We start from the raw sequence: 54,077 nt of genomic DNA, 5'->3' as shown, positions 1-54,077 counted from the left end.
ACCGGCGTCATCGTCGGCCTGGCGACGGCACGGTGAGGACAATCTTCTGGCCAGGGGCGGCGGTTGCGCCGCCGCTGGCCAGCAATAGCATTTCTATCATTCTGAGGATGCCCCCGGACGCCCGGCGCCGACCAAGACTTCGCGACCCGGCCGCACTATGTCGGCGAGATCAGCCAGGCGGGTCCGCTCGTCAGAACCGGCAAGATGGGCCTCTGGTGGTCCGCGGTGCCGAAGGAGCAATGGCCGCGCGACCCTGGCTTCCTGAAGGCTGTCGGTCCCTATATCGATCCGGTCTGGGGCGACCGACGCCAGGAGATCGTCTTCATCGGCGCCGATCCGATGGATGAGGCAGCACTTCGCGCCGAACTCGACGCCTGCCTCATCGCCGACGAAGCCTTCCAACCAGAGCGCTGGCGCGATCTCGCCGATCCCTTCGCCAACTGGTCGCCGCGGGCCGCCTGATGGCAGAGGCCGCGCCAATTCCGCGTCGGCCGCGCTTCATGTGCATGGCGCTCAACACCGCCGGGCGGCCGGTGCCGATGTTCGATCCGTTCTTAGGGGAAACGGCTGGGGAGGAAGAGGCATTGGAACCCTCATCTCTGTGCTTGTCACAGAGATCCAGCCGCCGTGCGTCGGCACGGCGAAAGGAATGCTGGGCGCCTGGAGTTTTCTCGCGCCGCCGACGCGGCGCGGCTGGATTCCTGTGACAAGCACAGGAATGAGGGAGGTTTTTGCGGCTGTTGCACTTCACAAGCGCCTCTTCGAGTCTTGTTTGCCCCTTCACTTGGCGCGCACCGCTACCGTTCCGAGGGTCGGCGAGTATTCCCGCTCTCCGAACAACATGCCTTCGATCTCGCCCATTGGCTAGCCAGAAGAAACCCTTGGCCCTGAGCACGCCCGGCCAGGAGCGATTGAGAAAAGCCTGGAAGCGCATGGGATCGAGAGGCCGGCGGGCGCGATAGACGAAGGAGTGGATGCCGTATTCTTCGGTCTCGGGAACATGATCCTTGAAACCGTTGAGCTCCTTGTACCAGAGCGGGTGCTGCTCAGCCTTGATGATGTCAAAGCGGCCGGTTCCGAGCACGTCGCGAAGCGCCACCTTGCCGAAGTCGGTTTGGATCAGCTGAGCATCGGGATTAAGGCTGACGATGATCTTGCGGGCGGCGTCCAGCTGCTCGGGCGTGGCGGTGCCGATCTTGTTCAAAACGACGACATCGGCGAATTCGATCTGCTCGACAAGCAAGTCGACGAGCGTGCGTGTATCGCCTTCACCCGCCGTCTCACCGCGATCGGCAAGGAAATCGAGCGAGGAATAGTCCGCGATCAGGTTCACGGCATCGACGACGGTGACCATCGTGTCGAGGCGCGCGACATCGGCCAGGCTCTCGCCGTCCTCGTCGCGAAAGTCGAAGGTGGTGGCGACGGGCAGGGGCTCGGAAATGCCGCTCGATTCGATCAGCAGATAGTCGAAGCGGTTCTGTTCGGCGAGGTTGCGGACCTCCTTCAGCAGATCCTCGCGCAGCGTGCAACAGATGCAGCCATTGGTCATTTCCACCAGCTGCTCTTCCGTGCGCGAGAGGCCGGCGCCGCCGTCGCGCACCAGCGCCGCGTCGATGTTGACTTCGCTCATGTCGTTGACGATGACGGCGACGCGCAGGCCGTCGCGGTTGGAAAGCACGTGGTTGAGCAGCGTCGTCTTGCCGGCGCCGAGGAAGCCGGAGAGAACGGTAACGGGAAGCTTTTCCATCGATTGTTTCCTTTATGTTATATCGTTACGATTGTTGCGGGTAAAAAAGGCGAGCACGATCGCCCGCTTCAGCCTGCTGACAAAGCCGCCTCCGATCGGGAGGGCCCGCCGATGAAGGAAGGTCAACACCTCCGTCATTCCTGTGCCTGTCACAGGAATCCAGCTGGCCCAAGTCCTTGGGTCGAAAGAGTTTTTTTACCCGACGGACGTCGGGTCACTGCATCCCGCCACAAGGGCGAGGATGACGGAGTGTGGGATAACCGCTCGCAAGCATGCCATCTCACGCTTTGCCAGCGGAGCGAGGCGGGCGCTCCCCACATTCGAGAGAAGCGAACGCCCGCCTTTGCCGTCTTGGGAGGACGGATCAGCTTGCCGAGGCGAGGCAGGTTTTCAGCGATGTGCCGATGTTTTCCATCAGCTGGAAGTAGAGATCCGGGCCGGCGTCGAGCGTGCCGGCTTCCGGGTCGAGCGTGCCGGATTTCGCCGGCGTTCCTTCGATCACCACATTGATCAGCTTCGGCTCGAACTGCGGCTCGGCAAAAACACAGGTCGCACCTAGCTCCTTGATCTTGGCATGGATCTGGGAAAGTCGCTCGGCGCCCGGCAGCACTTCCGGGCTGACCGTGATCGAGCCGGCGACGCGGACCTTGTAGCGGTGCTCGAAATACTGATAGGCATCGTGGAAGACGACGAAGGGCTTGTCTTTCACCGGCGCGACCGTTTCGGCAAGCTTTGCATCAAGGTCGTCCAGCCGCTTGTTCAACGCCTCAAGATTGGCCTTGTAGGCGCCGGCATTGTCCGGATCGGCTTCGGCGAGCGTCTTCTCGATCTCGGCAGCCATCGCCTTGGCATTCACAGGGTCGAGCCACATGTGCATGTCGGTATCGCCGTGGCCGTGCTCATGATCATGGCCGTGATCGTGCCCGGCGGCCGCTTCCGGCGCTGCGGCGTCATCATGCTCCGTTTCGCCTTCCGCATGCTTGTGGCCTTCGTCGCCGTGTCCTTCATCGCCATGGTCATGCGCCTCAAACGCGCCACCCTCGCGGAATTTCAGCTTCTCGAGGCCTGGCGCTTCGCTGAGTTCCACCACCTTGGCGCTGCCACTCAGCGCGTCGAGCGGCTTGTCGAGGAAGGCTTCAAGGCCGGGGCCGACCCAGAAGACCACCTTTGCCGCCTGCAGGGCAGAGGCGTTGGAAGGTTTCATGTTGTAGGTGTGCGGCGAAGCGGCGCCCTCGACAATCAGCGACGGTTCGCCGACGCCCTGCATGATCGAGGCGACGAGGGAGTGGATCGGCTTGATCGAAACCACCACATTGGGACCGGCCGCGATGGCCGGTGCGGCGAGAAGCATGGTGGAGGCAAAAAGCAGGGCGGAAGTCGATTTCATCGGGTTCTCCGGGCTTGAATGGCGCGCCTGGCCCTATCGACCGGGCACGCTGTCGGGCATGCAAAGCATCGATGCAACAGGCCATTGAAGGGCTTGAAGCAATCATGTAATGTTATTACATCAATTGCGTTATGCTATAACGTGTGCGATAGCCAGTGGCAACCATCCAATCCGGAATTTTTTCATGCTGAATTTCCGCTCCCCAGACACGCTGCCGTTGGTCAATATCAGCAATGCCGGTGTGCGCCGCAACGGCCGCTGGCTGGTGCGCGGCGTCGAATTCTCGATCAGCCCGGGCGAGATCGTCACGCTGATCGGGCCGAACGGCTCGGGCAAATCGACGACGGCAAAGGCGGCGATCGGCGTGTTGAAGCCGGATGAGGGCTATGTCGAGCGCAAGCCGGGCCTGAAAGTCGGCTACGTGCCGCAGAAGCTCGCCGTCGACTGGACACTGCCCTTGACGGTCGAGCGGCTGATGACGCTGACCGGCCCCTTGAAGGGCAGGGAGATCGAGGAAGCGCTTTCGGCGACCGGCGTGCTGCATCTGGCGAAAGCTGAAGTCCAGCATCTGTCGGGCGGCGAGTTCCAGCGGGCGCTGCTTGCCCGTGCCATCGCCCGCAAGCCCGACCTGCTGGTGCTGGACGAGCCGGTGCAGGGCGTCGATTTCAGCGGCGAGATTGCGCTTTACGAACTGATCAAACAGATCCGCAACCGCACAGGCTGCGGCATCCTTCTGATTTCGCACGACCTGCACATCGTCATGGCCGAGACCGACACGGTCGTCTGCCTGAACGGCCACGTCTGCTGCCGCGGTACGCCGCAGGCCGTCAGCCAGAGCCCGGAATACCAGAAGCTCTTCGGTAGGCGGGCGGCCAATACGCTTGCGGTCTACAGCCACCATCACGACCATACCCATCTGCCCGATGGTCGGGTGCTCCATGCCGACGGATCGATTACGGAACATTGCTTCCCTGGCGACGGCCACCACCACGACGACGAGGAAAACGTGCACGACCACGGCGAGGATTGCGGGTGCGGCCACCATACGCGGCTGCATGGTTACGACATGAAGGAGAAGCGCGATGCTTGACGATTTCTTCGTGCGCGCGCTGATCGCCGGTATCGGCATTGCCGTCATGGCCGGGCCACTCGGCTGCTTCGTCATCTGGCGGCGCATGGCCTATTTCGGCGACACCATGGCGCATTCGGCGCTGCTCGGCGTGGCGCTGTCGCTGCTTCTCGAGCTCAACCTGATGCTCAGTGTCTTTATCGTCGCGGCCGTCGTCTCGGTACTGCTCCTCTTCCTGCAGCGGCGAGGGGCGCTTTCAACCGATGCGCTGCTCGGCATTCTCTCCCATTCGGCGCTCTCCTTCGGCCTCGTCATCGTCGCCTTCATGACCTGGGTGCGCATCGATCTCGTCGGCTTCCTCTTCGGCGACATTCTGGCTGTCTCCGAATCCGACATCGACATCATCTGGGGCGGCGGCATTCTCGTCATCTTCGCCATCGTCTATCTCTGGCGGCCGCTCTTGGCGTCCACCGTCAATCCGGAACTCGCGGAAGCCGAGGGGCTGAAGCCTGAGCGCACGCGGCTCTTCTTCATGCTGTTGATGGCGCTTGTCATCGCGATCGCCATGAAGATCGTCGGCATCCTGCTGATCACCTCGCTGCTGATCATCCCGGCCGCGACCGCAAGGCGCTTCTCGACCTCGCCGGAGGTGATGGCGGTTCTCGCATCCGTCATCGGTGCGCTCGCGGTGACCGGCGGACTTTTCGGCTCGCTGCACTGGGATACGCCATCGGGACCGTCTATCGTCGTTGCTGCGGTTGGGCTTTTCGTTCTGAGTCTGCTACCGATCGGCCGCCGCCCGGTTGAGGCAGCGCATCATTCCACGCCCGGAGGACACCACTGATGGCGACGCCGCAACTGACCAAGAACCAGACATTGGTGATGGATGCGCTCAGCCATTCCGAAGGGCCGATGAGCGCCTACACGATCCTCGACAAGCTGCGCGATCATGGTTTTCGTGCGCCGCTGCAGGTTTATCGCGCGCTCGACAAGCTGCTCGAATACGGCCTCGTGCACCGGCTGGAGAGCCTGAACGCCTTCGTCGCCTGTAGCTGCCCGCATGATCACGAGCACGACCACGGCGTCACCGCCTTCACCATCTGCGAGGGCTGCGGCCAGGTGACGGAGTTTCATGACGAGGCGATCGAGCAGCGGCTTTCGACGCTGACGCGGGCGCAGAACTTCAAGACCGAGAAGACCACGATCGAGATCCGCGGCCATTGCCAGAGCTGCGTGTAAGTTCGGTCCCGCCAATCAGGGCGGACCGCCTTTTCGGATTGGCCTGGGGTTCAATCCAGCCGGGTGAGATCGGAGGCGTAGCGCCGCCAGTTCTTGACGTAGTGCGCTGCCGAGCGCTTCAGCCCTTCAACAGCAGCGTCGTCCAGCGTGCGGATCGCCTTGGCCGGCGCGCCGACGATCAGCGAATTGTCCGGAAACTCCTTGCCCTCGGTCACCAGCGCATTGGCACCGACCAGGCAGTTGCGGCCGATTTTGACGCCATTCAGCACGGTCGCTCCCATGCCGATCAGCGAGTTCTCGCCGATGGTGCAGCCGTGGATGATGGCGCCATGGCCGATGGTGCAGCCTTCGCCGATCGTGACCGGGAAGCCCGGGTCGACATGGATGACGACGTTTTCCTGGATATTGGTGCGGGCGCCGAGCCGGATCGGCTCATTGTCGCCGCGCAGCGTCACGCCGAACCAGATGCCAACCTCGTCGCCAATCTCGACCTGTCCGATGACGTTGGCATCCGGGGCTACCCAGTAGCCGCCGTTCGGCGGGGTCTGCGGGCGAAGCGATCCAAGGGCATAAAGCGGCATCGGCAGGTATCCTTCATGTCGTCTGAAATGATGCAATGCCAGGAAGAGCGCGTTATGCCGCTCCTGGCACGGCGCTCTAGAGAACTGTAACCGCAAGCGCCGCGACGCCGTCGACGCCGCAGGTGACCTGGTCGCCGCGCACGACGGCACCAACGCCCGAGGGCGTGCCGGTCATGATGACGTCGCCGGGAGCCAGCGTGAAGAGCTTGGAGAGCTCGGCGATCACTTCCGGCACCTTCCAGATCATCTGATCGAGATCGCCCTGCTGGCGCATTTCGCCATTCACCTTCAGCCAGATATTGCCGTTGACCGGATGGCCGATCGCTTCGGCCGGCGCGATCGCCGAGACCGGAGCGGAATGTTCGAAGGCCTTGGCGGCAGCCCAGGGCTTTCCGGCCTTCTTGGCCTCGGCCTGCAGGTCGCGGCGGGTGAAGTCGATGCCGACGGCATAGCCGTAGACGCAATCCAGCGCGTCCTCGACGGCGATGTCGCTGCCGCCGCGCTTCAGCGCCACGACGAGTTCCACCTCGTGATGGACGTCGGCGGTCAGCGGCGGATAGGGGAAGGCGCTACCGGCGGCAAGCAGGTTGTCCGGATTCTTCTGGAAGAAGAACGGCGGTTCGCGATCCGGATCGTGCCCCATCTCGATGGCGTGGGCAGCATAGTTGCGGCCGACGCAATAGACCCGGCGAACCGGAAAGCCGACCAGACTGCCTGAGATCGGCAGCAGCACGGGAAGCGGAGGAGGGATGATAGTTTCCATGATCGTCCGGTCTTGGGCGTCCATCGGTCTCAACGGACAGAAAGATCGCTGCGCGTTTGATAGGCGCTCGCCGTCGACCGAGTGCGGTTTCGAGCGAGGCAGGGAAGAATCCGGACGTTACTGCATAAATCCGCGAATCGGAATCGATCCGATGAAAAATAAGACGAAGGTTTGAGAAGGATTTTGGGACTAAAGCGCGCCCGGATGGGCGCGCGAGATCACGGCAGCCGAGAGGATGCCGTGAGCGGCAAACTCAGGCGCAGTGTGCGTAGGCCTGAAGCTGATCGCGGGTCAGGAACCTGCCGTCGGAACGCGAATTGAGCTCCGGATGGCTGTATTCGAGACTGGGAACTTGGGGAAGCTCAAGGGCCTGGCGCACCGTCATGATACCGACGTCACGGCGGCCACCTTCACGCTTCACGCTGACTTCAACGATGCGATAGAGATTGCTCTCGCTCATATGTTCTCTCCCGTATATCGTTTTCTATCGTTTTTTTTTAATTCCCTTGCGGGGAATAAAGCGCTCCGAAATTGGTTTTTGTGAGGCACCTCAGAATATAGCCGGAAGAAGTGAAGGCTTCACGACAGAAATCGGGCCGTTTCTGGAAAAATCATGCATGATTGGGCGATAATGCGCCGAGATGATGCGGTTTTTGGGCAAATGCCCGGTATCTGAGCCGTTCGTCGACGGGTATTGGGGTCTGCGGCTTCAACTAAAACGTCATCTTGCGCCCGCCGCTGGCGAGCGTGCGCCGCTTCGTGCGGCGGGATACGGTCCGGCGCGGTTGCGCCTCAGTGAGCGTCCAGTTCGGCCTCTTCGGCAGCCGATATGAACAGCGTTCGCGCCTCCTCGGCCGTGCGGCGACCATCGATTGCGGCGCGGCAGGCACTGCGGGCGGCAACATAGAACGGCCCGCGGCGGGGCCAATGGTCGGCAAGGCAGGCGAGCGCGTCTGAGGGGCCTTTCACGGTGCGGCACATGCCGCCAACAAAGTCGAGCTCGATCGGCTGTTTCCAGACTACTTGCATGCGTCTCCTCCTCGAGATCATCTCAATGAATGTCGGCACTGCGGCTGTCGGCCCCCTGGCTCCTCTCAAGCGGCATCGACAGTCGATCTTGCTAATGTAGCGCAGGAGGAGGGATTTGTAAGCAGCTTTTCCGTGTTTGATCAGCGCGCTGCACGCGCTGGCGGCGTGCGGCGATGGCCGAAAAGGACGCCACGACCCTAAAGGGAGACGTCGTGCCGCAGGCGCTCGGCAAAGGCGCGTCCTGCAAGAAGCAGGTGCATCTCGTTGGTATTGCCGGCAAGGTAGTCGTCGATCAGCATGCGGGCATGGCGCCGCGCCCGTTCGCCGTCGCGTGCCCAGCCCTGTTCCCGGCAAAGCTCGTCGAAGACACGTTGCAGCCTCTCCATGTCACCCTTCGACAGGGCAAGGCATTGTGTCGCTCGCAAAGGGGCCACCTGTTCCTCCCGCAGCACCCATTTCCCCCCCCGGCACTATGGCAGAACGCAAGCGAATTTGACCCCTTGGGAATGAGGGGTTCCAGTGGTCTAGCGATTAATCGGAGATCGGCTATCAGGCCGCGGGCACGACGCGGTCGACCTTGGTGCGGCGACCGCCTTCCTCGATGCGATAATAGTCGGGGCCGATCTGCGCATACTGGTCGCAGCGCCGCCCGCCGTCCTCGAAGGTGATGCAAACCTCGTCGCCAGTGATCGTGTAGCTGCCGCCGTCGCGCACCTCGTAGTCGCGATAGCCGTAGCGGCCGTCGGCGTAGAAAGTGGAATTGACGCCGTTGAGGTTGTAGCGCAGCGTCTTTCCGACGAGGAAGGCCTGGAGCGCGTCGCCGGAAAGCGTCGGTACGGAGGGGGCAGCCGGTCTCGGCCTTGCGACTTCAGGCGCCTCCAACTCCATCGACTGGCATCCGGCCAAGAGAAGCGTGAGCAGTGCCGCGATCGCGCGTTTCATGCCGTCCGTCCTTTTTCCTGTCAACTGTATCGATACAGGGGGCACTGCCTTACCGTGCAAATCCTTAGTTCGGAATCGATTGATGGGCGAAACTAGGGAGCAGGTTCCTGGACAGCGACCGCTGGCATCTCGATAGACGCGCGGCGCTGTAATCGCCTTCGGTCGCTTCTGTCAAGTCCAGGAAGCGGTGGTGACGGCGGATCGCGTCACGCGTCGTGCCGCGCGGGCGGGCCTGCGAAGTAGAGAAAGAGATTGGCGGACGCCTGCGCGCCGGCCATCGCCGCTTCGCCAAAAGAGCTCGCATCCGTTTCGTTCTGCCAGGCGGCCTTGAGATCGGCGAGGCAATTGGCGATGGAATCGACGATCGCCTGTTTGTCTCCGGCCTGCATGACGAGAGCCGCGACCGTCGCATTCAGGATCGAGAGTTGCCCGAGCCGGGCCGCGTCGCCATGGAGGCGCAGCTCTTCATTGCTCATTTCGTCCGGGGATTTCGACATCGCGTGATTCCTTCGCTTGCTGGTTGCGGCGAAAGGCGATCAATTCCCGACGAAGAAGGCAAGTTGGCCGGAGTTCGGCAAGCGGTTCGGTCCGGCGTTGGTTCTTCGAATACAGGCAGGCGGCCTTCGCCGCCTGCCTCACCCAAAAGGGGTATCTCAGAAGATGCTGCCGGCCACTGCCGCGGCAACCGTGGCGGCCAGCGCCGCCAGAAGGAACGCTGCCCCTATGACGGTCGCTATTGTCCGCCGGCGCCGTGCGCCGCTCCAATCGTAGCTCATGTCTTCGCTCCGACGACGATCATGTCAAAGCGGAACAATCGGAGATTCTGCTTAACAAAATGGAAACCAGATTGCCGGCGGGGGGACCGGAGGGCGAGCGCTCCTCGCTGAGGCGCTCTGCCGCGGCTGGAGTGGTGATCCCATCAGCTCCGCATCGAGCGGAGTTCTGGGAAGTCGTACCAGCGCAGTCGCTTGTCGCTGCAGCGGGAATCGTACGAGCTCGAGTCGACGATCTTCCCATCGCGCAAGGCATAACCGCCGACCTGCAATACCTCCTGGATCCGGGTTTCCCTGAAGCGGACACAGAAGGCGTAGATCTTGGCTTCGGGACTGAGCAAGACCACACTCGATATCTCGGCCATCTTGAACTGGGCGCCCTTGGCGTCGATGGCCCGCATCACTGCAACATACTCCTTGCGCACCGCTGCCGACGGCGGTTTTTGCGACGCCACAACGGAGTCCGGCGCCGGCGGCTGGCAGCCCGAAAGCGCAAGAGCAGCCAGTGCGAGAGAGAGGTATTTCAGCATTCGTTGTTCCCCATGTGTCGTTGCCGCGCAGGTTGTACCCGGCGCGTCGTGCGGCTGCAATATCAATCGGATAGGGGCCGTCATGCGGCTATCACCGCATTGCAGGGGGGCGAGAATCGGGGGCTGGGCCGTGTCGTTCGACACGGTCTCGCATTCTTCGGCGTTGCGCTGTATAAGGCGCCGTCCCATCTGGGGGCTTTGGCGCCAATCGGGCGCCAGTGCTGCAAATCTGCCGTGAGTGCTACAGTGTAGCGCCGGCGCGCAAAACCAGAATAACGAGAGCTGATCGAGCATGGCAGAAGGCCGCGCACAGCCCGGAAATCCGGGCAACCGTCACTATTTCAACGCACCGGTCTTTGCCGTGGCGCCTATGATCGATTGGACGGACAGGCACTACCGGTTCTTTGCGCGGCAACTGTCGCGGCATGCGCTGCTCTATACCGAGATGATCGTCGCCGATGCGATCCTGCGCGGCGACAAGCAGAAGCTGCTTGGCTTTGATGCTTCCGAGCGTCCGGTCGCGCTTCAGCTTGGCGGCAGCGATCCCCGGAAGATGGCGGAAGCGGCTGTTATCGCCGAAGACTTCGGCTACGACGAGATCAACATGAATGTCGGCTGCCCGTCGGACCGGGTGCAATCCGGCACCTTCGGCGCCTGCCTGATGCAGGAACCGGAGACGGTGGCTGCCTGCGTTGCGGCGATGAAGGCGGCGGTGAAGATCCCGGTCACGGTCAAATGCCGCATCGGCGTCGACGATCAGGACCCGGAAGTGGCCTTGCGAGCACTGGTTTCGCGGGTCGTCGACGCTGGCACGGATGCCGTCTGGGTGCATGCGCGCAAGGCCTGGCTGCAGGGCCTGAGCCCGAAGGAGAACCGCGAGATCCCGCCGCTCGACTATGGTCTCGTGCATCGGCTGAAGCAGGAAAATCCCAATCTTTTCATCGGCATCAATGGCGGCCTTCAAACGTTGAGTCAGGCGCTTGAGCAGTTGCAGCATCTGGATGGCGTGATGCTCGGCCGTGCGGCCTATCACGACAGCGCCATGCTGACGGCGGCGGATGGGCATTTCCCGCATCCGCTGACCGGGGCGGCGCCGGTGATGCAGGAAGCCAACGCCTTCTCCGAGCGCGGCCATCGCTTCGATCTCGATTTCTGGGCGGATGTTCGTGACGTGATGGCGGACTACGCCGCCGCGCATATCGCCAATGGCGGCCGCCTGATCCATGTGACGCGCCATATGATCGGTCTGTTCCAGGGGTGGCCGGGCGCGCGGCGCTATCGGCAGTTGCTTTCCGCCGACGCGACGCGCAAGGGCGCCGGGCCCGAAGTGATCCACGCTGCCTTCGACGCGGTGTTCGAGGCCATGGCGGCCAAGCAGGCGGCGGAATAGCGTCGGCTGGCGCTTGAAGTTTCTTCCCTCATTCCTGTGCTTGTCACAGGAATCCAGCAGCGCCGCGTCTGCGGCGCAGAAGAGGACAGAGGTCAATTGTCGTTGGGGGAGGTCTCGCCGCGCCGACGCGCGGCGGCTGGATGCCTGTGACAAGCACAGGCATGAGGGGATCAGAAGTCGTGCCTTCCAAAACCTCGTGCCCCCAAACGAAAACGGCGCCCCCTGCGGAGCGCCGTTTCCAAATGAATGTCCGACCGGACGATCCGGCTTAGGCAGCCTGGATGTTGACGGCCTTCGGGCCCTTGCCCATGCGATCCGGCTCGGTGTCGAAGGTGACCTGCTGGCCATCCTTGAGCGTTGCGAGGCCAGCGGCCTGAACGGCGGAGATGTGTACGAACACGTCCTTCGCGCCGCCATCCGGCGTGATGAAGCCGAAGCCCTTGTCCTGGTTGAAGAATTTTACGATGCCCTTGGTGGCCATGGAAGAAGTCCTTTTCCTTCAGTCAATTTGCGTTGCCCGCGCCCCCGAGGGGATGTGGGCATCTCGTCTTCCGCTTGCAAGCGGAAAGGCGTCGAGTGGTCACGATATCGGGGAAAAGACGTCTACGGTGCCGATGCCGGCGGTCCGGCACGAAGCCGGGCGCAGTTGAAAGTCCAGTCTCCGGGATAGAAATCGCCCGAACGGCGCAAGAAGTGACAGGATTTGCAGAAAAAGGCAAGCGCCTTGTACGACGCATCAAGGCGCGGAGTGTCAGGCTTTGCAAGGCTTTGGCCGATTTCTCGCCACTCCATTCACGCCTCCGGCAGAAAAATCGGGGACGGTCCGTTTCTCGACACAATTTCGTCCCGACCGCGACCGAACGTGCGCGCCGCCGACGGGGCCGGTCGCGGATCGCAGCGGATGCTGTCGTTGCGCTTGGCCGCGTGCCTAAGGCTTGCACATCCTCGGGATAACGCGCAGGCTTTACCGAAGGTTGGTTCCGTCTTCGCTGGCGATGGCGTAGCCACTGGCAAAGGCGACGGGCCGACATTCCGCCTGGAGCGGACGAAGGTCGCCTAGCCTGGACGATTAAGTCGCCTTGGCCGGGCGATAACCGGGAAGACTGGGCGAAGTGTCGCCCAGAGGGCGAAGTGTCGCCCAGAGAATGCGCCGGCTGGCTCGACCGGGTGGCGGAAATGACAGACGAAGTGGGGACAGCGTGATCGACCCTTACGAATTGCTTGGACTGGAACGCGACGCCGACAATCAGGCGATCCGCAGCGCCTATCGCAAGGCGGCGAAATCCGCGCATCCGGATTCCGGCGGCGATCCCGAACAGTTTGCGCGGCTGCAGGTGGCCTATGAGCTGCTCAAGGATCCCGTGCGCCGCAAGGTCTATGACGACACCGGCTACGATCCGCAGCTCGCCGATCCGCGCGACCTCAAGGGGCTGATGATGCTGGAAACGCTGGTCAACGAGTTCATTCTCGACGAGCGCGAGCCCGGAACCTTCGATCCTGTCGCCGCCATGCGGCGCAAGCTCTCCGACGATATCGTCAAGAGCCGCTTCCATATTCTCGAGCTCGAGCGTCACCGCGCCCGCGTGCGCAAGCACCTCGACCGCCTCGGCCGCCGGCCGGAGACCGACGTGCTCGGCTCGATGCTGCGCGCCCGCTCGCGGTCAATCGCCGAGGCGATCAAGAATGCCGACGAGCAGATCAAGACGATAGAGCAGGCCTATGAGATGCTGGAAGGCTACAGCTACGAGTTGGAGGCGCTGGAGATGAAGGCGCACGCGGCGGAGTAAGGCGCCGCCTCGGGCGCTGTCGCGTTCGTTCTGGCTTTGCGACGAAAGGCATGGCCGCGCCTGATATGCGGCTGCCGGCTCCCTGATCGCCGATCCTGCTGTCGGCGGCGTTCGCCTACGCGCCGCCGCTGTGCAGCGGCTTCTGTCGGTGTCATAGTCTGCGTCTGTCCCGGGTGGCCGGGACCTCCGCCATAGCCTGGAGCGAAGGAGAGTGGCATGAGCCGTCGCTTGAACATGCGCGTTGCCTTTCTTCTTCTGGGGATCGTGCTCGCCGCCTACCTCGCGGTCAGCTACTTCCTGGTCCCGGAGCTATGGCTCTTCCACGATGACCGCCGGAAGGTTCCGCTCAATCCCATGGTGACATCGACGGAGCAGGGCATTCCCGGTGATCCGATCAATGTCGGGCTGGTCGGCTCCAAGGAGCAGATCATCCGCGCCTTTAACGCCGCAGGCTGGGATGCTGCCGACAAGGTCACGCTGCGATCGTCCGTCGATATAGGCCTCAGCGTCGTGCTCGACCGCCCGGATCTCGATGCACCTGTCAGTCCGCTGTTCTACGAGGGTCGCGAGCAGGATCTGGCCTTCGAAAAGCCGGTCGGCCGCAGCGCCGACCAGCGCAACCATGTGCGCTTCTGGCAGACCGCGACGCCTGCGGAGGGCGGTGGCCCGCTCTGGCTCGGTTCGGCGAGCTTCGACCGCGGCGTGGGCTTGAGCCACGACACCGGCCAGATCACCCACCACATCGGCCCCGATCTCGATGCCGAACGCGATCTGGTGATCGGCGACCTCAAGAAGGCGGGGCAGGTTTCGTCGACCTATGAAATCCCCGGCGTCGGTGCCACCAAGACCGGCCGCAACGGCGGCGGCGACCCCTATTTCACCGACGGCAAGGCTTTGGTCGGTGTGCTCGGGCCGGCAGCAGTGGGCAGCGGCGCGGGGATTGCCAAGTGAGGCTCGGCGGCTCGTGCTGCCTCGCCTTGTGGAGCCAGCCCCCAGCGCGCCTTTCGACTTACGCCGGCTGCCCCATGAACTGCGACAGCGATGCGAAATCGTCGTGCAGGTGGCCGGCCTCGATCGCCCGGCGGAAGATCGCCTCGTATCCCCCAGTGATCGTGCGGTCGATGCCGCGGGCTTCCATCAGGTCGACCAAATGGTGAAACGCGCTGTAATGCGGCGATACGGACGAGAGCGTTTCGGCATCAGCGTCATAGCGCCCGGCGGCGCTGCGTTTGATGAGGTCGGAGACGAGCCCCTCGACCACCGGCGCCGTCGCCGTCCATTGTCTTGCCAGCACGCCGAGATCGATCGCCTCGGCCCGGCAAACGGCGATCGACTGCAGCGCACCGAACAATGCGCCCCACATCAGCGCCAGCACGGCGCTGTCGAGCGCATTGGCGAGGCCCGGATCCTCGCCGATGAACTGGACATTGCCGCCGAGGGCGCCGAGCACGTTACGGCCTTCCTCGAAAACAGCTGAAGGACCGGAGACAAGCAGCGTGCCCGCTTCGGTGCCGATGAAGTCCGGCGTCGCCAGGATCGCGCCGTCGAGATAGCGGGCACCCTGCCGCTGCGCCCAGCCGTGCGCCTCGCGGCCACCATCCGGCGTGCCTGACGTGAGTTCGATGATCAGTCTGCCCTCGAGGGCACCGGCGACCTCCTTGTCGCGCAGAAGGCTTTGCGTCGCCTGGTAGTCGCTGACATTGACGATGACGACCTCAGATGCGGCGACCGCATTGCGCACGCTTGCCGCCACCTCGGCCCCGGCGGCAGCGAGCGGCGCCGCCTTTGCCGGCGTGCGGTTCCACACCGTCGTCGGGTGCCCGGCCTTGAGAAGCGCATGCGCCAGCGCCGATCCCATGCGCCCCATTCCCAATACGCTGATTGCAGGTTGCATTCCCAGTCTCCATATCCATGGCGCGGGAAGGGCGCCTGCACCCTTATCCCGCCCTGATTTCCACAGCGACGCGGTTGTCGTCGCGGTTCAGACGTAAGGTGGGCGGCCCGGGTCGCAATACGCACCGGATGGTAAGTGCTTACCGCGACGTAAGGGAGGATGATGTGACGACAGCAATGGAAAACTGCGGCTTTGCAACTGCGCTCAGGGCGATCGAGGGAAAGTGGAAGGTCGATATTCTCTGCGAACTCGGCAAGGCCGCCCGCCGCTTCGGCCGCCTGCGCCAGGCGATCCCTTTAATCAGCGAGAAGATGCTGGCGCAGCAGTTGCGTGAATTGGAGGCCGATGGCCTCGTCAGCCGCACCACCTATCCGGAAATCCCGCCAAAGGTGGTGTACGCGCTGACCGAACGCGGCGCGGCGCTGAACGTGGCGGCGGCGGCTCTCTGCAAGTGGGGCGAGGAGTTTGGCGGCGATGACGAGGTGCGGCCGGAGGCGAGGGTGGTTGCTGCGGTCTGACCGGCGGTAGCGTCGCCCGGGTGAAACAGTGGCGGCACCCGCAAGCGCGCGCGCCTTTGGGCACGCCCTTATGACCGCGCCCTTGTGTCCACGCCCCTGAGCACCTCCCTCCGGAGCGGCGATCTTAGCGGTCACAGCCCGCTCGACCCTCATCTCTGTGCTTGTCACAGAGATCCAGCAGCCGCACGTCCGCGCGGCGGGGTATGCCGAGCCGGTACGCTGGGTGCTCGCGCATTCGGGGCAACGCATCCCCTCGCGCCGCCGATTCGGCGCGGCTGGATTCCTGTGACAAGCACAGGAATGAGCAAGGTGGTACGCGGCCGCGGCACTTCGTCAGATGCCGTTGTGACGTCGAATCCTGTGGCTCTGGGTGCCCGAGATTTCCTGCGCCTGCGGAATTTTCATCCCTGGCATCCGGTTCCCTTGGGGGCAACGATCTTCGTAGCGGCAATCCTGTCCACCCTCATCTCTGTGCTTGTCACAGAGATCCAGCCGCCGCGCGTCCGCGCGGCGAGAGATCCCGAGCCATAACGAAGACTTTCTCGTATTGGTCGGCGCATCCCCCCGCCGCAGCGCGGCAGGGGGATGCCTGTGACAGGCATGGGAATGCGGGCGGTGGGACGCGTGATCGCTGCGCTACTTCACCACGGCATGGCGCTTGCGGCCAAGCGAGAGCCGAACCGGATGCTCGCCGAGTGAGACGATTGTCTCTGCATCCTCAACGACTTCTCCGTCCAGGCGCACACCGCGCCCGGCGATTGCCCGCCGTGCCTCGCCCTTCGATGAGGCCAGTCCTGCCCGTACCACGAGGTCAACGAGACCTATGCCCTTCAGGCGCTCGGCATCGCTCAGCACGACCGTCGGCAACCCCTCGGCCGCTTCACCTCCGCCGAATGCCTGCCGCGCCGTCGCCTGCGCCCGCCGGACTGCGTCTGCTCCATGCGCCAGCGCCGTTGCCTCATTGGCGAGGCGCTCCTTGACCACGTTCAGGTCCGCGCCCTCGGCGCGACCCAGCCTTTCGATCTCGTCGAGCGGCAGATCGGTGAAGAGTTTGAGGAAGCGCACCACGTCGGCATCCTCGACGTTACGCCAGAACTGCCAGTAGTCGTAGGGCGACAGACGGTCCTCGTTCACCCAGATGGCGCCGGCCGCGGTCTTGCCCATCTTGACGCCCGATGCCGTCGTCAGCAGCGGCGTGGTCATGCCGAAGACTTCCGCGCCCTCGATCCGCCGCACCAGATCGACGCCACCAACGATATTGCCCCATTGGTCGCCGCCGCCGAGCTGCAGCCGGCAGCCGGTGCGGCGAAACAGTTCGAGGAAATCGACCGCCTGCAGGATCATGTAGTTGAACTCGAGGAAGCTCAGGTTCTCCTGCTGTTCCAGCCGCGTTTTCACGCTGTCGAAGGAGAGCATGCGGTTGACGGAGAAGTGTTTGCCGACGTCCCGGAGCATGTCGATCCAGGCCATCCGGTCCAGCCAATCGGCATTGTTGACCATGACAGCATCGGTCGGGCCGTCGCCGAAGGTCAGCAACCGCTCGAACACTTTGCGGATGCCGGCGATATTGGCCGCGATCTCATTCTCCGACAGCATTGGCCGTGCCGCCGAGCGAAAGCTCGGATCGCCGATCCGCGTCGTGCCGCCGCCGATCAGCACGATCGGCTTGTGCCCGGCCTGCTGCAGCCGGCGAAGCGCCATGATCGGCAAGAGATGGCCGACATGCAGGCTGTCCGCCGTCGCATCGAAGCCGGCGTAGACAGGCACGATGCCGGCCGCAAAGGCGCGATCGACGCCCTCAAGGTCCGTCACCTGGTTGACATAGCCGCGCTCGAGCAGCGTCCCGGTGATCGTCGAGCGCGGCTCAAAGGCGTCAGTGGGATTGTCGGAAATTGTCATTAGAGCTCTCCATGGCATTGCCGCCAGGGAGCACCGAACAAAACAAAGCCGCCTGACGGCGGCTTGTTTCAAGACATGATCGAAACGCGCCGCTCCCTATGGGGACGTCGCATAATAGATGGCAGCGATGAGCGCGGTTTTGATCATGCTGTGGTTGTAGCGAGGAATGGGGGAGGCGGCAAGGGTGGGGATCGTGGCCGTGTAGAGTTGTATTTTTCGGCAATTCAATCTTTATATGCACGCCGTAATCGGTAGTGTACCTGATAGATTTGACAATTTACAGTCGGAATTGGGTGGAGGTTTTTGCGGTGTCGTTTGTCAAAATTAGCAATGAGCAACATGATGCATTTGTGTCGTCCCTTAAGGCAGGTCAGTATAATTTGCTATTGGGTGCCGGTGTTAGCCTTGATTCCGAAAATAGTATCGGGAAGCTGCCGTCTGGAACCACTCTTCGCGACGAATTATGTGATTTGAAGGGTGTTTCGAAGAACAAATCTCTTCAAAAAGTTTTCGCACTTCTCAGTGAATCCGAAGTTGATCAATACATTACAAAAAGGTTCTCTGGATGCACCGCAGGCGCGACGCTATCGACTCTCTCAACGTTCGTTTGGCGCCGAGCATTTACTTGGAATATCGATGACGCGTTGGAGGCAGCTTATCGATTAAAAGGTGCGAAGCAGAAACTTGTGACAGCACATTTTCGCGACGACTACAACGATGAGCGGGTTCTTTCCGATTTGCTTCTGGTCAAGCTACATGGCTCTGTGACGCACGCTTCGAAAGGTTACGTCTTTGCACGGGACGAATACATACAAGTAATGAAAGAGAACAGTCCTTGGATGACTGTTCTCTCGCAGTTTCTCACCAACGGAATCCAGAAATATTCTTCCCGAAAAGATAACTGGTGCAGAAGCTCTGGCATTCTATTCCGATTTCGAGTTGGTTCCGTCGAGCCAAAGGCCCCAGGAATCCGCGTCGAGGTTCTTCTACGGGCACGCTCCAGAATGGTCGGATTTTGAATCTGGGTTTGATGTCAGTCGCTCGATAACATCCTCCATTATTAATGATGTCGAAAATCTGCTAAATAATACAGTAGAAGAGAGCAGAATTATTATTCTGACAGATGAGCCTGGCACCGGAAAGACAACTGTCGTCAGAAGAGTTGCTTTTGAGATATCTAGAAGAGGAATTCACACCCTGGTGTGCTCTGCATTGAGTCGGTTGGAGTATGATAAGACATTAAGCATTGTTGACGGTATAGAAGGTACACTCTTAATAGTTGTTGATAATTTTGCAAACCAAGTGTCCCCGTTTGCTGAAATTGTATCAAAAACTCGGAAAAAAGATCTAGTCGTTCTTGCTTCAGAGAGAGGGTACAGAAATAGATACTTATTTCAGAGCTTGTCCGGCGTCCCTTATCATCGCGCTGCGGCGCTAAAGATGCGTGCGGTCGATGTTGAGGCTATAGTTGAGCGGTATACAGAGTTAGGCATTGTCGGAACGTCACGTGCAATCAGAGATCTAAACGGCTTTATAAAATCAGCCGCTGATGATCCGATGGCGGTTGTATGTTGCAGGGTCCTCAACGACTTCAGGCCGCTCGACAGAATTGCCTTCGACTTGATGGAGGAATGCAACGAAGTTGATCAAAACAGATATCTGATAGCGGCCCTTTCTCAGCATTGTTTCGGCGGTGGCGTTCGTCACGAGATTCTCTCTAGTATTCTCGGATCCCAGGGATACAGAGAGCAGCTTAGCAAAGAGCATGCACTGCCTTTGTCATATTATGACCGTCGTACGAATACGCATGTCGTACCGCAGAATTCTACGATCGCGATGCGTATTCTCGACAATATGTCGAAGCGCGATCCGCGCCGACTTCTGGATATTTTTACTAGGCTCGCAATTACACTTGCACCACGCGTAAACCGAAAAGCGATTAAACAGCGCAGTTCTGAAGCACGATTGGCGAGCCGCTTATTCGATTTTGACTCTGTGGTCGACGGCATACTGGGAGACTTGGCCCCTGCGTTTTATGAGGCGACCCAAAAAGCGTGGCAGTGGAACTCGCGATACTGGGAGCAGGTGGCGCTCATGAATGTTTCGCGTCACAATAGCTCAGGCGTTCGTGGAATGACTGAATACTTGGACTCGGCAGTCCAAAACGCGAGACATGCTGCGTCCATCGAAAATCATCCGCTGCCACTAACCACACTAAGTAAAATATTGTTTATTCAGATGGTTGTCCCGGGGTACTCGAGAGTAGGCGCATTCAACGAAGCTTTTGACTGTTCAGACCGCGCAATCAAGATTGAAAAAAGCTGGGCGCGGAAGTCGGTGCACCCGTATGTTACCATGTTCCGCGGAGCGCGAGAGTATCTAGAGCGCGGCGGTGTGATGTCGAGCACGCAGATGCAGCGTGTTCGCGACCTTTTGCTCGAAGCAGAGAAACTTTTCCCAAAGGATCATGAGGTTGGGGACAATTTGCGCAATCTTAGAGCTTTGATTTAGCTTGCAGCCGCCCCGGACCGACTATCTTCTGAGCAGAGGGGGTGTCTTGCCGGAGGAGGAGGGCTTCTCCCTCTCTATCCTGCGAGACATCTCCCCACAACGCACTGGGCTCGCCCTTGCTTGGCAGTTTGCCGTCTTCCGAGCGCGGGCACCGAGTCGTTGTCTTTCCTGATTTGCCTACCGCCCCGGCCGTCCCGTCTTGCCCTTCGTCCGGCCCTTCTGCCGCTTCTCGTCCACCGGATCCTCATAGGACCCGACGCCCGGTTTCGCCCGGGTGAGGATCGGTTTATCCGGGACATGGCCGATCACCGGCTTTTCGGTGCGGCCGACAGTCATTTCGTCGAGGGTGTTCCGGCGGAATAGCGATTTGTCCGAGCCGGCGGGTGTCGCGACGTCGCGGCCCATGTCGTCGAGGTCGGGCTTCTGGAAGAGAGACTTTTCGTCCGTGGTCTTGGATCCTCGGCTCGATCCTCGGGTTGAACCCGAGGACGAGGATGACGTCGAGGAGCCGGACCGCTTGCCCCCTTCCTGCGACCTTGCCTCTTCCCGCGCCATCGGGTCGTCCAAGGCGGCCAGTTCGGCGGCCTTGAGGCGTTTGATCTCGTCGCGGAGGCGGGCGGCCTTTTCGAAGTCGAGGTCGGCGGCGGCGTCGCGCATCTGTTTTTCCAGCGCGTTAAGGTGGGCCTGCAGGTTGTTGCCGACGAGGTGGCCGCCGTCGGCGAAGCCCTTGCCGGCGACGCCGGAGATGTCGGCGCGGACGTGGTCCTTCTCGTAGACCGAGTCGAGGATGTCGGAGATCTTCGCCTTTACCGATTCCGGCGTGATGCCGTTGGCCTCGTTGTAGGCCATCTGCTTTTCGCGGCGGCGGCTGGTCTCGTCCATGGCGCGCTGCATCGAGCCGGTGATCTGGTCGGCATAGAGGATGACCTTGCCGTCGACGTTACGGGCAGCGCGGCCGATGGTCTGCACCAGCGAGGTCTCGGAGCGCAGGAAGCCTTCCTTGTCGGCATCGAGAATGGCGACGAAGCCGCATTCGGGAATGTCGAGGCCCTCGCGCAACAGGTTGATGCCGACGAGCACGTCGAAAGCGCCGAGGCGCAGGTCGCGGATGATCTCGATGCGTTCCAGCGTGTCGATGTCGGAGTGCATGTAGCGCACGCGAATGCCCTGTTCGTGCAGGTATTCGGTGAGGTCTTCGGCCATGCGCTTGGTGAGCACGGTGACGAGCGTGCGGTAGCCGGCGGCGGCGGTCTCGCGGATTTCGCCCAAGACGTCGTCGACCTGGGTTTTCGCCGAGCGCACTTCCACCGGCGGGTCGATCAGGCCGGTCGGGCGGATGACCTGTTCGGCAAAGACGCCGCCGGATTGTTCCAGTTCCCAGCTACCGGGCGTCGCCGAAACGGCGATCGTGTCCGGGCGCATCGCGTCCCATTCCTCGAAGCGCAACGGACGGTTGTCCATGCACGAGGGCAGGCGGAAGCCGTATTCGGCCAGTGTCGCCTTGCGGCGGAAGTCGCCGCGATACATGCCGCCGATCTGGCTGACGGAGACGTGGCTCTCGTCGATGAACAGCAGCGCGTTGTCGGGGATATATTCGAACAGCGTCGGCGGCGGCTCGCCGGGGTTGCGGCCGGTGAGGTAGCGCGAATAGTTCTCGATGCCGGCGCAGGAGCCGGTCGCTTCCAGCATCTCGATGTCGTAGCGGGTGCGCTGCTCCAGCCGCTGGGCTTCGAGCAGGCGGCCGCCCTTTTCCAGCTCGGCGAGCCGGTGCACCAGCTCTTCCTTGATCGCCTTGATGGCGCCGTTCAGCGTCGGGCGCGGGGTGACATAGTGCGAGTTGGCGTAGATTTTCACCGACTTCAGGTCGCCGGTCTTCTGGCCGGTCAGCGGGTCGAACTCGGTGATCGCGTCGATCTCGTCGCCGAACATGGAGATGCGCCAGGCGGCATCCTCCAAGTGGGCCGGAAAAATCTCGATGGTATCCCCGCGCACGCGAAAAGAGCCGCGCTGGAAATCCATGTCGCGGCGCTTGTACTGCTGCGCCACCAGGTCGGCGAGCAGTTGCCGCTGGTCGAGCCGGTCGCCGACGCTCATCTGGAAGGTCATGGCGGTATAGGTCTCGACCGAGCCGATACCGTAGATGCACGAGACAGACGCGACGATGATGCAGTCGTCGCGCTCCAGCAGCGAGCGGGTGGCCGAGTGGCGCATGCGGTCGATCTGCTCGTTGATCGAGGATTCCTTCTCGATGAAGGTATCCGAGCGCGGCACGTAGGCTTCCGGCTGGTAGTAGTCGTAGTAGGAGACGAAGTACTCGACCGCGTTGTTGGGAAAGAAGTTCTTGAACTCGGAATAGAGCTGCGCGGCCAGCGTCTTGTTGGGCGCGAGGATGACGGCGGGACGTTGCGTCGCCTCGATTACCTTGGCCATGGTGAAGGTCTTGCCGGAACCGGTGACGCCGAGCAGCACCTGGCTGCGCTCGCCGGAGGTCAGGCCCTCGACCAGATCGGCGATCGCCGTCGGCTGGTCGCCGGCCGGCTCGTAATCGGAGACCATCTGGATCTCGACGCCGCCTTCGGATTTCGGCGGCCGGGCAGGCCGGTGCGGCGTCCAGAGCTTGCCGTCCTTGAACAGCGGGTTGCCGCTTTCGATCAGCGCCGACAGCGCTTCCACCGTGGCGGTGACGCCGGATTTGGCCGTCAGCCTGTCGGCATCCTCCAGCGACACGTCGAGGCCCGCGACCGGGTTGAGGCCGGCGGCGGCGCGGGTCTTCGGATCGGTCGAGCCGCCCATCGACGTGCCGCGCGCGGACTTGCTGCCGACGATCTCGACCTTGCTCTTCTTCCCGGCCTTCTTCGGCTGTGCTTCGTCATCCGCGCCCGCGGCCTTGCGCGCCGCCTTGGAGGCGGCGATCTCTACCGTCTTGCGGTGCTTGCCGGCCTTGGAGGCGATCTGACGCTGGGTTTCGAAAGCGGAGGCTTCCGCATCCGCCTCGAGCTGCTTCACCCAATCCGAGACGTTGCCGCTGAGCGGGGTGCCGGACAAGGGCGCCTGCGGCGCTTCTTCGAAACCGGACGGCGTGGAGGGCTTCGGCGGGGCATTCTTCGGAGTTTTGGTCATGGCGGGGAATATGGCGAGAGTCCGGTCGAAAGAAAAGGGGCGAGTGAGTACAAAAAGGCAACATTTCGCAGTGCTTCGGCGACAACTTTGCACGCGAAACGGCAGGGGCGTGGCGTTGAATTTGCGGACGACTGGGCGCCGAACGAGTGGCAGCGCCACCACTCGGGCCGACGGCCGGGTCACGCTTGCCTCAACCGCGACGAGCCGGACTGGCTCGTTGATATAACTCTTACGGTTGCGATGTGCCGTTACGTTACTCCAATTGGGCGACAAGACATAAATCCCTGCAGCGTGGTAACAATAACACTTTGGAGGGTGCCATGTTCTACTTGCGTGGCGCCGCACTCATCTCGATTTGTGCTGCGTTTTGCCAACCGCTTCCTGTCAGCGCTGCCGAACCTGTCGGTCAGGCGGTGCAGATTCGCACGTCAGTCAGCGGCGCACGCGGTCCGATCGCGGTCAAGGACCCGGTCTACAAGGACGAACGGATTTCGACATCGAAGTCCGGTCTCGGCCAGTTCGTCTTCCAGGATGGCACCAAGCTTGCGGTCGGCTGGGGTTCGTCCGTGGTCATCGACAAATTCGTCTACGATGATGCCAAGTCGGTGAAGAAACTGACGATCATGGCCGCGAAGGGCACGTTCCGCTGGATCAGCGGCAAGTCCGGGCACTCCGCCTATCAAATCGTCACGCCGGCCGGCACGATCGGCGTTCGCGGCACCGCCTTCGATTTTTATGTCGGCCGCGACGGCACCACCGCCGTCGTGCTGCTCAGCGGCGCCGCAAGCTTCTGTGGCGCCGGCGGCTGCCGGCAATTGACGCAGCGTTGCGACTGCGTCGTCGCCAAGCCTGGCGGCGGCATCAGCGATCCGAGAAGAGTCAGTCGCAATACATTGAAATCACTAGGCAATGCGCAAGCCCTTCCTTTCCTCTCCGGTGGGCAACGACTGTCCGGAGCGCTGGGCTGGGCGGGGGGCGGCTGCAGCCTTGCGGCGGTGTTCCAGGAGGATCTCGAACGCCAACCGCAAACTGTGCAACCCCCCGCCGTCGAAGAAAGGCCTCCCGAGGAAAAACCGAAGCCCGAGGAGAGGCCGCACAAGCCGGAGGAGAAACCTCAGAAGCCGGAGGAAAAACCTCAGAAGCCTGTGCAGGAAGAAGGCTACCGCAATCGCCACTGGGAGATGAAACATCCGGATATCCGCGGCGAGGATGCCAACCACAAGGATGTGCTCGAACATGCCAACGACCATCAGAACAAGGGGCATCAGAAGGGGCGCAGTCATCACAATGACTGACGAACCGGCAGGCCGCCTGACGCTCGGTACCTTCCGCGCACGCCGCCGATTGCCTCCAATGGCCACGACTGGGCGAGCGGCCATGACCGCCTAACTCTTACGGTTGCGGCATGGCGTTACCCCGATTGGGCGACAAGACATAAATCCCTGTGACGTGATAACAATAGCACTTTGGAGGGTGCCATGTTCTGCTTGCGTGGTGCCGCACTCATCGCGTTTTGTGCCGTGACATTCAGTCCGACCATCGCCGCCGAACCTGTCGGCCAGGCGGTGCAGATTCGCACGTCAGTCAGCGGCGCACGCGGTCCGATCGCGGTCAAGGACCCGGTCTACAAGGACGAACGGATTTCGACATCGAAGTCCGGTCTCGGCCAGTTCGTCTTCCAGGATGGCACCAAGCTTGCGGTCGGCTGGGGCTCGTCGGTGGTCATCGACAAGTTCGTCTATGACGATGCCAAGTCGGTGAAGAAACTGACGATCATGGCCGCGAAGGGCACGTTCCGCTGGATCAGCGGCAAGTCCGGGCACTCCGCCTATCAAATCGTCACGCCGGCCGGCACGATCGGCGTTCGCGGCACCGCCTTCGATTTTTATGTCGGCCGCGACGGCACCACCGCCGTCGTGCTGCTCAGCGGCGCCGCAAGCTTCTGTGGCGCCGGCGGCTGCCGGCAATTGACGCAGCGTTGCGACTGCGTCGTCGCCAAGCCTGGCGGCGGCATCAGCGATCCGAGAAGAGTCAGTCGCAATACATTGAAATCACTAGGCAATGCGCAAGCCCTTCCTTTCCTCTCCGGTGGGCAACGACTGTCCGGAGCGCTGGGCTGGGCGGGGGGTGGCTGCAGCCTTGCGGCGGTGTTCCAGGAGGATCTCGAACGCCAACCGCAAACTGTGCAACCCCCCGCCGTCGAGCAGCGTCAACCAATACCGCTGATACCCAGGACGCAGCGCCAGGAACAAAGGCAGCGGCAGCAGCAGAGCGGACAGAGCCAGCGGCAGCGGCAGGAGCAGCGCCAGGAACAGGGACAAGGACAGGGTAGCCAACGGCAGGAACAGTCCCAGCGGCAGGAGCAGGAACAAGGGCAGGGCCAGGGCAGCCAACGCCAGGAACAGGAACAGCGGCAGGAACAGTCGCAACAGGGCGGTGGAACGCAGCGCCAGGAACAGAGCCAAAGCCAGAGCCAGACCCAAAGCCAGAATTGAGCGCCGACCGTGTGCGCCGCTGACGGCCTGTCGTTTGCCAACGCTTTCGGCGCAGCGTTCACGATGCGTCGGCAACGACCTGTCGCTAGGCACAAGCGGGCCGGCGCTAAACCAACGACAAATCAAAGCTTTGCGAACGATCCGAGAGCCCAGGTCGAGGCGATGTGCCGGGCGGTCGTCTGCGGCTGAGGTCCGGCACGTTTCACTCCGCCGGGCGCTTGGCGTCTTCGACCGGCGTTTCGGCGAAATGCTCCGATCGGCGCGACATCCGGGCGTAGAAGCCGACCAGGCCCGGTGCCAGGGCGGCAGACTTCAGCTTCGCTGCGTTGATGATGCTGCGGCTCGAGGTCGCGCGCGTGCGTAGCACCGAGACGAGCCGGTCATGCAGCAGCCGCAATTCCGCGAAGGCGGGCGAGGCGGCGAGGTTCTCGTCTCCGGCGACCGCGAAAAGCCGGGTTCGCGTCGTCTTTCCCTTGAGGCCCAGGCTTCCCGCATCCAGCAGCGCGCAATTCGGCAATGCCTCAGCCGTTGCTTCCGACACGAGCACGTCGAAGTTGACGTCCTTGCAGGCCGCTTCGATGCGGGCCGCGATGTTGACGGTGTCGCCGACCGCCGAATAGTTGAAGCGGGTTTCGGCACCCATGTTGCCGACGCAGGCGAGCCCGGTATGGATGCCGATGCCGATGCGCACCTCATGGCCGGAGCCGAAACCGAAGGCGTCTTCGGCATTCAGCCGGGCCAGGGTCTCGCGCATGCCGAGCGCGGCGCGAAGTGCCTTTTGCGGATGGTTGACCACATCGACCGGGGCGTTCCAGAAGGCCATGATGGAATCGCCGATGAACTTGTCGAGCGTGCCCTCATTGGCGAGCACATGGCGGCTCAGCGCGTCGAGCAGCGTGTTGAGGAAGGCGACGACCTCGGTCGGCGTCATGCGCTCGCTCATCTCGGTGAAGCTGCGCACGTCGACGAACATCACCGTCAGCTCGCGGTCGTCGCCGCCAAGGCTCAGCGCATTGCGCGTGTGCTCGATGCGATAGAGCAGCGATGGCGAGAGATAGCGCCCAAAAGCCTGGCGGACCTCGCGTCGTTCGCGATCCGTCACCAGGAAGCGATAGGCGGTGGCGGAGAAATGGGTGATCGAGGCGGCGAGGATCGGCGCCAGCGGATCGACGAGCAGCCCGCCATAGTAGAAGGCGAGCCAGGAGGCTGCGAGCCCCAACACCGTGACCGCGAGGCCGCAGACCAGCGCCACCACGGGGCTGACGAAAGTGGTCAACAGCACGAGCAGCGTGCCGGCCAGTGCGATCGAGAGGATTTCGAGCCCGTCGGCCCAGTCTGGACGCGACAGATAGCGGCCGGAGAGGATCTGCTCGACGATCTGGGCATGGATGGAGACGCCGGGCACGTTCTGCCCGAGCGCGGTGGTGCGCACGTCCTGCAGTCCGGCAGCCGACGTGCCGATGAAGACGATGCTGCCTTCGATCGCGGCGCGAACGTCCGGAGAGGAGGCTTCGTCCGTGAGAACCCGCCGGGCGGAAATGTAGCGCTCCGTCGTGTCCGGCGTGACGTAGAGCCAGAGTTCGCCGGTCGAGGTGAGCGGCACGACGAAGTCGCCGATCTTGACGGCGGTGAGCGTGTTGGCGACGTTGGGTGCTGCGGCGAGCACATAGGTCGAGGCGCCCTGCGCCACGCGCAGCGCCTCCAGGGCGAGGCTCGGGTAGAACTGCTGCCCGTCGCTGAGGAACAGCGGTGCGGCCCGCACCACCGCGGAGGAGGAGCCGGGATTGAGGCTGATATGGCCGAGCCCGGCGGCGTTGGCTTCGAGCTGGGGCCGTAGCGGCGTTGCGGCGTGCAGGCGCGGCGGCGCCTCGGCAGCGGTTTCGCCGGTGAAGGCAAAGCCGGCCTTGACCGACGGCAGGTAACTGCCGTCGTTGGTGAGGCCGAAACCGAGCACGACCGGCTTGTCTTGGATCGCCTGGGCAAAGATCTCGTCATTATCGGGCAGGGTTGCGACGAAGGATGGATCGACGCCGCCGACGTCGCGCACGACCGTGCGCGGCGACAGGCGGTCGGGCTCGGCAAAGAGCACGTCGAAGGCAATCGCTGCCGCGCCCATCTCGGTCAGCCGGTTGGTCAAATTCGCCAGGCGGTCGCGCGGCCAGGGCCATTGGCCGAATTCACGCAGCGACGCCTCGTCGATATCGATCACCTTGACCGGCATGGTCTCGAAGCCGCGCGGCGCGATCCGCTGGTATTCGTCGAAGGTGACGTCGCGCGCCTGCCTCAGAAGCTGCGGATCGTTTGCGCGCAGGACCGTGAAGAACGCCACCACTGTGAGGCCGATGAGAACGCCGAACAGCTGGGCTCGTGTCATGGCGGCCTACGGGACGATGGGCAGGCCCGCCTTGACGAGCCCGTCTTTGAAATGTGCGTGGTCGGCAGGGTCGACATAGCCGGTGAAGAAGCGCCAGTAGCGCGGTAAATCGACAGGCGCGTTGGCGACGGCCTCGGGAACGATCCTGCGGGCTTCCTCGTTGCGGTCGAGCTGGCCAAGGCAGGCGAGCAGAATGACCAGGTTGAAATAGGTGCGGCGCAGGAGCAGCGCCCGTTCGGCGTGACGCAGCGCTTCCTCGTAATTGCCGAGGTGGTAGTGGGCGAGAGCGATGCGGTTGAAGAAGAGGTAGGTCAGCGGATCGTGCGGGCTCAGCCTCAGCGCCTTGTGCAGCGGGTCCAATGCCTCGGCGAAACGGCCGATATAGATGCGCGCCCAACCGAGCGCCATGTGAGCGAGCGCAAAATTGGGGTTGAGATCGATCGCCTGTTGCGCTTCCTGGACCGCGGCATGCGGCCGCCGGGCAGCGAAATTGGCGAGGCACATGACATAGTGGCAATAGGGATCGTGATCCTCGATCACGACGGCGCGCGCAGCCTCCGCCGCCAACTCCGCGCTATCCCGGTCAATGTCGTCGCTGAAGCCGAAATAGCAGCGGGCAAACAGCGAGCGGGCCAGCATCATGTGCGCGCGGCCGAATTCGGGGTCGAGGGCGATCGCGCGGCGTTGCCACTCGATCGCGTCGTCGAAGTGCGCGGCGGAGTCCTGCGCATTATGCAGCAGCGTGCCGCGCATGTGGCATTCGTAGGCGTCGAGATTGTCGCTGCCGCGTAGCAGCGCCCGGCGGTTTTCGCCAATCAGGATCTCCGGCTCGATCGCCGCGACCACATGTTGGGTGATCTCATCCTGGATGGCGAAAATGTCGGCGAATTCGCGCTCGTAGCGCTGCGCCCAGAGATGGATGCCGGTTTCCGCCTCGATCAACTGTCCGGTGACGCGCACGCGCGAGCCTGAGCGGCGCACGCTGCCCTCGACGATGTAGCGCACGCCGAGATCGCGGCCGATCTGTTTGACGTCGACGGCGCGGCCCTTGTAGGCGAAAGAGGAGTTGCGGGCGATGACGAAGAACCAGCGGTAGAGCGACAACGCCGTGATGATGTCCTCGGTCAGACCGTCGGCGAAGAAGTCCTGTTCGGGGTCGCCGGACATGTTGACGAAGGGCAGAACGGCGATCGACGGCTTGTCGGGCAGGGCAAGCGGCATGCCGGGCAGATCCGGCCTCACCGGGTCCTCATGCCAGTCGACGCGGTGCACCGGCACCGGGCGCGGCATGTTCTTGAGCGCGCGATCGCCAAGCCGGTGCATGGGAAACTCCAGCTTGCCGACGATCTGGTCGTGCAACGCACCGGAGATGCAGATGTCGGCCGGTTTCGCCACCTGCTGCAGCCGCGCCGCCACATTCACGCCGTCGCCGAGCAGGTTGCCGCCGTCGACCACGACGTCGCCGAGATTGAGGCCGATGCGGAACTCCATGCGCCGCTCCGGCGCGAGGTCGGCGTTTCTCCGCTGCAGGGTCCGCTGGATGGCGACCGCTGCCCGAACCGCCTGCACTGCACTCTGGAATTCCGCGACAAGGCTATCGCCAGCGGCGCCGAAGATGCGCCCGCCATGCTCGGTCACAAGGCTTGAAATCGTTGCACAATAGGTGGCAAGTGTTGCGAGCGCACCTTCCTCGTCAATCGCGACAAGGCGACTGTAGCCAGCGACATCGGCAGCAAGGATCACGGCGAGCTTCCGTTCCAAGAGGGCAGCCCCTCCCGCGGCATCTGGTCAGAAGGAAAATAAGCGTAACTTAAATTAGAAAAGTCGAGAAGCATAAATTGCCCCGATTTGTGTCCATTGCTGGGCCGGAGGCGCAAATAGACGGTTCGCGTGGCCTCTACGACAGATTGTGTCCGGCGACGCTTCCCGGCGTGCGACGATTGTGCAAGTTTCGCAAAGTCAGAACCGCGCCGTCAGGCGTTCGCCATCCAAGGGCCGCCAATTGATCATCTCCTGCCTGCATACGGCCGACAGCAACGTCGCCGTTTTCGAGAATGCTGCGCGCGAACTCGGACTTTCCTCCGCGAACTTGCGCCATACGGTCCGCGCCGATCTGCTGCGCGCGGCGGAGGAAGCGGGCGGCCTGACCGAGGACATCACGCAGCAGACAGCGGCGGTTCTCTCGGCGCTGGCGGCGAAGGCCGACGCCGTGCTGCTCACCTGCTCGACGCTCGGGCCGAGCGTTGTGAGGGCCGGGTTGGGCACTGCCGTCCCGATCCTGCGCGTCGATGCGGCGCTGGCGGAGAAGGCGGCCGCGACCGGCGGCAAGCTGGTAGTGCTTTGCGCGGTGGAAACGACGGTCGCACCCACTACGGCGCTTTTTGCCGACGCGGCGCGCCGTTCCGGCGCTGTCCTCGAGGTTCGTCTCGTCGAGGGTGCGTGGGCGCTGTTCAAGGCGGGAAGCCGTGACGGCTACCTTGCTGCGATCGCCCGGGCGGCAGAAGCGGCCTATGGGGATGGAGCCTCCATCGTTGCGCTGGCCCAGGCGTCCATGGCTGGCGCCGCCGATCATGTCCGCAACGGACCGCGGCCGCTGTCGAGTCCGGCGGCCGGGCTTGAGCAGGCCATGAATATGATCGCCGACTAGCGATATTCCGTTATCCGGCTAATGATTCTCGGGATTTTGAAGGGCGGCAGCGAACTTCGCGCATCCCCTATGACGGCCTGCGCTGTAGGATGCGGTCACTATGACCCTGATTCGACCCACACGTGAAGACGATACAGCTTTGCTGCCCGACATAGAGCGCTCCTCCGGCGCGCTTTTTCGCACCATCCCCGACCTGGCCTGGATTGCCGACGACGATGTCCAGTCCGCGGAAGCTCATGTCGACTTCCTGCGCACCGGCCTGTCCCTGGTGGCCGTCGACGAGCAGGATCGACCGCTCGGCTTCCTTTGTGCCGCGAGCGCAGAGGGCGCGCTGCACATCTGGCAGCTTGCCGTGTTGGAGGAAAGCCAGGGCCGGGGGCTTGGGCGCGCCATGATGCTGGCTGCGATCGCGCATGCGCGCGCCCGTTCGCTTGCCGCGGTAACGCTGACGACGTTCCGCGATCTCAAATGGAACGAGCACTTCTACCGCACACTCGGCTTCGCTACGCTTGCCGGGGACGAACTCGACGCGCGTCTCGCGCAGATCCTTGCAAACGAGGGCGCTCACGGCATTCCGCCAGAGCGGCGCTGTGCAATGCGCCTGACGCTTGTGTGAGGACGCGCGTCAGCGATCCGCCCGATGCGGCGATGCTGATCTCTGGTCCGGGTTGGGCTTTAGGCCCTCCGGCGCAAGGCCTGGTGCGAAGTGGTTCCTCGCCCTTGGCTTGCCGCTCCAGAGCGCCGTGCGTTCAGATGAACGCACTAGGGTCGCTCTAGCACATTGTTTCTAGAGCATCTTTCCGCTTCAAGTGATTCCACTTGAAGCGGGATGCTCTAGCGCCGGACGCCGACGACCTGGCCCCGGGCGAACTGCGAGACCCTGACGCCGCCGGACTGATTGCCGCCGATCAACTGGGCCGTCGACTTCGACATCGCGGACAGGATGCCGACGTGGTAGCCACGACCGGTGCGCACGACGACAATATCGCCGGCGCGCGCATAGGCGAGCTTCACCGGTGCACCGAACCGAAGCCACGAGCGGGCGAAGCCGAAGCTCTGCGGTGGACTGCGGCCGGACTTGCGGGCAACCATGCCCATGAAATGGCCGCACCAGGGGGTACGTGCCGGGTTGATGCCGAGCGCTGCGCGAAGGGTCTTGTTGTTCTTCACCTCGTGCAGGCCTTTGTATTGCTGCGCCTGGGCAAGCATGCCCGCGCTGGCAAGAGATGGCGATAGGAGCGCGACATAGGCAGCCGCAAGAAACGCCAGGACCTTCATGGTCAGGTCTCCTTGACAAGTTGCTGGGTGCGAACGGTCGGGGCGGCCTGGCGATCGCCGGCATGGCACCCGGTTGCTCAACTGTTTCCAATGTTCCCATGGGAAATTTCAGCGGACATGCGCGTGCCCAGCGTCTGATACGCAGCATCGGCGTGTCGGCGAACCGCGCGCAAGGCGCGGAGCCAACTTCACGGCAACCGCCGTTTCGAAGTGTGGTATTCCCCTGCCTGTCCCGTCGGACAGTCGAGCGACATTGCTCATGCGCCAGTACAAAATTGTGGCAAAACCCGTAAAATATTGGGGCATGACTTGCTAAATGACGGAAAAATGCCGGTTCGTCGTCGATTCGACACCCTGACCTGCAGAAAATCCCGTATCGGCTCGCTCCGAGGCGTCACTTGAGCCAATGGAAGGCCGGCAGGACTTGCGCCCGGACGGGGCTGCGGGGCATCGTCGGAGCATGATTCGCGCCCCGAGGTTCTCTATGTCCTTCACTCTCTCTCCGGCCTATCTCTGGCCGATTCTTCTGCTCCTGTTTTCCAACGTCTTCATGACCTTCGCCTGGTATGGGCATCTGAAATACACGTCGTCACCGCTCTACATGGCGATCGTGGCAAGCTGGGGCATTGCCTTCTTCGAATATTGCCTGGCGGTGCCGGCCAACCGCATCGGCCATCAGGTCTATTCCGCCGCACAGCTGAAGACGATGCAGGAGGTGATCACGCTTCTGGTCTTTGCCGCCTTCTCAGTTTTCTGGCTGAAGGAGTCGATCGGCTGGAACCATCTGGTCGGTTTCGCCCTGATCGCCTTAGGCGCCTCGTTCATCTTCAAGGGCTAACAGGCGTCCGGCCGCTGTAGCGGTTAAGACCGCTGCAAACAAAAAGGCAGGGCCCAAGCCCTGCCTTTTGCATTGTTAACGGTCTGCAGCGCGTCGCGCTGGCGTCAGACCATGGCTGCCACGGCCGGCGCGACGTGCGGCCAGACCTCGACCCAGCCGCGATAGATCATGTCGAGCGCGACATAGAGGATGATTGCGAGGCCGATATAGGCGATCCAGTGATAACGGTTGAGCAGCCGGGCGATGAAACCGGCTGCCACGCCCATCATCGCAATCGAAAGCGCAAGGCCGATAACCAGGATCGTCGGATGTTCGCGGGCGGCGCCTGCGACGGCCAGCACGTTGTCGAGCGACATCGAGATGTCGGCGATGACGATCTGGATGGCCGCCTGCATGAAGGTTTTCTGGGGCGCGTTGCTGCCAGCGCCGCTTTCGCCTGCCGCGTGCGCTGCCTGCTGCTCGCGGATTTCGCGCCACATCTTCCAGCAGACCCACAGCAGCAAAATGCCACCGGCGAGCAAAAGGCCGATGATTTCCAGGAGCTGGACCGTGACGCTGGCGAGCGCGATGCGCAGCACGGTTGCCGCGATGATGCCGACGAGGATGACCTTCTTGCGCTGCTCCGTCGGCAGCCCGGCCGCGGCAAGGCCGATGACGACGGCGTTGTCGCCGGCGAGAACGAGGTCGATGACGATGACTTGCAGAAGCGCTGCCAGACCGGCGGCGGTAAAGATTTCCATGATGCGACAGTCCCCCGACGTGCCATGATGCGAGATTCAAATATGTCTAACGGATAAAGCATCGCCTCGCCTCGGGATCAAGGGGCGAGGTGCACCCCCAGGCGGAAAACCTCCGCAGACGATCCGATCGACGGTCTCAATCCAGCAGGTCGAAGGCCCGATACATCCAGAGAAGCTGATAGGCGACCGCAGCGACAACGAAGGCGGCATGGAAGCGCCGATTCGCCGTCCAGGCGGCGGCGATACAGAAGAGGATATAGGCGGTGTTGCGAGCGGGGTATTCGAGACCGTAGGAGGCAAAATACTGCTTGCCCTTCAGCGCGGTGTCGACGAGGTCGACGGCAAAGGCAAGCGCGAGGAAACCGAAGAACCAGGCACGGCGCGACATGAAATAGTGTTCGTAGTCGCTATAGTCCTCGAGCGTCGTCGGGAACAGCATCACGCAGAGGAAGAAGAAGACGCAGCAATAGAGGATGACGAACAGGTAGACACTGACGTCGATCACGGCCAGCGAATGCAGGTGGAACTCCCACCACCAGAAATGCACGAGGAAGACGAACATGAACAGGACCCAGCCGAGGTGGATCCAGTAGACGCGCGTCTTGCCGGGGTGCTGCACGAAAAGCGCCAGTCCGCTGAGCAGTCTCGCCAGGCTCAGGCTGACGACCATGCCCATGACGGTGCGGATATGCGGGAAGATTTCCGGGTTGGTCGGAACCTGATCCACGGCCGCCGCTCCTATTCCTCCGCCGGCACCGGCTTGGGCTTGCCGTTTTCGTCGAGCGCGACCATGACGAAGATCGCATCCGTCACTTTTTCCATGCGATGCGAAGAGAGATAGCGCTGGGCCCAGGCCTCGACCTTGAGCGTCATCGAGGTGCGGCCGACCTTGACGACATCGGTATAGATGCAGAGCGTGTCGCCGATCTTGACCGGAAGCGCGAAGGCCATCTCCTTGACTGCCGCGGTAACCACACGGCCGCGAGCGCGCTCGGCCGCACGGATACCGCAGGAAAGGTCCATCTGTGCCATCACCCAGCCGCCGAAGATATCGCCGGCCGCATTGGCGTCGCCGGGCATGGCGAGCGTGCGCAAGGTCAGCTCGCCGGTCGGTTTGGTCTGTTCGGTCATGCGGCCTGTCTCCCTGTTGGATGAAAGATGTAACCCGACCGCGCTTGCCGAGGGAAGGCCCGCCGCCGCACAAATGCGGGCAGCATCCCGCCGTGCCGCCACCTTAGACTTTCGAAGGGGTTCTTCAGAAATGTCAAATTTAGGGATCGGTTGTTAGGGGCTTTGCAAAGACCTCTACCTAACCTGCAGGCTCTTGGAGTGCGGCCGGCCATGCCGGCGGCGGCCAGGTTGCGACGGGGCGGCGCCGGGGGCGCCGAAGGGGCAGGGGATTGGCAATGAAGAAATTCAGGATCTCGGCGCGTCTCTACGCGCTGGTGGCATTTGCGCTTTTGACCATGGCAGCAGCGCTGACATTCGGTCTGTTTCAGGCGCAGGACAAGCTCGTCGGCGAGCGCAAGGCGATGCTCGCGGCAATGGACGAGAACGCGATCGCGGTGTTCGACGCCTATCACAAGCAGGAGGTGGCCGGCACGCTTTCGCGTGAGGAGGCGCAGAAGCGCGCGCTCGAGGCAATCAAGGCGATGCGCTACCAGGGCAACGGCTATTTCTGGGTCAACGACATGCATCCGACCATGGTGATGCATCCGATCAAGCCCGAGTTGGACGGCAAAGACCTCACTGAAAACAAGGATCCCAACGGCAAGCACCTCTTCGTCGAGTTCGTAAAGACTGTCGAAAAGAGCGGCCAGGGCTTCGTCGACTATTATTGGCCGAAGCCGGGCGCTGACGCGCCGGTGCTGAAATATTCGCACGTTGCCGGCTTCAAGCCCTGGGGCTGGGTGGTCGGTACCGGCGTCTATGCCGACGACCTAGCGGCGATGTTCCGTGAGCGCGCCTGGCAGGTCGCCGGCATCCTCGCCGCCGCCGCACTCGCCATTCTGATGGCGGCGCTTGCGATCGTGCGCAGCGTCGTCAAGCCGGTCGAGAAGCTGAAGGCGTCGATGCGGGCGATCGCCGATGAGGATCTTTCGTCCGAGGTGCCGGAGACGGACCGCGGCGACGAGATCGGCCAGATGGCCAAGGTGCTGGTGGTGCTGCGCGATTCCGTTCGCGAACGGCTGGAACTGCGTTCACGCGAGGCCGAGCAGCAGGAGCGGCTGAGTTCCGAGCGGCGCGGCAACGAGCAGCGCCAGCGGGCAACGGCGGAAGCGCAAGCGGATGCGATGGAGACCGTCGGTGCCGCGCTCGAGCTCTTGGCAAGCGGCGACCTGACCGCCGAGATCGGCCATATCGCGCCGGAATACGGCAAGCTGAGAGAGGACTTCAACACGGCCGTCGCGGCGCTTCGCGATGTCATCGGCTCCATCTCGCACTCGACCGAGATCGTCACTGCCAGTGCCGGCGACATTTCGGAAGCGGCGAACAATCTCTCGCGCCGGACGGAGCAGCAGGCAGCGGCCCTCGAAGAGACGGCGGCAGCACTTGACGAGATCACCTCGACGGTCCGCCACGCTTCCGAGCGGGCGAACGAGGCGCGCGACATGGTCAACGAGACCAAGGCGAGCGCTGCCAAGTCCGGCGGCATCGTGCGCAATGCCATCGACGCCATGGGGCGGATCGAAGGCTCGTCCGGCCGGATCGGCCAGATCATCGGGGTGATCGACGAGATCGCCTTCCAGACGAACCTGCTGGCGCTCAATGCCGGCGTCGAGGCAGCGCGCGCCGGTGAGGCCGGCCGTGGCTTTGCCGTCGTCGCGCAGGAGGTGCGTGAGTTGGCGCAGCGCTCGGCGGGTGCCGCCAAGGAGATCAAGGAACTGATCGGCGCCTCGGTGCGCGAGGTCGGTGCCGGTGTTCAGCTGGTCCGGTCGACCGGCGAAGCGCTGACGGAGATCGAGACGCTGGTCAATCGGGTCAACGAGCAGGTGGCCTCGATCGCGACCGCCGCACGCGAGCAGGCGACCGGCTTGCAGGAGGTCAATGTCGCCGTCAACAGCATGGACCAGATGACCCAGCAGAACGCCGCGATGGTCGAGGAAACGACTGCCGCAAGCCAGACGCTGGCTGCCGAGAGCCGGGAACTGAAGTCGTTGCTGACGAAGTTCCGGCTGCAGTCCTCGGCATCGCATTCGGCTTACGGCCGCGCCGCCTGATCGCTATAGTCTGGAATCGCACAAGGCCCGCGTGGCGATACCACGCGGGCCTTGTGCGCTGACAAGAAGAAATGTCGCGCGGCTGCAATCGAGCTCCACATCGTTCCGTGATCCGGGCAGTGCCCCCGCAACCTGCGTCCGTGATTGCCGTGCAAAGCAGGCCGCACAGTCTTGACCTTACGATAGCTGCGGATAGATACGCGAGATGCGGGAGGTGTTCGACGGGGCGTCGCTCCGGTTGCTGACCGCCGCTTTAGAGGGGACATCCATGGCACTTCTCAAACTTCTTCTGACGCGCCCGATCGCCGTGCTGATGCTGGCGCTCGGCTTCCTCTCGGCCTGTACGGTGGTCGTCGACGAGCCTCGTCCGGGGCCGAGGCCGACCCGCCCGCCGGTCTGCACGATGGAATATGCGCCCGTGTGCGGCGAGCGTGGCAATCGCATGCGCACCTTCCCTAATTCCTGCCAGGCAAGGGCCGACGGTTTCAATGTGATCCACCGTGGCGAATGCCGTCCGGACTATCGCCCGCCGGATCGCGAACCGCAGGCCTGCACCATGGAGTACAATCCGGTGTGCGGCCAGCGCGGACGGCGCACGCAGACCTTCTCGAACGCCTGCCAGGCGCGCTCGGAGGGCTTCCAGGTGATCGGCCGCGGCGAATGCCGTCGCGACGATGACCGTCCCTCCGAAGGCCAGTTCTGCACCCGCGAATTCGCGCCGGTCTGCGGCCAGCGCGGCGGCCGCGTGCAAACCTTCTCGAACGCCTGCGAGGCTGGCGGTGCTGGCTTCCGAGTCGTGCATCGCGGCGAGTGCCGCTGATATCCAGCGGATCCGTAGCTGAAAACTTGAAGCCCGCGTCTGACGAAGACGCGGGCTTCTTGCTATCGGCGGTCAGTCGGAACGGCAAGCATCCGCACCCTTGATCGCGGGTATCGGACGCAAGGCTTCGTTTACCGTATTTGAATAAAATGCCCCCGAAATCAGGTCTTTCGACAGCTGTGCCCGGTTTGCGACACAGGCGAAAGGCAGCAATTCGAAGTGCTGCAGCGATCCTTGCGTGCCTCTGGGTACGCCGTTGCGGGGGCGGTGGGGTGATGAGTGGTGGTCTTCTGACCGCCCGAAGGAAGGCGCAGTCCGGTATGGCGTATGTTACTCGTCTCCATCGCCCGCTGACGGCACTCGTTCTGACACTATCGCTTGTCGCCTGTTCGACCGACGACGCGCTTTCGCCGCCGGGCCGCATCGATGGCGGCTCCCGGGTCGGTTCGATCGGGCCCGTGCCGGTCGACGCGGTGCCGCAAGACGAGGTGGCGGCCTATCCCGCCGCAACATCGGCTTCGACGGGCAACGGCAATCCGGACTATGTTGCACCGGCGCAGGCGGCGCCTCAACAAACGCGGCGCTCGCTGCCGATGATCGATAGCGACGAGGCGGTTTCCTCCGGCGCGCAGCCGGCGAATGCAGGTTCCACGGCCATTCCCGATGAAGGCGTCAACATGGATGCCATGCTCGGCGTCGAGCAGCCGGTCGTCGGCCTGGCGCAAGAGCAGAGCAACGAGATCGCCGAGGGCAATGCCAGCCAGCCGGTCGTCGACGGCATCGGCGAAGACAATGTGCGCCAGCTCGGCGGGGCGTCCGGAGCTGCGCCAGCGGACGAGGCGAACCTTGGCTACGATCCGGACCTGCCGCCGCTTTCTCCCGAGAAGGCCGCGGCCGAAGAGGCGCAGCGTGCACGCGCCATGGAAGAGCAGCGCGCCATTCAGCGGAGCCAGGAGCCGGAGCAGGTCGCCTTCCTGCCGCGCGTGCGCAATCCGATGTCGACGCCCCACTACACCGGCGAAATGCCGGCTTCCGAGATTGCCTGCCGCCAGCGCCTGAAGAAACTCGGCGTGGTGTTCCGTGATATTCCGCGCATCAGCAACGGGCCGTCCTGCGGCATCGACTACCCGATCGAGCTCAGCGGTCTCTCCGGCGGTATTGGCGTGAAGCCGGCGGTCAAGCTCAATTGCGAGGTGACGGAAGCCTTCGCCAAGTGGGTGAAGTACGAACTCGCGCCGTCGTCCCGCTACCGCTACTGGTCGGGCGTCAAGACGATCAAGCCGCTCGGCGGCTATTCCTGCCGCACGATGAATTCCCGCCGCGGCAATCCGATGTCCGAACATGCGCACGGGAACGCCATCGATGTCGGCAAGTTCGTCTTGAAGAACGGCAAGGAAATCGATGTCCGCAAGAAGGGCTTCTTCGCGTTCCGCGAACGCGGCCTCCTGAAGGCTGTGCGCTCCGATAGCTGCAAATATTTCAACACCGTGCTCGGGCCGGGCAGCGACCCGTTCCACAAGGACCATTTCCACTTCGATCTGAGAACCCGCAAGACCGGCTACCGTCACTGCGACTGACGTGGTGTGCGGGACCTTCCTGCTGGCGGCTGCGAAAATGGCATGCGGCAAAAAAAGAGGCCGGCGGGGAGGCCGGCCCAACAACCGGAGCAAAAGGGGGAGGCTCCGGCGTGCAAATCACGAGCGCGAATCAAAAGGGCGATATCGCGCCGCGCGAGCAAATTGCTCGAAGACCATCACCGTTTCGTGACGAGGGAACGGGATTGGCGACGATTCATTCGCAGATCTTTCGCCGGATAACGGATGATGCCTGCATTTGCGCCGGCGTTTACCCTCCGCCGAAATGCAGTTTCGGGCGTTCGGGCCGGGGGCCCGAAGTGTCGTCGCAGGCTCGTATTTGAGATCACTATACCAGAAGTTTTACCGCTGCCTGAGATAGTCCGGGCGGTTGCCCCAAATATGGCGTTTTCATCCCTGTTGCGGTCTCGTTGTAACGATCTGAATTTTCTATATGATTTGACAGTCAACGGACAGGCCAGGGGGGGCTAGGGCTGATCGCGCTGTCTTGTTTCGTCTGGTTTATTAATAAGTAATACGATAATATATTACTTCGTATAACAATCACGGATAGTAGTCGGCAAACCGCAGCAAGCATTGGGGCTCCACTCACTCCTAGGGCAACGACAGGAGGAAGTTATGGGAACTGTTATGCAATTTCCGGGGGTGCGCACGGATATGGCCGTGCACGCTGCCGAAGTTTCGAAAATACTGAGAACTCTCGCCAATCGAAATCGTCTGTTGATCGTGAGTGCTTTGCTGGAGGGTGAGCACTCGGTGGCGGCACTCGAAGAGAGCCTGAGCATTCGCCAGCCGACCCTCTCGCAGCAATTGACGGTGTTGCGTGATGCCGGCATTGTCTCGACCCGTCGGCAGGCCAAGCAAGTGTTCTATCGGCTTAGTCACGACAAGGTGGCGCGTCTGGTTGGCGCGCTCTATCAGATCTTCTGTCGGGATGGTTCCAAAACATGAATGAATACGAGAATGCGCTGGCGGGTGGGCTGTTGATTGGCCTTTCGGCAGCGATCCTGATGGTGGCCAATGGCCGGGTGGCCGGGATCAGCGGTATCGTCGGACGTCTGCTGCAGGGCGCGCAGGTTCCTACCGGCATGTTGTTTGTTTTGGGACTGATGGCGGGGCCGCTGCTTTTTCGCCTCGTCGTCGGCGCCTGGCCGGTGGTGACGGTCACAACCTCTTGGCCGCTTCTGATGGCTGGCGGGCTGCTGGTCGGCTTCGGGTCCCGCATGGGCTCCGGCTGCACCAGCGGCCACGGCGTCGTCGGTCTTGCAAGGCTGTCGCGACGTTCGATTGCGGCGGTTGCGACCTTCATGACCGCGGCGATCGTCACGGTCTTTGTCATGGGCTTGCTTGCATGAACGGAGCCTTCTTTCGCCTCGCGGCGACGCTCGTCTCCGGCCTCGTGTTCGGTTTTGGTCTTTCGCTGTCCGGCATGCTCGATCCGGCACGCGTGCGGGCGTTTCTGGATATCACCGGCAACTGGAACCCGAGCCTTGCCTTCGTGCTCGGCGGCGCCGTCTTTGTTTCCGCGCTCGGTGTCCTGCTGACGCGCCGGCTCAAGCATCCTTTGTTCGACGAAACCTTCCATTTGCCGGACAATCAGGTCATCGACAGGCGACTGATTGTCGGCGCGGCAATCTTCGGCATCGGCTGGGGGCTGGTGGGGCTTTGCCCGGGCCCGGCGCTCGCTTCGCTGTCGCTCGGTTTGCCGCCGACGTTCCTTTTCGTCGCGGCGATGGTTGCGGGCATGCTCATCCATGACCGGCTGGTGGCGCGCAAACCTTCGCAAATGGGCGGCGGCGCGGGGACGGCAGCTCGCCTGTCGCAGCCGCATTGACAAAGCGTCACCTTGTTTTTTCCATCCGGTAGGCTGCAAATCGCAATCAATTGTCCCATATAGGCGAAACCTGCCGACTTTGCCCCCCGCATCCGGATCTGCTTCATGGCGCCTATCGTTTCCGTTTCCAATCTGTCGAAGACCTATGCCTCCGGCTTTCAGGCGCTGAAGGGCGTCAGCCTGGATATCGAGGAAGGCGAGATCCTGGCGCTGCTCGGGCCGAACGGCGCCGGCAAGACGACGCTGATCTCGATCATCTGCGGCATCGTCAATCCGAGCGGCGGAACGGTGACGGTTGGCGGCAATGACGTGGTGCGCGAGTTTCGCGAGACGCGCGCGATGATCGGGCTCGTACCCCAGGAACTGACCACCGACGCCTTCGAAACCGTGTGGAACACGGTCTCCTTCTCCCGCGGCCTGCACGGCAAGAAGCCGAACCCCGCCCATATCGAGAAGGTGCTGAAGGACCTGTCGCTCTGGGACAAGAAGGACAACATGCTGCGCGAACTCTCCGGCGGCATGAAACGGCGCGTGCTGATCGCCAAGGCGCTGTCGCACGAACCGAGGGTCCTCTTCCTCGACGAACCGACAGCCGGCGTCGACGTCAATCTGCGCAAGAGCATGTGGGAGGTCGTCGAGCGGCTGCGCGCTTCCGGCGTCACCATCATCCTGACGACGCATTACATTGAAGAAGCGGAAGAAATCGCCGACCGCATCGGCGTCATCAACGGCGGCAAGATCCTGCTGGTCGAAGACAAGGCGGCACTGATGTCGAAGCTCGGGCGCAAGCAGTTGCGCGTCGATCTCGCCAATCCACTGGATGGCGTTCCCGAAACGCTGTCGAGCTACAATCTGACGCTCGAGGGCGATGGGCACTGTCTGATCTACGATTACGACACGAGCGCTGAACGCACCGGCATTACCACTCTGCTGGCGGCCCTCGCCGAAGCCGGTATCCGGCTCAAGGACATTTCCACGCGGCAGAGCTCGCTGGAAGACATCTTCGTCGAAATTGTGGGGGCAGGGCGATGAATATCGAAGCGATCAAGTCGATCTATTTCTTCGAGATGGCCCGTACCCGGCGCACCCTGCTGCAGAGCGTGGTGTCGCCCGTTATCTCGACCTCGCTCTATTTCATCGTCTTCGGCGCCGCGATCGGCGGGCGCATCCAGGAGATCGACGGCGTTTCCTACGGCGCCTTCATCACGCCCGGCCTGATGATGCTGACGCTCTTGACGCAATGCATCGGCAACGGCTCCTTCGGCATCTATTTCCCGAAATTCACCGGCACGATCTACGAGGTTCTGTCCTCGCCGGTGTCGATGGTCGAGATCGTGCTCGGCTATGTCGGCGCGGCGGCGACCAAGGGGCTGATGATCGGGACGATCATCCTCTTGACGGCCTCGCTGTTCGTCGACCTGACGATCGCGCATCCGTTCGTGATGGTGTTCTTCTTCGTGTTGACGGCCATTTCCTTCAGCCTGTTCGGCTTCATTATCGGCATCTGGGCCAAGGACTTCGAGCAGCTGAACCTGATCCCGATGCTGGTGATCCCGCCGCTCGTCTTCCTCGGCGGCAGCTTCTATTCGGTGAAGATGCTGCCACCCTTCTGGCAGGCGGTCAGTCACTTCAATCCGGTGCTCTATCTGATCAGCGGTTTCCGCTGGAGCTTCTTCGAGGTTTCCGACGTCAACCCGATCTTCAGCGCCGTGATCATCCTCGCCTTCCTGACGGCCTGCATGTCGATCCTCGCCTGGATCTTCCGCACCGGCTACCGGCTCAGAAACTGACGGCAGGCGCCGCTGCGGTTTGTTCTGACGCCTGTGGCTCAGTCGCGCAGGCGCAGCTCGTCGGTGCGCATCTGCAGCATCTCCAGCGTCGACAGGAAACTCATGCCGAGCAGGCTCTGGTCGAGCCGCCCCTTGGCGGCCACGGTCGCGCCGATGTTGCGCCGGGTGATCGGGCCGACGGAGATTTCCTGGAGCATGACGGGTGCGGCCTGGGCCCGGCCGTTCGCCGTCATGACGGTGACGATGTAGCTGAGGTTTTCCGGATCAAGGCCGATCCGCTCGGCATCCTCGTAGGTCAGCGCAATGCTGCTGGCGCCGGTATCGACCAGCATGTTGATGTCCTTGCCGTTGACCGTTGCGCCGGTTTCGAAATGACCGTTCAGCATCTTGTGCAGCACCACTTCCTGCCGGCCTTCGCTGTCGGTGATCACGGTCGCGCGGCCGGGAACGAGGCCGGCGAGCAGGCGATTGCCGAAGCCCTGAAGTTCGAAGCGGTAGACATAGGCCGAGACGAGGGCGAGCGTGATGAGGAGCCAGACGGCGACCTGGCGCAGCCCTTCGCCGAAACGGCGGCGGCTTTGTACGACCCCGGCGCCGATCAACGTGGCGATGGCGCCGAGTGACACCAGTCGGCCGAAATCGTCGTTGGCAAGGCCCATGGTGCGGCCGGCATCGTGGTTGACGATCAGCAGGATGAGGCCAATGGCCAGGATCGAGAGCAGGATGGCGAGACGGGTCATGCTTCTCCGCGTTCCCTCGCCATGCGGCCGCGGCGCGTTTCGCGCCGAGGCTTGCGTTCGACCGTCTCGAGCCGGTCGGGCAGCGTGGTCATGATCGCCCGGCGTTCGGCGTCGGTGTAGAGCGTCCAGCGGCCGATCTCGTCACGCGTGCGGCCGCAGCCGAAACAGTAGCCGGTCTTGTCATCGATGGAACAGACGAGAATGCAGGGAGATTCCATGGCGTTGCCCAGTTTTTCCCGGATTATATCGATCTTTCAAACCGTCAGCGCAAGGGCGCCGAGCACCGCGATTTCCGTGAGCTGCTGCGTGGCACCGATCGTGTCACCGGTATGTCCCCCGATTTTGGCGGCTGCGAGCCGGCCGAAGCCTTTGACAGCGGCAAGGAAGGCGAGGAGCGTTGCGATCAGGCCGAGGGCCGGGACCTTGGCGAAATAGAAGAGCAGCATCGCGGCGAGAAGACCAAAGCCGAGGGCAAAACGGCCAGCGCCCGGCTCCGGCGCGCCGGCGGAAGCCGCAACACCGCCGCTGCGTGCCGGCGGCAGGCTGGACCAGTGCCACACTATGGCGGCGCGGCTGAGCGCTGCGGCGCCAAGGATCGCCATGCCGGCGCCAAGGGGCGTGAACAGCGGCAGGATCGAGGCGAGCGCCGAGACGCGCAGGCCGAAAGAAAGAATGAGAGCGACAGCGGCATAGGTGCCGATGCGGCTGTCCTTCATGATCGCGAGCGCCGCGTCGCGGTCGCGTCCACCGCCGAAGCCGTCGGCGGTATCACCAAGTCCGTCCTCGTGCAGTGCGCCGGTCAGCAGCGCCTGGATGGCGACGACGACGAAGGCGGCAAAAAGCGAACTGACATGCAGTGCGATCATCGCGATGGCAGCGGCTGCGGAGGGCAGGACTATCACGATGCCGGCAAGCGGGAAGGCGCGCACGGCCCGGTCCAGCCGTCCGTCATATCCGACGAAGTGGCGTCCCGGCATGGGGATACGGCTCAGGAAGCCGATCGAGCGCGCCACGTCGTCACAGAAATCGCCCAGAAAGCCCATGGCTCCTCCAAAGATCCGGCCCTCAGCCGCAATCGCAGATGTCACCGCCGCCCGCAAGTGAGAGTAGGGTGAGCATGCAAAACGTCGTGCGTCGAATCGTCCGTCCGGTGACGGATCATGCTCCGGCGACGCCGATTGGCGCAAATGCCGTTGCCCGAATATTCGACGCCCTCTATGAGGAGCGTAGATTCACGATATGCAAGGATTCCCAGCATGAGTGCCAGCGGCCTGCCGTTTGATGATTTCCGCGAATTGTTGCGCAACCTGCCGGGGCCGGATGCGGCGGCCCTGGTCGCGGCGCGCGAGCGGGACGCACAGCTGACAAAGCCGCCGGGCGCGCTCGGACGTCTCGAAGAGATAGCATTCTGGCTCGCCGCCTGGACCGGCAAGGCGCCGGCCGTCAACCGGCCGCTGGTGGCGATCTTCGCCGGCAACCACGGCGTCACCCGTCAGGGCGTCACGCCGTTCCCGTCGTCCGTTACCGCCCAGATGGTCGAGAATTTCGCTGCCGGTGGTGCTGCGATCAACCAGATCTGCGTCAGCCACGACCTCGGCCTCAAGGTTTTCGACCTGGCGCTTGAATATCCGACCGGCGACATCACCGAGGAAGCGGCGCTCTCGGAGCGGGATTGTGCGGCCACCATGGCCTTCGGCATGGAGGCGATCGCCGGCGGCACGGATCTGCTGTGCATCGGCGAGATGGGCATCGGCAACACCACCATTGCGGCGGCGATCAATCTCGGCCTCTATGGTGGTACGGCCGAGGAATGGGTCGGTCCGGGTACCGGTTCCGAAGGCGAGGTACTGAAGCGCAAGATCGCCGCTGTCGAGAAGGCGGTGGCGCTGCATCGCGATCACCTTTCCGATCCGCTCGAGCTGATGCGCCGCCTCGGTGGTCGCGAGATCGCGGCGATGGCGGGCGCGATCCTCGCGGCCCGCGTGCAGAAAGTGCCCGTCATCATCGATGGCTACGTGGCGACTGCGGCAGCGGCAATCCTGAAGGCGGCCAATCCGTCAGCGCTCGACCACTGCCTGATCGGCCATGTCTCGGGTGAACCGGGTCATATCCGCGCGATCGAGAAGCTCGGCAAGACGCCGCTGCTGGCACTCGGCATGCGGCTCGGCGAGGGCACGGGGGCGGCCCTTGCCGCCGGCATCGTCAAGGCGGCAGCGGCCTGCCACAGCGGCATGGCGACCTTCGCGCAGGCTGGCGTCAGCAACAAGGAATAATCAAGATCCGGCCGGCTTTCACGGCAAAGCCGGCCGATTGCTGTCCAAAGCCTGTCGCGGGCGCTATTCCCGCGTGTGGCGGGCCTTGATGGCCGCGTGCTTCTCGCCTATCCAAAGCGCACATGCAGCCCTAACTATAGGCTTGGGCTCCTGCAACCGGCAAACGCCTTGCATTCGCCTCATTCACGATGTCGAAGCAAGCGCAGTTTCAAGCCTTGTCGAGAAGAAATGGACGTCAAGAACACCACGCACCGCATTGGACCGACGGGTCCCGTCGAGAAGCAGACCGGCATTCGGCATCTCTTCGCCGCCGCCAGCTATTCGCTGGGCGGCGCGAAACGGCTGATCAGCGAGGCTGCTTTCCGCCATGAGCTGATCGCTTTCGGCATCGCCATGGTTGCCTTCACCATCGTCGGCGCGACCTTCTTCCAGTTCGTGGCGATGGCGATCCTGTTCCTGCTGATGATGGCCTTCGAGGCGATCAACACGGCGATCGAGGAAATCGTCGATCGCGTCTCGCCGGAAATCTCGGAAATGGGCAAGAACGCCAAGGATCTCGGCTCCTTCGCCTGCCTCTGCCTGATCATCGCCAACGGCGTCTATGCCGGCTACGTCGTGATCTTCGACGGCTTCATGAACTGATCTGCTACCGCCGGTCGTTCGGCGCGATCCGATAGAGCACGTGCGGGCGCAGCGGGTTGCCCTCCGGCACCGTCACGTCATCGAAATCCTCCGCCGGATCCGAGCGCATGCCGAGCCTTTCCATGAGCGCGCGCGATGGTTCGTTGATGCGCGAGGTATAGCCGATGACCTCGGCAAGCCCGAGTGCCGACCATGCATGGTGCAGGCAGGCGCTTGCTGCTTCGAGCGCATATCCTTGCCGCCAGTAGGGTCGGGCGAGGATCCAGCCGATTTCGACATGCGGGCCACCGAGAATTTCGGCTCCGGCGTGCGAAAGGCCAAGACCGCCGATGAGCGCTCCGTCCGCCTTGCGCTCGACGGCCACAAAGCCGAAGCCGTGTCTGCGCAGGTGCCGGTCGCAGTCGGCGATCATCGCCGCGGTATCCTCCCGCGTCAGAATGTCAGGAAAATAGTAGCGGCGCACGTCCGGATCGGCATTGGCGACGGCAAAGGGCGCGACGTCGCGCTGCTCCCAGGGCCGAAGCCTCAAGCGTTGCGTTTCGATGAACATGGATCAGGCGAAACTCTTGCGACGACGGATCGGGGCTGCCACGTCCTCGACTGCCGGCAGGCTCTCGAGCACGCGGCGGGCCGGCAGGATGGCGATCGCCTCGGTGCCTTCCCGAAGCTTGGAGCGCAGGATGAATTCGCCATTGTGCTTGGCGAGAATGGCCTGGACGATGGGCAGGCCGAGGCCGGTGCCCTGCTCGGCGCTCTTGATGGCGATCGAGCCCTGACCGAAGGCCGACAGAACGATCGGGATTTCCTCTTCCGGGATGCCCGGACCGTTATCCTTGATCGAGAGATATTGTCCGCCGCCGGCCGTCCAGCCGACCTTGAAGGTGACTTCGCCGCCCGAATTGGTGAATTTCACGGCGTTGGACAGCAGATTGAGGATGACCTGCCGCATTGCCTTCTCGTCGACCCAGACCGAGGGCATGCCAAGTTCGAACTGCGAGTGGATGGTAATGTTCTTGGCGCGCGCCCTCAGTTGCACCATGCCGACGCAGTCCTCGGCGATCTCGACGAGGCTGACCGCATCCTCGTTCAGGTCGTAGCGGCCTGCTTCGATGCGCGACAGGTCGAGGATCTCGTTGATCAGGTTCAGCAGATGCTCGCCGGAACGATGGATATCGTTGGTGTATTCCTTGTAGGTCGGGTTGCTGAGCGGACCCAGAACCTCCGTCGACATGACCTCGGAGAAGCCGAGAATGGCATTCAGCGGCGTGCGCAATTCATGCGACATGGAGGCCAGGAAGCGCGACTTGGCGAGGTTCGCTTCCTCCGCCCGACGCCGTGCCTCGTCCGACATCGATTTTGCCACTTCGAGCTCGGCGATCAGGTCATCCTTCTCCGATTGAACCGAGAGGATGTGGACATTGGCACGGTTCATGCGATCGGTCATGAACACGAGGAAGAGCAGCGCCAGCGAGATGATGCCCGTGAGGCCGATATAGATCGGATTGCCAGTCGTCAGCGAGACAAAGGCCAGTGCGGCGACCACGGGCGTGAAGGTGCAGAGCAGGGCATTGCGCAGCAGGAACGTGCCCATGGCAGTGGCCGCAAGCGCGAAAAGCAGGGCAGTGCCCTCGAAGAAACCGAAGCGGACATCACCGCACGACGCGCAATCCTGCACAACGAAGGCTGCCCAGCAGAGGCCAATCAACAGCTGGCCGAGCAGGAAGCGCCGGCGCCAGACCGGGACCTTTTCGGCAACGATGTCCTTCTTGCACGCCTTCCTCGCTAGCACCAGCGTCACCGCATGCGCCGAAAGGGTCATGACGGCCCAGACGATGATGCTGAGATTGCCGGAGAGATAGACCCCGACGGCGGCAATCAGGGCGACGAGCACCGGTATGGCGATGGCGCCGTGCAGGGCCGAATCGATGTAAAGATTGAGCATTTCGCGCTCGAAGCCCGAAGGCACGGACGAGCCCGTTTGCAGCCGCTCTCGCGTCGCGCGAACCGTCCTCGAAACGGCCTTGTTTCGATGGTTTCGCGACTTGTCGACAATGATCTTATCTGTCGAGGTGCTGGCAGCGATACTCATGCTCTTATGCAAAGGTTATGGTTTCGTTGCAGTCTAGTGAGCAATCCTTAAGAAGTTGCTGCCGTGTGTGAAGGATTCGACAACCATTATGGCGCGGTGGTGTCCTTGGCCAAAAGTTGAGAGCCGGCACATGAGGTTCCGCCTCTAAGTTTTTGGAATCGTCGATGTTTGTGATGCGGTCCCGGTTCGATCAGGGAGCGCGCGTAGCGATAAAGGTGCAGGAAACGTGAAATCAGGCCGGGCGAGATACCGCTTCACCGGCGGGCGAGGCGGAGGGTCTTCGGGCCGGTCGCGATCGGCCGGCCGTGGCGGCATGCTCGGCGGATGGATCATTCTTCTGCTGCTTTCGATCGTCGCCTATTACGCCGACAAGCTGCCCGTGGGGGAGCGTGCCACAACCGGGGAGGCGCGTGGAGCGGCGTCCGCGAGCGACGGCGACAGTCTTCGCCTTGACGGCAAGCGCATTCGCATCGAGGGGATCGATGCGCCGGAACTCGACCAGAGCTGCGAGCGCGACGGCGAGACCTGGGATTGCGGCCGCCAGGCGCGCGAACGCCTGAGGGCGCTGATTTCCGCCGGCGATGTCCGCTGTCGTTTTCACGGACGCGATCGGTACGGCCGCGACCTCGGCACATGCGAAGCGGGCGGGCGGGACATTGGCCGTGAGATGGTGCTCTCCGGGTATGCGGTCAGCTATGGGCACTATCAAGCGGAAGAGGCACGGGCAGAGAAAGAGCGGCGCGGCATCTGGGTCGGCACGTTCACGACCCCGCAGGAATGGCGCCGCACGAATGACCATCCGGACGAGGGGCCGCATTTGGTCGATGGTTGGCTCGAGACCATCAGGCGCTGGCTGCTGGAGCGGCTGACCGCCTTGTTTGCGGGTATCGGCAATGCCTGAGAACGATGTCCCGGACCTGGAGCGGCTGAGAGCGGAAATTGCCGCCTGCCGCATCTGCCGCGACAGCCCGCTGCGTGGCGACGACGACCGTCTGCCGCATGAGCCGCGACCGGTCGCGGTGATCTCGACCACGGCACGCATCCTGATCGCCGGACAGGCGCCCGGGCTTCGGGTGCATGACAGCGGGTTGCCCTTCAACGATGCATCCGGCGATCGGCTCCGCCAATGGCTGGGGGTGGACCGCGAGAGCTTCTACGATCCGGCGAAATTCGCGATCGTGCCGATGGGCTTCTGCTTTCCCGGTTATGACGCCCATGGCAGCGACCTGCCGCCGCGTCGGGAATGCGCGCCGCTCTGGCGGCAGCGGGTGATGGATCAGATGCCGCAGGTCGAGCTGGTGCTGGCGATCGGGCATTATGCGCAGCGCTGGCACATCGGTCCGGAATGCCCGAAATCGATGACGGAGACGGTAAAGGACTGGCGGCGCTACGCGATGCGCAATGCGGATCCCGCCATTCTGCCGCTGCCGCATCCGAGCTGGCGCAACACCGGCTGGCTGAAGCGCAATCCCTGGTTCGAGGCCGATGTTCTGCCGTTCCTGCGGGAGCGGGTTCTTATGCTCACAACCTGAAACAATTTTCTTTATCTTCACCAATTTCGCGCTATAGAGGGAAAAATAATTCGAGAGGGACTTTCATGGACCGCCTAGACCGCAAAATCCTGCGCCTGTTGCAGGAGGATTCCACGCTGGCCGTTGCCGACCTTGCCAAGAAGGTGGGACTTTCGACCACGCCGTGCTGGCGGCGCATCCAGAAGATGGAAGAGGACGGCGTCATCCGCCGCCGTGTCGCCCTTCTCGATCCGGTGAAGATCAACACCAAGGTCACGGTGTTCGTGTCGATCCGCACAAACTCGCACTCGATGGAATGGCTTCGCCGCTTCTCCGAAGTGGTGTCCGAGTTTCCCGAGGTGGTCGAATTCTACCGCATGAGCGGCGACGTCGACTATCTTCTGCGCGTGGTCGTGCCTGACATTGCCGCCTACGACGCATTCTACAAGCGCATGATTGCCAAGATCGAGATCCGTGACGTCTCTTCTGCCTTCGCCATGGAGCAGATCAAGTACACGACCGAGCTTCCGCTCGATTACATGATGATCGACCAGGCGAAATCCGCCGAGGATTGAGGCGCCTGCGCTAGCGGGCTCAGTTTTGATCGAGACCAAGCCGCGCGAGCACCTTGTCGCTCTTAAGTTCGCGAACCGCGTCCTTGCCCGTCCAGCGGGCGGCGCGGTTTGCGCTTTCGGCCAGGCGCTCTGCGAGCGCCAGTGCAGGACCATGGCAGGCGGAATTGCGCTTGCCGATCTGTCGGAGCGCCCAGTTGACCGCCTTCTTCACGAAGTTCCGCTCGTCGGTTGCGTGCCGCTCGATCAGCGGCAACCAGTTCAGGAGCGTCGCGTCCGGTTCCTTCTTCAGGTGGACCGCAGCGGTCGCAATCATCGCGAAGGCGATGCGCCGGACGAATTCACGTTCGTCGGCCGCGAATTCCGGGATCAGTTCGCGCTCGAAGCGGGCGGCGATGAAAAGGTCGGCAACGGTGTCGACCACTTCCCACGAATTGCAATCGTCGCCCCAGCGGAGCGCCTCTTCCAGCGTCAGTTCTTTCGGGTCGGCGGTAAACGCGGCCAGGATGCGCGCCTCGCGGATGCCGGACTGCCAAAGCTTCAGCGCGCGGCGGTGATCCACCTTCACCTGCCGCGTCACCTTGTGCAGCTCGACATTGGAGAGCCCGAGGGCGGCTTCGGTGACGATGCCGAAGCGCGCCATGCCGGCGAGATTGTCTTCAGAGCCGAGCGACCGCAGGTGAGCGATGATCTCGTCTGCGGTCGAGGACGGGCCGAGGCTCATTTTTCGAGGCGGGCGAGTAACGAGGACGTATCCCAGCGGTTGCCGCCCATTTCCTGGACATCGCCGTAGAACTGGTCGACGAGAGCGGTCACCGGCAGCTTGGCACCGTTGCGGCGGGCCTCCGCCAGCACGATGTCGAGATCCTTGCGCATCCAGTCGACCGCAAAGCCGAAGTCGTACTTGCCGGCGTTCATCGTCTTGTGGCGGTTTTCCATCTGCCAGGAGCCGGCAGCACCCTTGGAGATGACGTCCACAACCTTCTCGATGTCGAGCCCGGCCTTCTTGCCGAAGTGGATGCCTTCGGCCAGTCCCTGGACGAGGCCGGCGATGCAGATCTGGTTGATCATCTTGGTGATCTGGCCGGCGCCGGCCGGGCCCATCAGGCCAACCATGCGGGCAAAGGCTTCGATGACCGGCTTGGCGCGATCGAAAGCCGGTTCATCGCCGCCGCACATGACGGTCAGTACGCCGTTTTCGGCGCCGGCCTGGCCGCCGGAGACCGGCGCATCGATGAAGTGAGCGGTGCGCGCCTTCGCTGCCGCATAGAGTTCGCGGGCGACTTCGGCCGAAGCGGTGGTGTTGTCGATGAAGACGGCGTCGGCCTTCAGCGTTTCGAAGGCGCCGTCCTTGCCGGTCGTTACCGAGCGCAGGTCGTCGTCATTGCCGACGCAAGAGAAGACGAACTCGGCGCCATCGGCGGCTTCGGCCGGTGTCCGCGCTGCGCGGCCGCCGAACTCGGCCGCCCATTTCTCGGCCTTGGCGAAGGTACGGTTGTAGACCGTCAGCTCGTGTCCGCCGCGGACCTTGAGGTGGCCGGCCATGGGATAGCCCATGACGCCGAGACCGATGAATGCGACCTTTGCCATTTTCCGAATACTCCCATTGCTTTCGCTTTGGTGTAGCCGATGGAACGGGAGCGGAAAAGAGTGCTGTTATGTGGCACAGGCCAGCAATGGTGACGAGGGTGGCGTTGGCAGTTGCGTACCGCGAGCAGTCACCAGGTGCCTCAACTGCCGAGAAAACCCGCCCGCCGTACATTCTGGTACACATCTGCGCTCGCCAAACACACGCCGTATACATGGAGCCGCTCTAATCCAGCGACGTTGGCCCCGAAGTTGAAGTCCAACGCGCCCTTCCAGGCACAGTTCGCTCAATTGCTAGGTCGTTCAAGCGCCGACTTCCAATCTGGAAAAGGTGTTTGTCAAACACATGCATGGCGGACCGTGAAGGGAAGCATTAGCGTCCGAAAAACCAATGAGGCCGGACTATGGACAAGAGTTTCTACGTAGGCGTTCTTGCCGCACTCTTCGCGGCCTTCGCCTTTTCGCTCAACTTCGTTGTGCCTTTCATCATCGGCGACTACTCCACCTTTGATTTTGCTCTTGTCCGTCATGTGGTCTCGGCTCTGGTCGGCCTCTGTATTCTGTTTTCGGATCGGGGGGTGATACAACACCTGACGCTCCGAAACTGGCTTTCAGCAATCTGGCTCGCCTTCATCGGCTACGTCGGCTACTTCCTGACGGTGACAGGAGCTGCCATCTTTGCTGGGCCGGTGATTGCTCCCGCCTTTCTCGGTTTGGTTCCGCTCGTTCTGATGGTGGTCGGCAACCAGCGGCAGGGATCGGTTTCATGGCAATCCCTGACGGTGCCTCTCATGCTGGTGCTGCTCGGTCTTGTTTTCGTCAATGGCACAGCGTTCACGGCAGAGGGACTGGAATCCGTCCGTTCCTTCTGGATCGGTGTTCCGCTGGCGCTTGCGGCGGTGGCATTGTGGGTCTGGTTTGCGATTGCCAATCAGGCCGCCTTGGCCGTCCGACCTGAAATGCCCTCCGGTGTGTGGTCCGCGCTTATCCTCGTTGGCGGAGGTATCTTGATGCTGGCCTTCTACCCGGCTGGAGCAGCGATGGGTCTCTTTCAGCTTCCAAAACTCGGTTTTGGGTGGCACGCCGCCGGCTCACTCTATCTTTGGGGTACATCCTTCGCGCTTCTGGCAACCGTATGCGGAGTGTGGGCGTGGAATGTCGCGTCTCGAACCTTGCCCGTTGCACTGGCCGCGCAATTGATCGTTTCGGAAACGGCATTTGGGGTCATCGGCGGTCTCGTCGTTCATGCTCGATGGCCGACCGCGATGGAAGCTGCAGGGATCGCAATCCTCATTGGCGGGGTCGTTCTGTCCGTCCGGATTTTCTACGAAAGGCAGTTTTCATTGGGCAAGACGGCGCTGGCGCACCAGTAAGGGCTCCGCGCCCGATCTTTGTCGGCGCCCAGTCGCTATGGGCCAAAAGGTGCGACTGGTGGCACCTGTTAGATAGCTCTCGAAAAGAGGGAAGGGCGCAAAGTGGGATGCGCCCTTTTCATGCGGTCATGCCGCGCCGCCTTCAGCGCCGCGGCACCCTATTTTTATCCTTACATAGCAGACGACTTAAGGAAGCTGCAGGTGATCAGGGCTTGAAGCGCGCGATCACCAGATGGCCGGCGATCGGCTCGCCTTCTTCCAGACGCACGGTGATGTCGCCGACTTCGACGATCTCGAAACCGGTGGCGGCCAGGCGGTTGCGCAGGTAGCTCTCGGCGTGGGCGAAGCGCTGGTGCGGGCCGACCATGAAATCGCGGCCGGCGAAGGTCTCGGTTGGCAGGGTCTCGCTGGAGAAGATCAGCAGGCCGCCGGGCACCATGTTGTCGACCGCGCCGAAAAACAGCGCTTCGAGCGCGCCC

The 54,077-nt window shown here is 62.7% G+C and carries 57 protein-coding genes and 2 pseudogenes (2 of these 59 only partly in view); 30 read left to right on the top strand and 29 right to left on the bottom strand.

Annotated features, from left to right (window positions below; all coding sequences use genetic code 11):
* Both ACN9MO_RS08750 and ACN9MO_RS08745 read left to right on the top strand, forming a co-directional pair.
* Positions 1 to 36, top strand: the end of a protein-coding gene (locus tag ACN9MO_RS08750; RefSeq protein WP_058324214.1) for an RcnB family protein. It extends 366 nt beyond the left edge of the window; the window shows 36 of its 402 coding nt (coding positions 367–402); the start codon falls outside the window, past its left edge; the stop codon is at positions 34 to 36.
* A gap of 105 nt (positions 37 to 141) precedes the next feature.
* Positions 142 to 462: pseudogene (locus ACN9MO_RS08745) on the top strand (GTP-binding protein); the annotation flags it as partial.
* Between the two features lie 355 nt (positions 463 to 817).
* Here ACN9MO_RS08745 and ACN9MO_RS08740 read toward each other — a convergent pair.
* Together ACN9MO_RS08740 and znuA are read right to left on the bottom strand one after the other, a co-directional pair.
* Positions 818 to 1,747, bottom strand: a pseudogene (locus ACN9MO_RS08740) (GTP-binding protein); the annotation flags it as partial.
* Between the two features lie 364 nt (positions 1,748 to 2,111).
* A complete protein-coding gene (znuA, locus tag ACN9MO_RS08735; protein WP_057254278.1) occupies positions 2,112 to 3,134 on the bottom strand; it encodes a zinc ABC transporter substrate-binding protein ZnuA in 1,023 nt (340 codons plus the stop codon).
* A gap of 184 nt (positions 3,135 to 3,318) precedes the next feature.
* Between znuA and ACN9MO_RS08730 the strand changes: the two genes are divergently transcribed.
* From ACN9MO_RS08730 to ACN9MO_RS08720, 3 genes are read left to right on the top strand one after another with little or no spacing between them, the layout of a single operon-like run.
* Positions 3,319 to 4,224, top strand: coding sequence for a metal ABC transporter ATP-binding protein (locus tag ACN9MO_RS08730; protein ID WP_057254279.1), 906 nt, complete (start codon positions 3,319 to 3,321; stop codon positions 4,222 to 4,224).
* On the top strand, positions 4,217 to 5,047 hold the full coding sequence (znuB, locus tag ACN9MO_RS08725) for a zinc ABC transporter permease subunit ZnuB (protein ID WP_112995598.1): 831 nt from the start codon (positions 4,217 to 4,219) through the stop codon (positions 5,045 to 5,047). The genes ACN9MO_RS08730 and znuB overlap by 8 nt, the downstream gene beginning before the upstream one ends.
* Positions 5,047 to 5,442, top strand: a complete 396-nt coding sequence (locus ACN9MO_RS08720) for a Fur family transcriptional regulator (protein WP_057254283.1) — start codon at positions 5,047 to 5,049, stop codon at positions 5,440 to 5,442. The genes znuB and ACN9MO_RS08720 overlap by 1 nt, the downstream gene beginning before the upstream one ends.
* Before the next feature lie 50 nt (positions 5,443 to 5,492).
* Here ACN9MO_RS08720 and ACN9MO_RS08715 read toward each other — a convergent pair whose 3' ends face one another.
* The 9 genes from ACN9MO_RS08715 to ACN9MO_RS08675 form a co-directional block, all read right to left on the bottom strand.
* Positions 5,493 to 6,023, bottom strand: coding sequence for a gamma carbonic anhydrase family protein (locus tag ACN9MO_RS08715; protein WP_057254285.1), 531 nt, complete (start codon positions 6,021 to 6,023; stop codon positions 5,493 to 5,495).
* 76 nt (positions 6,024 to 6,099) lie between these two features.
* A complete protein-coding gene (locus ACN9MO_RS08710; RefSeq protein WP_057254473.1) occupies positions 6,100 to 6,786 on the bottom strand; it encodes a fumarylacetoacetate hydrolase family protein in 687 nt (228 codons plus the stop codon).
* Positions 6,787 to 7,039: 253 nt separating this feature from the next.
* Positions 7,040 to 7,246 (bottom strand): hypothetical protein, encoded by a 207-nt coding sequence (locus ACN9MO_RS08705; protein WP_057254287.1) that lies wholly within the window; start codon positions 7,244 to 7,246, stop codon positions 7,040 to 7,042.
* A 332-nt stretch (positions 7,247 to 7,578) separates the two neighbouring features.
* The gene (locus tag ACN9MO_RS08700) at positions 7,579 to 7,815 is read right to left on the bottom strand and encodes a DUF982 domain-containing protein (protein ID WP_082616090.1); all 237 of its coding nucleotides are present in this window, start codon (positions 7,813 to 7,815) and stop codon (positions 7,579 to 7,581) included.
* Positions 7,816 to 8,012: 197 nt separating this feature from the next.
* Positions 8,013 to 8,201 (bottom strand): hypothetical protein, encoded by a 189-nt coding sequence (locus ACN9MO_RS08695; RefSeq protein ID WP_057254289.1) that lies wholly within the window; start codon positions 8,199 to 8,201, stop codon positions 8,013 to 8,015.
* Between the two features lie 163 nt (positions 8,202 to 8,364).
* A complete protein-coding gene (locus tag ACN9MO_RS08690) occupies positions 8,365 to 8,757 on the bottom strand; it encodes a hypothetical protein (RefSeq protein ID WP_057254290.1) in 393 nt (130 codons plus the stop codon).
* A 206-nt stretch (positions 8,758 to 8,963) separates the two neighbouring features.
* Positions 8,964 to 9,254 (bottom strand): hypothetical protein, encoded by a 291-nt coding sequence (locus tag ACN9MO_RS08685; protein WP_058324219.1) that lies wholly within the window; start codon positions 9,252 to 9,254, stop codon positions 8,964 to 8,966.
* A 156-nt stretch (positions 9,255 to 9,410) separates the two neighbouring features.
* Positions 9,411 to 9,533 (bottom strand): hypothetical protein, encoded by a 123-nt coding sequence (locus ACN9MO_RS08680; RefSeq protein ID WP_255570991.1) that lies wholly within the window; start codon positions 9,531 to 9,533, stop codon positions 9,411 to 9,413.
* A gap of 143 nt (positions 9,534 to 9,676) precedes the next feature.
* Positions 9,677 to 10,060: a hypothetical protein gene (locus tag ACN9MO_RS08675; protein WP_192494751.1), complete on the bottom strand. Its 384-nt coding sequence runs from the start codon at positions 10,058 to 10,060 to the stop codon at positions 9,677 to 9,679.
* A gap of 292 nt (positions 10,061 to 10,352) precedes the next feature.
* Between ACN9MO_RS08675 and dusA the strand changes: the two genes are divergently transcribed.
* Complete coding sequence (gene dusA, locus ACN9MO_RS08670; RefSeq protein ID WP_057254294.1) at positions 10,353 to 11,450, top strand: tRNA dihydrouridine(20/20a) synthase DusA; 1,098 nt, start codon at positions 10,353 to 10,355, stop codon at positions 11,448 to 11,450.
* Between the two features lie 268 nt (positions 11,451 to 11,718).
* Here dusA and ACN9MO_RS08665 read toward each other — a convergent pair whose 3' ends face one another.
* On the bottom strand, positions 11,719 to 11,931 hold the full coding sequence (locus tag ACN9MO_RS08665) for a cold-shock protein (protein ID WP_034788487.1): 213 nt from the start codon (positions 11,929 to 11,931) through the stop codon (positions 11,719 to 11,721).
* Between the two features lie 664 nt (positions 11,932 to 12,595).
* On the opposite strand from ACN9MO_RS08665, the gene ACN9MO_RS08660 reads away from it, so the two are divergent.
* Positions 12,596 to 13,237: a J domain-containing protein gene (locus ACN9MO_RS08660; RefSeq protein WP_093232964.1), complete on the top strand. Its 642-nt coding sequence runs from the start codon at positions 12,596 to 12,598 to the stop codon at positions 13,235 to 13,237.
* Between the two features lie 216 nt (positions 13,238 to 13,453).
* On the top strand, positions 13,454 to 14,188 hold the full coding sequence (locus tag ACN9MO_RS08655; protein ID WP_113133791.1) for an LssY C-terminal domain-containing protein: 735 nt from the start codon (positions 13,454 to 13,456) through the stop codon (positions 14,186 to 14,188).
* Between the two features lie 58 nt (positions 14,189 to 14,246).
* Here ACN9MO_RS08655 and ACN9MO_RS08650 read toward each other — a convergent pair whose 3' ends face one another.
* Positions 14,247 to 15,131, bottom strand: coding sequence for an NAD(P)-dependent oxidoreductase (locus ACN9MO_RS08650; protein ID WP_244495703.1), 885 nt, complete (start codon positions 15,129 to 15,131; stop codon positions 14,247 to 14,249).
* Between the two features lie 164 nt (positions 15,132 to 15,295).
* On the opposite strand from ACN9MO_RS08650, the gene ACN9MO_RS08645 reads away from it, so the two are divergent.
* Positions 15,296 to 15,649 (top strand): winged helix-turn-helix transcriptional regulator, encoded by a 354-nt coding sequence (locus ACN9MO_RS08645; RefSeq protein ID WP_244495704.1) that lies wholly within the window; start codon positions 15,296 to 15,298, stop codon positions 15,647 to 15,649.
* A 636-nt stretch (positions 15,650 to 16,285) separates the two neighbouring features.
* Here ACN9MO_RS08645 and tyrS read toward each other — a convergent pair.
* Positions 16,286 to 17,548: a tyrosine--tRNA ligase gene (gene tyrS / locus ACN9MO_RS08640; RefSeq protein WP_113133790.1), complete on the bottom strand. Its 1,263-nt coding sequence runs from the start codon at positions 17,546 to 17,548 to the stop codon at positions 16,286 to 16,288.
* 308 nt (positions 17,549 to 17,856) lie between these two features.
* On the opposite strand from tyrS, the gene ACN9MO_RS08635 reads away from it, so the two are divergent.
* Together ACN9MO_RS08635 and ACN9MO_RS08630 are read left to right on the top strand one after the other, a co-directional pair.
* A complete protein-coding gene (locus ACN9MO_RS08635; protein WP_162261327.1) occupies positions 17,857 to 18,567 on the top strand; it encodes an SIR2 family protein in 711 nt (236 codons plus the stop codon).
* Positions 18,488 to 20,059 (top strand): hypothetical protein, encoded by a 1,572-nt coding sequence (locus ACN9MO_RS08630; protein ID WP_162733744.1) that lies wholly within the window; start codon positions 18,488 to 18,490, stop codon positions 20,057 to 20,059. Before ACN9MO_RS08635 ends, ACN9MO_RS08630 begins: the two co-directional genes overlap by 80 nt.
* A gap of 177 nt (positions 20,060 to 20,236) precedes the next feature.
* On the opposite strand, the gene uvrB is transcribed toward ACN9MO_RS08630, so the two are convergent.
* Positions 20,237 to 23,179, bottom strand: coding sequence for an excinuclease ABC subunit UvrB (uvrB, locus tag ACN9MO_RS08625; protein WP_113133789.1), 2,943 nt, complete (start codon positions 23,177 to 23,179; stop codon positions 20,237 to 20,239).
* A 320-nt stretch (positions 23,180 to 23,499) separates the two neighbouring features.
* Here uvrB and ACN9MO_RS08620 point away from each other — a divergent pair, with 320 nt between their 5' ends.
* The gene (locus ACN9MO_RS08620) at positions 23,500 to 24,474 is read left to right on the top strand and encodes a FecR family protein (RefSeq protein ID WP_425987094.1); all 975 of its coding nucleotides are present in this window, start codon (positions 23,500 to 23,502) and stop codon (positions 24,472 to 24,474) included.
* Between the two features lie 183 nt (positions 24,475 to 24,657).
* Positions 24,658 to 25,674: a FecR family protein gene (locus tag ACN9MO_RS08615; RefSeq protein ID WP_058324038.1), complete on the top strand. Its 1,017-nt coding sequence runs from the start codon at positions 24,658 to 24,660 to the stop codon at positions 25,672 to 25,674.
* 202 nt (positions 25,675 to 25,876) lie between these two features.
* Here ACN9MO_RS08615 and ACN9MO_RS08610 read toward each other — a convergent pair whose 3' ends face one another.
* Together ACN9MO_RS08610 and ACN9MO_RS08605 are read right to left on the bottom strand one after the other, a co-directional pair.
* A complete protein-coding gene (locus tag ACN9MO_RS08610) occupies positions 25,877 to 28,048 on the bottom strand; it encodes a CHASE2 domain-containing protein (RefSeq protein ID WP_057248809.1) in 2,172 nt (723 codons plus the stop codon).
* Between the two features lie 6 nt (positions 28,049 to 28,054).
* Positions 28,055 to 29,809, bottom strand: coding sequence for an adenylate/guanylate cyclase domain-containing protein (locus tag ACN9MO_RS08605; protein ID WP_057248810.1), 1,755 nt, complete (start codon positions 29,807 to 29,809; stop codon positions 28,055 to 28,057).
* Positions 29,810 to 30,050: 241 nt separating this feature from the next.
* Between ACN9MO_RS08605 and ACN9MO_RS08600 the strand changes: the two genes are divergently transcribed.
* Positions 30,051 to 30,695, top strand: a complete 645-nt coding sequence (locus ACN9MO_RS08600; protein ID WP_057248965.1) for an aspartate/glutamate racemase family protein — start codon at positions 30,051 to 30,053, stop codon at positions 30,693 to 30,695.
* A gap of 100 nt (positions 30,696 to 30,795) precedes the next feature.
* Complete coding sequence (locus ACN9MO_RS08595) at positions 30,796 to 31,311, top strand: GNAT family N-acetyltransferase (RefSeq protein WP_057248811.1); 516 nt, start codon at positions 30,796 to 30,798, stop codon at positions 31,309 to 31,311.
* A 218-nt stretch (positions 31,312 to 31,529) separates the two neighbouring features.
* On the opposite strand, the gene ACN9MO_RS08590 is transcribed toward ACN9MO_RS08595, so the two are convergent.
* Positions 31,530 to 31,973, bottom strand: coding sequence for a TIGR02594 family protein (locus ACN9MO_RS08590; protein ID WP_057248812.1), 444 nt, complete (start codon positions 31,971 to 31,973; stop codon positions 31,530 to 31,532).
* 484 nt (positions 31,974 to 32,457) lie between these two features.
* On the opposite strand from ACN9MO_RS08590, the gene ACN9MO_RS08585 reads away from it, so the two are divergent.
* Positions 32,458 to 32,811 carry a DMT family protein gene (locus ACN9MO_RS08585; protein ID WP_057248813.1) on the top strand — a complete coding sequence of 118 codons (354 nt, stop codon included), beginning with the start codon at positions 32,458 to 32,460 and terminating at the stop codon, positions 32,809 to 32,811.
* Between the two features lie 104 nt (positions 32,812 to 32,915).
* On the opposite strand, the gene ACN9MO_RS08580 is transcribed toward ACN9MO_RS08585, so the two are convergent.
* From ACN9MO_RS08580 to ACN9MO_RS08570, 3 genes are all read right to left on the bottom strand, one after another.
* Positions 32,916 to 33,551, bottom strand: coding sequence for a TerC family protein (locus ACN9MO_RS08580; protein WP_057248814.1), 636 nt, complete (start codon positions 33,549 to 33,551; stop codon positions 32,916 to 32,918).
* Positions 33,552 to 33,687: 136 nt separating this feature from the next.
* On the bottom strand, positions 33,688 to 34,221 hold the full coding sequence (locus ACN9MO_RS08575) for a hypothetical protein (RefSeq protein ID WP_210334465.1): 534 nt from the start codon (positions 34,219 to 34,221) through the stop codon (positions 33,688 to 33,690).
* A gap of 68 nt (positions 34,222 to 34,289) precedes the next feature.
* On the bottom strand, positions 34,290 to 34,682 hold the full coding sequence (locus tag ACN9MO_RS08570) for an acyl-CoA thioesterase (RefSeq protein WP_057248816.1): 393 nt from the start codon (positions 34,680 to 34,682) through the stop codon (positions 34,290 to 34,292).
* Positions 34,683 to 34,957: 275 nt separating this feature from the next.
* On the opposite strand from ACN9MO_RS08570, the gene ACN9MO_RS08565 reads away from it, so the two are divergent.
* The 8 genes from ACN9MO_RS08565 (at position 34,958) to ACN9MO_RS08530 (ending at position 42,811) form a co-directional block, all read left to right on the top strand.
* Positions 34,958 to 36,772: a methyl-accepting chemotaxis protein gene (locus ACN9MO_RS08565; RefSeq protein ID WP_057248817.1), complete on the top strand. Its 1,815-nt coding sequence runs from the start codon at positions 34,958 to 34,960 to the stop codon at positions 36,770 to 36,772.
* Between the two features lie 268 nt (positions 36,773 to 37,040).
* Complete coding sequence (locus tag ACN9MO_RS08560) at positions 37,041 to 37,592, top strand: Kazal-type serine protease inhibitor family protein (RefSeq protein WP_057248818.1); 552 nt, start codon at positions 37,041 to 37,043, stop codon at positions 37,590 to 37,592.
* A gap of 320 nt (positions 37,593 to 37,912) precedes the next feature.
* Positions 37,913 to 39,169, top strand: coding sequence for an extensin family protein (locus ACN9MO_RS08555; protein ID WP_057248819.1), 1,257 nt, complete (start codon positions 37,913 to 37,915; stop codon positions 39,167 to 39,169).
* A gap of 636 nt (positions 39,170 to 39,805) precedes the next feature.
* Positions 39,806 to 40,138, top strand: a complete 333-nt coding sequence (locus tag ACN9MO_RS08550; protein WP_057248820.1) for an ArsR/SmtB family transcription factor — start codon at positions 39,806 to 39,808, stop codon at positions 40,136 to 40,138.
* Complete coding sequence (locus tag ACN9MO_RS08545) at positions 40,135 to 40,542, top strand: YeeE/YedE family protein (protein ID WP_057248821.1); 408 nt, start codon at positions 40,135 to 40,137, stop codon at positions 40,540 to 40,542. The genes ACN9MO_RS08550 and ACN9MO_RS08545 overlap by 4 nt, the downstream gene beginning before the upstream one ends.
* Positions 40,539 to 41,021, top strand: coding sequence for a YeeE/YedE family protein (locus ACN9MO_RS08540; protein WP_057248822.1), 483 nt, complete (start codon positions 40,539 to 40,541; stop codon positions 41,019 to 41,021). The genes ACN9MO_RS08545 and ACN9MO_RS08540 overlap by 4 nt, the downstream gene beginning before the upstream one ends.
* Positions 41,022 to 41,126: 105 nt before the next feature.
* Positions 41,127 to 42,053 carry an ABC transporter ATP-binding protein gene (locus tag ACN9MO_RS08535; RefSeq protein ID WP_057248823.1) on the top strand — a complete coding sequence of 309 codons (927 nt, stop codon included), beginning with the start codon at positions 41,127 to 41,129 and terminating at the stop codon, positions 42,051 to 42,053.
* Positions 42,050 to 42,811, top strand: coding sequence for an ABC transporter permease (locus ACN9MO_RS08530; RefSeq protein WP_057248824.1), 762 nt, complete (start codon positions 42,050 to 42,052; stop codon positions 42,809 to 42,811). The genes ACN9MO_RS08535 and ACN9MO_RS08530 overlap by 4 nt, the downstream gene beginning before the upstream one ends.
* Positions 42,812 to 42,849: 38 nt before the next feature.
* Here the strand turns inward: ACN9MO_RS08530 and ACN9MO_RS08525 are convergent, their stop codons facing one another.
* From ACN9MO_RS08525 to ACN9MO_RS08515, 3 genes are read right to left on the bottom strand one after another with little or no spacing between them, the layout of a single operon-like run.
* Complete coding sequence (locus ACN9MO_RS08525) at positions 42,850 to 43,551, bottom strand: retropepsin-like aspartic protease family protein (protein WP_057248825.1); 702 nt, start codon at positions 43,549 to 43,551, stop codon at positions 42,850 to 42,852.
* Positions 43,548 to 43,769, bottom strand: a complete 222-nt coding sequence (locus ACN9MO_RS08520; protein WP_057248826.1) for a DUF1289 domain-containing protein — start codon at positions 43,767 to 43,769, stop codon at positions 43,548 to 43,550. Before ACN9MO_RS08520 ends, ACN9MO_RS08525 begins: the two co-directional genes overlap by 4 nt.
* A 36-nt stretch (positions 43,770 to 43,805) precedes the next feature.
* Positions 43,806 to 44,594, bottom strand: coding sequence for an adenosylcobinamide-GDP ribazoletransferase (locus tag ACN9MO_RS08515; protein WP_113132902.1), 789 nt, complete (start codon positions 44,592 to 44,594; stop codon positions 43,806 to 43,808).
* 213 nt (positions 44,595 to 44,807) lie between these two features.
* Here ACN9MO_RS08515 and cobT point away from each other — a divergent pair, with 213 nt between their 5' ends.
* Both cobT and ACN9MO_RS08505 read left to right on the top strand, forming a co-directional pair.
* Positions 44,808 to 45,824 (top strand): nicotinate-nucleotide--dimethylbenzimidazole phosphoribosyltransferase, encoded by a 1,017-nt coding sequence (cobT, locus tag ACN9MO_RS08510; protein WP_057248828.1) that lies wholly within the window; start codon positions 44,808 to 44,810, stop codon positions 45,822 to 45,824.
* Between the two features lie 228 nt (positions 45,825 to 46,052).
* Positions 46,053 to 46,466 carry a diacylglycerol kinase gene (locus tag ACN9MO_RS08505; RefSeq protein WP_057248829.1) on the top strand — a complete coding sequence of 138 codons (414 nt, stop codon included), beginning with the start codon at positions 46,053 to 46,055 and terminating at the stop codon, positions 46,464 to 46,466.
* A 4-nt stretch (positions 46,467 to 46,470) separates the two neighbouring features.
* Here ACN9MO_RS08505 and ACN9MO_RS08500 read toward each other — a convergent pair whose 3' ends face one another.
* Positions 46,471 to 47,016: a GNAT family N-acetyltransferase gene (locus tag ACN9MO_RS08500; protein WP_057248830.1), complete on the bottom strand. Its 546-nt coding sequence runs from the start codon at positions 47,014 to 47,016 to the stop codon at positions 46,471 to 46,473.
* Positions 47,017 to 47,019: 3 nt separating this feature from the next.
* Positions 47,020 to 48,555: a sensor histidine kinase gene (locus ACN9MO_RS08495; protein ID WP_057248831.1), complete on the bottom strand. Its 1,536-nt coding sequence runs from the start codon at positions 48,553 to 48,555 to the stop codon at positions 47,020 to 47,022.
* A gap of 226 nt (positions 48,556 to 48,781) precedes the next feature.
* Here ACN9MO_RS08495 and ACN9MO_RS08490 point away from each other — a divergent pair, with 226 nt between their 5' ends.
* The 3 genes from ACN9MO_RS08490 (at position 48,782) to ACN9MO_RS08480 (ending at position 50,641) form a co-directional block, all read left to right on the top strand.
* Positions 48,782 to 49,456 (top strand): thermonuclease family protein, encoded by a 675-nt coding sequence (locus tag ACN9MO_RS08490; RefSeq protein ID WP_244495557.1) that lies wholly within the window; start codon positions 48,782 to 48,784, stop codon positions 49,454 to 49,456.
* Positions 49,449 to 50,087 (top strand): uracil-DNA glycosylase family protein, encoded by a 639-nt coding sequence (locus ACN9MO_RS08485; protein WP_057248833.1) that lies wholly within the window; start codon positions 49,449 to 49,451, stop codon positions 50,085 to 50,087. Before ACN9MO_RS08490 ends, ACN9MO_RS08485 begins: the two co-directional genes overlap by 8 nt.
* A gap of 65 nt (positions 50,088 to 50,152) precedes the next feature.
* Positions 50,153 to 50,641, top strand: coding sequence for an Lrp/AsnC family transcriptional regulator (locus ACN9MO_RS08480; RefSeq protein ID WP_057248834.1), 489 nt, complete (start codon positions 50,153 to 50,155; stop codon positions 50,639 to 50,641).
* Between the two features lie 19 nt (positions 50,642 to 50,660).
* Here the strand turns inward: ACN9MO_RS08480 and ACN9MO_RS08475 are convergent, their stop codons facing one another.
* Together ACN9MO_RS08475 and ACN9MO_RS08470 are read right to left on the bottom strand one after the other, a co-directional pair.
* Positions 50,661 to 51,362, bottom strand: a complete 702-nt coding sequence (locus ACN9MO_RS08475) for a DNA alkylation repair protein (protein WP_057248835.1) — start codon at positions 51,360 to 51,362, stop codon at positions 50,661 to 50,663.
* On the bottom strand, positions 51,359 to 52,228 hold the full coding sequence (locus ACN9MO_RS08470) for an NAD(P)-dependent oxidoreductase (protein ID WP_057248836.1): 870 nt from the start codon (positions 52,226 to 52,228) through the stop codon (positions 51,359 to 51,361). The genes ACN9MO_RS08475 and ACN9MO_RS08470 overlap by 4 nt, the downstream gene beginning before the upstream one ends.
* Positions 52,229 to 52,629: 401 nt before the next feature.
* Between ACN9MO_RS08470 and ACN9MO_RS08465 the strand changes: the two genes are divergently transcribed.
* On the top strand, positions 52,630 to 53,598 hold the full coding sequence (locus ACN9MO_RS08465; protein ID WP_057248837.1) for a DMT family transporter: 969 nt from the start codon (positions 52,630 to 52,632) through the stop codon (positions 53,596 to 53,598).
* Positions 53,599 to 53,803: 205 nt separating this feature from the next.
* Here the strand turns inward: ACN9MO_RS08465 and ACN9MO_RS08460 are convergent, their stop codons facing one another.
* A protein-coding gene (locus ACN9MO_RS08460; RefSeq protein WP_057248838.1) for a class I SAM-dependent DNA methyltransferase crosses the window boundary here: on the bottom strand, positions 53,804 to 54,077 show its final stretch. Its footprint extends 554 nt past the window's final position; the window shows 274 of its 828 coding nt (coding positions 555–828); the start codon falls outside the window, past its right edge; the stop codon is at positions 53,804 to 53,806.

This window comes from Ensifer sp. R-19 (genome assembly GCF_049905105.1).
In the GTDB taxonomy this organism is placed as follows: Bacteria; Pseudomonadota; Alphaproteobacteria; order Rhizobiales; family Rhizobiaceae; genus Ensifer.
Note: the sequence above shows the minus strand (reverse complement) of the source record. Positions and strands in the feature narration are given on the sequence as shown.

Coding starts and splice junctions, on each gene's coding strand:
- ACN9MO_RS08585 (WP_057248813.1), top strand. CDS start 32,458: ATGTCCTTCACTCTCTCTCCGGCCTATCTCTGGCCGATTCTTCTGCTC.
- ACN9MO_RS08665 (WP_034788487.1), bottom strand. CDS start 11,931: ATGGCCACCAAGGGCATCGTAAAATTCTTCAACCAGGACAAGGGCTTC.
- ACN9MO_RS08530 (WP_057248824.1), top strand. CDS start 42,050: ATGAATATCGAAGCGATCAAGTCGATCTATTTCTTCGAGATGGCCCGT.
- ACN9MO_RS08720 (WP_057254283.1), top strand. CDS start 5,047: ATGGCGACGCCGCAACTGACCAAGAACCAGACATTGGTGATGGATGCG.
- ACN9MO_RS08505 (WP_057248829.1), top strand. CDS start 46,053: ATGGACGTCAAGAACACCACGCACCGCATTGGACCGACGGGTCCCGTC.
- ACN9MO_RS08555 (WP_057248819.1), top strand. CDS start 37,913: ATGGCGTATGTTACTCGTCTCCATCGCCCGCTGACGGCACTCGTTCTG.
- ACN9MO_RS08700 (WP_082616090.1), bottom strand. CDS start 7,815: ATGCAAGTAGTCTGGAAACAGCCGATCGAGCTCGACTTTGTTGGCGGC.
- znuB (WP_112995598.1), top strand. CDS start 4,217: ATGCTTGACGATTTCTTCGTGCGCGCGCTGATCGCCGGTATCGGCATT.
- ACN9MO_RS08500 (WP_057248830.1), bottom strand. CDS start 47,016: ATGTTCATCGAAACGCAACGCTTGAGGCTTCGGCCCTGGGAGCAGCGC.
- ACN9MO_RS08685 (WP_058324219.1), bottom strand. CDS start 9,254: ATGTCGAAATCCCCGGACGAAATGAGCAATGAAGAGCTGCGCCTCCAT.
- ACN9MO_RS08610 (WP_057248809.1), bottom strand. CDS start 28,048: ATGACACGAGCCCAGCTGTTCGGCGTTCTCATCGGCCTCACAGTGGTG.
- ACN9MO_RS08475 (WP_057248835.1), bottom strand. CDS start 51,362: ATGAGCCTCGGCCCGTCCTCGACCGCAGACGAGATCATCGCTCACCTG.
- ACN9MO_RS08710 (WP_057254473.1), bottom strand. CDS start 6,786: ATGGAAACTATCATCCCTCCTCCGCTTCCCGTGCTGCTGCCGATCTCA.
- znuA (WP_057254278.1), bottom strand. CDS start 3,134: ATGAAATCGACTTCCGCCCTGCTTTTTGCCTCCACCATGCTTCTCGCC.
- ACN9MO_RS08595 (WP_057248811.1), top strand. CDS start 30,796: ATGACCCTGATTCGACCCACACGTGAAGACGATACAGCTTTGCTGCCC.
- ACN9MO_RS08590 (WP_057248812.1), bottom strand. CDS start 31,973: ATGAAGGTCCTGGCGTTTCTTGCGGCTGCCTATGTCGCGCTCCTATCG.
- ACN9MO_RS08495 (WP_057248831.1), bottom strand. CDS start 48,555: ATGAGTATCGCTGCCAGCACCTCGACAGATAAGATCATTGTCGACAAG.
- dusA (WP_057254294.1), top strand. CDS start 10,353: ATGGCAGAAGGCCGCGCACAGCCCGGAAATCCGGGCAACCGTCACTAT.
- ACN9MO_RS08575 (WP_210334465.1), bottom strand. CDS start 34,221: ATGGTCGTCAGCCTGAGCCTGGCGAGACTGCTCAGCGGACTGGCGCTT.
- ACN9MO_RS08680 (WP_255570991.1), bottom strand. CDS start 9,533: ATGAGCTACGATTGGAGCGGCGCACGGCGCCGGCGGACAATAGCGACC.
- ACN9MO_RS08550 (WP_057248820.1), top strand. CDS start 39,806: ATGGGAACTGTTATGCAATTTCCGGGGGTGCGCACGGATATGGCCGTG.
- ACN9MO_RS08560 (WP_057248818.1), top strand. CDS start 37,041: ATGGCACTTCTCAAACTTCTTCTGACGCGCCCGATCGCCGTGCTGATG.
- ACN9MO_RS08660 (WP_093232964.1), top strand. CDS start 12,596: ATGCGCCGGCTGGCTCGACCGGGTGGCGGAAATGACAGACGAAGTGGG.
- ACN9MO_RS08655 (WP_113133791.1), top strand. CDS start 13,454: ATGAGCCGTCGCTTGAACATGCGCGTTGCCTTTCTTCTTCTGGGGATC.
- ACN9MO_RS08565 (WP_057248817.1), top strand. CDS start 34,958: ATGAAGAAATTCAGGATCTCGGCGCGTCTCTACGCGCTGGTGGCATTT.
- ACN9MO_RS08650 (WP_244495703.1), bottom strand. CDS start 15,131: ATGCAACCTGCAATCAGCGTATTGGGAATGGGGCGCATGGGATCGGCG.
- ACN9MO_RS08465 (WP_057248837.1), top strand. CDS start 52,630: ATGGACAAGAGTTTCTACGTAGGCGTTCTTGCCGCACTCTTCGCGGCC.
- uvrB (WP_113133789.1), bottom strand. CDS start 23,179: ATGACCAAAACTCCGAAGAATGCCCCGCCGAAGCCCTCCACGCCGTCC.
- ACN9MO_RS08480 (WP_057248834.1), top strand. CDS start 50,153: ATGGACCGCCTAGACCGCAAAATCCTGCGCCTGTTGCAGGAGGATTCC.
- ACN9MO_RS08520 (WP_057248826.1), bottom strand. CDS start 43,769: ATGGAATCTCCCTGCATTCTCGTCTGTTCCATCGATGACAAGACCGGC.
- ACN9MO_RS08620 (WP_425987094.1), top strand. CDS start 23,500: ATGTTCTACTTGCGTGGCGCCGCACTCATCTCGATTTGTGCTGCGTTT.
- ACN9MO_RS08515 (WP_113132902.1), bottom strand. CDS start 44,594: ATGGGCTTTCTGGGCGATTTCTGTGACGACGTGGCGCGCTCGATCGGC.
- ACN9MO_RS08690 (WP_057254290.1), bottom strand. CDS start 8,757: ATGAAACGCGCGATCGCGGCACTGCTCACGCTTCTCTTGGCCGGATGC.
- ACN9MO_RS08705 (WP_057254287.1), bottom strand. CDS start 7,246: ATGAGCGAGAGCAATCTCTATCGCATCGTTGAAGTCAGCGTGAAGCGT.
- ACN9MO_RS08580 (WP_057248814.1), bottom strand. CDS start 33,551: ATGGAAATCTTTACCGCCGCCGGTCTGGCAGCGCTTCTGCAAGTCATC.
- ACN9MO_RS08715 (WP_057254285.1), bottom strand. CDS start 6,023: ATGCCGCTTTATGCCCTTGGATCGCTTCGCCCGCAGACCCCGCCGAAC.
- ACN9MO_RS08730 (WP_057254279.1), top strand. CDS start 3,319: ATGCTGAATTTCCGCTCCCCAGACACGCTGCCGTTGGTCAATATCAGC.
- ACN9MO_RS08535 (WP_057248823.1), top strand. CDS start 41,127: ATGGCGCCTATCGTTTCCGTTTCCAATCTGTCGAAGACCTATGCCTCC.
- cobT (WP_057248828.1), top strand. CDS start 44,808: ATGAGTGCCAGCGGCCTGCCGTTTGATGATTTCCGCGAATTGTTGCGC.
- ACN9MO_RS08545 (WP_057248821.1), top strand. CDS start 40,135: ATGAATGAATACGAGAATGCGCTGGCGGGTGGGCTGTTGATTGGCCTT.
- ACN9MO_RS08485 (WP_057248833.1), top strand. CDS start 49,449: ATGCCTGAGAACGATGTCCCGGACCTGGAGCGGCTGAGAGCGGAAATT.
- ACN9MO_RS08675 (WP_192494751.1), bottom strand. CDS start 10,060: ATGCTGAAATACCTCTCTCTCGCACTGGCTGCTCTTGCGCTTTCGGGC.
- ACN9MO_RS08615 (WP_058324038.1), top strand. CDS start 24,658: ATGTTCTGCTTGCGTGGTGCCGCACTCATCGCGTTTTGTGCCGTGACA.
- ACN9MO_RS08470 (WP_057248836.1), bottom strand. CDS start 52,228: ATGGCAAAGGTCGCATTCATCGGTCTCGGCGTCATGGGCTATCCCATG.
- tyrS (WP_113133790.1), bottom strand. CDS start 17,548: ATGACAATTTCCGACAATCCCACTGACGCCTTTGAGCCGCGCTCGACG.
- ACN9MO_RS08540 (WP_057248822.1), top strand. CDS start 40,539: ATGAACGGAGCCTTCTTTCGCCTCGCGGCGACGCTCGTCTCCGGCCTC.
- ACN9MO_RS08525 (WP_057248825.1), bottom strand. CDS start 43,551: ATGACCCGTCTCGCCATCCTGCTCTCGATCCTGGCCATTGGCCTCATC.
- ACN9MO_RS08695 (WP_057254289.1), bottom strand. CDS start 8,201: ATGGAGAGGCTGCAACGTGTCTTCGACGAGCTTTGCCGGGAACAGGGC.
- ACN9MO_RS08570 (WP_057248816.1), bottom strand. CDS start 34,682: ATGACCGAACAGACCAAACCGACCGGCGAGCTGACCTTGCGCACGCTC.